This is a genomic window from Agathobaculum hominis (assembly GCF_014288055.1).
GTDB classification, from domain to species: Bacteria; Bacillota; Clostridia; order Oscillospirales; family Butyricicoccaceae; genus Agathobaculum; species Agathobaculum hominis.
The window spans coordinates 1-57,671 of sequence record NZ_JACOPK010000005.1; the positions used below are offsets into that span (position 1 = coordinate 1).

Here is a 57,671-nt window from a genome sequence, read left to right on the forward strand (position 1 = left end):
CGACCGTTGTATGGCGTGACGATGCTTACACCAACGTAACTCTGCTTGGCGACGACAACAAGACCGTTGGCGAGAAGTTCATGAACCTCAAGAAGACCACCGCTGTTCTGGAGGACGTTACCAAGACCTCCGGCAAGGAGACCTTCGAGCTGACTCTCGACAAGAACGAGAAGACCTACGACGCCAACAAGACCACCGACGACTTCAACAAGGCTCTGTTCAACTTCACCGACGTGAAGAAGGACTACTCCAACCTGAAGTACCAGATGGTTACCGTTCTGTACAAGAACAACGACAAGTCCAAGGTTTACGGCGTTTACGCTACCAAGGACAACACCCAGCAGACCGGCATCCTGAAGAACCTCAAGATGGACGGCGAGAAGGCTAAGCTGGACGGCACCAAGTACGACCTGGCTAAGACCACTTCCGTATACGTAAACGGCTACAAGATCAACGATGACATCAAGACCTTTATTGCTAATTACGGCGATGGCGCTGATGGCAAGTACACCAACTCCAAGTACTTCCAGCCGACCGAGGTTAAGCTGCTCGCTACCGACGGCTCTACCAACTACTCCATCCTGAACGTTAAGACCTTTGCAGTAGGCAAGGTTACCGCTGTAGGTTCTGACTATGTCAATGTTTCCTACAAGGCTGGCGATAAGGATATCGTTACCAAGACCAAGCTCGAGTCTGATGACTGGGATTGGTACGACGGCATCAAGAAGGACGACTACGTTGTTCTGACTGCTGCTGGCAACTATGGCACCAACCACGGCCTCATTGAGAAGGCTACCGTTGTTACCGGCAAGGTAAACGGTACCCGTTCTGACGATGGCGTTTCCATCAACGACGAGTGGTACAAGATGGCTGGTAAGGGCAACAAGATGGTTGAGCGTCCGAACACCGGCGCTAACGTTGAGATGGTAGTTGTAAACGGCTACGTTTACTACACCGACACCACCGCTGGCTCCATCGACGACATCGCACTTCTGGTTGAGGCTGCTCCTAAGGGCGGCGTAAACTCCAAGTGGGAAGGCCGCCTGATCTTCGCGGACGGCACCGACAAGGTTGTCGAGATCGAGAAGAAGTGGGACGACAAGGACGACGGCGCAACTATCGTTGAGTTCCACGAGGGCAATGCCACCAACCCGAACTATGGCACCATTAAGAGCAAGAAGTTTGTCGACAGCTCTGATAAGGAAGTCGTAGGCTCCGCAAACACCAAGGCACAGCCGATGCTCGTTTCCTACGAGGTATCCAAGGACGTTTACACCCTGACCCGTCTGGGCGCTAAGAACACCGATGTTGATGTTACTAATGATAAGATTGAGACCAACGGCTATGACTCTTACGTAACCGTAACTGGCTCTGTCAAGACCGATGGTTCCATCAAGACTGGCTCCTTCACCTCTTCTGACAAGGCTTCCATCTCCCGCCTGTACTACGAAGCAACCGGCGTTGTATTCGTTAAGTCCAAGGCTGATGCTAACGGCGACGACGGCGACTACAAGGTAGTAACCGGCAAGACCGCTTCCGGCTATGACCGCACCCTGCGTGCAGTTGCAGCAGTTGCTAACAAGTCTGGCAACGGCTACTACGCACAGGCTGCATTCATCGACCTTGGCAAGGACTCCACCGGCGGCTCTTCCGACAACTACGCAGTTGTTCTGAAGAACGTTGAGAAGAAGACCGGCACCGCTAACGGCACTGTTTACATCATCACCGCTTGGAATGGCACTGAGCAGATCACCGTTACCACCGATGATTCCAAGGCTGCTGACATGAGCAAGGGCGACATCTTCTCTTACTCTGCAACTGGCGACACTCTGGCTGACATCGAGTATAACGAGAACAAGCAGTCCGATGCATTCGTAACTGCTTACGATGAGAACTCCGGCGACATCTCCCTGTACGTCCTGAACCAGGATACCAAGACCAAGGCATTCAAGTCCTGGAGCGCAGCAGGCAACAAGAACCTGGGCGCTAAGGACGCGAAGGGCAACGATGCAAACCTGTCCACCAATGATGCTTACACCGTAGTTGACAGCAAGAACACCGTAATGCTGTTCGTTGACTCCGACGCAGGCAAGGGCGAGACCGGCTACACCATGGCTGACATCGACCTGGCTCGCGTATTTGATTCCGACTTCTGGAGCGAGGGCAAGCTGCCGACTATCGACCAGATCAAGATCAATGGCACCAAGGCTGAGAAGGTTGGCGACAACTCCTTCAACGAGGACGATGCAGTACCGAACGTTCGCGTATTCGTTGACAACTCTGGCGACGACCAGATCACTGTTATCGTAGTTGACGTTCAGCACGACATCACTGCTTGGTAATCTTAACGGTTCTCCGTTAAGCCTGCCATAAGGCAAAGCAAGACCCCCGAGGGAAACCTCGGGGGTTTTCTTATGCCCTCTACCGACCCAAAGCAAAACCCCCGGCTTACTTGCCGAGGGTTTCGTTATTGCTGAACTTGAATACCGTCATAAACAGGATTTTGATGTCAAACAGCAGCGTCCAGTTCTCGATATAGTAAATATCGTGCTCGATGCGTCCCTGTATGGACGTGTCGCCGCGGAAGCCGTTGACCTGCGCCCAGCCGGTGATGCCCGGGCGGACTTGATGCTTGACCATGTACAGGGGGATGCTCTCTTTGAACCGGTTGACGAAAAAGGGGAGCTCGGGGCGCGGCCCGACGAGACTCATGTCGCCCTTGAGGACGTTGAAGAACTGCGGCAGCTCGTCGATGGAGAATTTGCGGATGAACGAGCCGAATTTCGTCTTGCGCGGGTCGGAGTTGGTGCTCCAGCCGGTCGTCTGCCGGTCGTTTACGCGCATGGAGCGGAATTTGTACATGTAAAACGGCTTTTTGTTCAGTCCGACGCGCTCCTGCTTGAACAGGATGGGGCCGGGCGAGGAGAGCTTGACGCCGACCGCCGCGAACAGCATGAGCGGCGAGGTGCAGATGATCAGTATCAGCGACCCGATGATGTCCATGGCGCGCTTGAGGAAGGCGTTGCCGATGTTGTCGAGCGGGATGTGGCGCAGATTGACGAGCGAAACGCCGCCGATCTCGTCGATCGCCGGGCGCGAGGGCATGAATTTGTTGTAGAACGGGATGAGGGATACCTTGACGCCGTTTTTCTCGCTGCTCGCGATGATGCCCTGTAAGTAGGTGTATTCGTTCGCCTCGAGCGCGATGACGACTTCGTCGGGGTTCTGCCGGTCGAGAACGTTCGCGATCGCGTCGTAGGTGCCGAGGTAGGATATGCCCGGCAGGCAGTCGCGCGGCGCGAGATAGTGGTCGATGCAGAAGCCGAGCGTGCGGTCGGCCTGTACCGCGCGGCAGTACGCCTGCGCCTGCTCGCCGCAGCCGACGAGAAGAACGTGCTTGAGGTTGTAGCCGTGCTCGCGGAACCGGCGCAGCACGCGCCGCAGCATCCACCGCTTGACCGCGACGGAAACGGTCGCGAGGAGGAAAAAGATGAACAGCGTCCACCGGGACAGGTGAAACTGCTTGCAGACGAACAGGAACGCCAGCAGCACGCCGAACAGGATGACGTTGCTGCGCAGCAGCAGACTGAACTCGCGCAGGAAATTCTTCGAGCGGAACGAGTCGTAAAGCCCCATCAGTCCGTACATCAGCCAGAACAGCGGCGCCATGCACAATATAGTCGTCATGTAGTACGACAGCCCGACGTGCCCGGGGATCCCGTGGAACAGATCGAAGCGGATAAAATAGGCAAACGCCATGCAGGGGAAAAGTATAAGCGCGTCCGTCAGACCGTTGATCTGGTTGAGCGCGCGCTGATTTTCCTTAATCAAACTTGCAGCCTCCTGAAATACTTAAATTTATAATTTATTCTACCATAAATGGCAGGAAAATTCCATCATCTCCTTGACAAGAACTATGCTCTGGGGTAAAATTTTTAGAGTAATATGGAAAAGTTTCGCAGACCGCGGCTGGCGGACAGACTGCGGAAAACGACGTTGTTTTTTGGCCGCAGGTGCAGTTACCTGCGCTTTTTTATTGATGGTGGTGAGATAGAGTTTGAAAAACAGCAGAAAGGTGCTGTATGTTGCCTCGACATTCGGACATCTGGCATCTTTTCACAAGCCATATCTGGCGTGGCTGGCGCAGCAGGGCGCAGCGGTGCACGCGGCGGCAGGCGGCAGTACGGCCGAGCTGCCGGGCGTTTCGCGGTATATCCCGGTCTCGTTCGAGAAGAGCATGTTCTCGCCGCGCAATTTCGCCGCAGTGATACAGCTGCGCCGCGTTCTGCGCGAGGAGAAGTACGACATGATCAGCGTGCATACCTCGCTCGCGGCGTTTTTCACCCGGCTTGCGGTGATGACCTGCGGAAAGCAGAGGCCAATCGTGATGAATACCGCGCACGGCTACCTGTTCGACCGCGATACGCCGCCGCTGAAGCGCGAGATTCTGCTTGCGGCGGAGCGCATGACCGCGCCAGTGACCGACTGGCTGCTGACCATGAACCGCCAGGATGAGCGTATCGCGCGGCAGTATCGCCTGGGACGGCATATCGTGCCGACGGACGGCATGGGCATCGATCTTGCGCGGTTCAGCCGCCCGTCCGCGCCCGAGCGCACCTGGCTGCGCCGTCAGCTTTCGCTGAGGGACGATCAGCTCGTGCTCGTCTACGCGGCGGAGTTTTCCGGCCGCAAGCATCAGTCCATGCTCATCGAGGCGATGGCGGAGCTGCCCGAGCGCGTTGTGCTGCTGCTGCCCGGACGGGGCGCGGCGCTCGACAAATGCAAGGCGCTGGCAGACCGGCTTGGAGTGCGCGAGCGCGTGCGGTTTCCCGGCTTCGTGTCGAATATCGAGGACTACTACCGCGCGTCCGATGTCTGTGTCTCGTCGAGCCGAAGCGAGGGCCTGCCGTTCAACGTTATGGAGGCGATGGCGTGCGGCCTTCCGGCGGTGCTGACGAACGTCAAGGGGCATGAGGATCTGGTTCGCCCCGGCGAGAACGGCGAGCTGTATCCCTATGACGACCGGCAGGCGTTCTGCCGCGCGGTTCGGGTCGCAAGTGAGCCGGCGGTACGCCGCATGATGAGCGAAAAAGCGGAAAAAAGCGTGCAGAAATACGGTCTGGATACCGTGTTTCCCGCGCTGACCACATTATATTATGATGCGCTGACCGGAAAAACGGGACGCGCGGCATCTGAGGAGGAAAACTGATGAAACAAAAACCGGCTCAGTCCAAAAACGGACAGGCGAAGGGAGGCGTTCAGGCAAAGCCCGCCGCGCCGAGCAGCGCCCGTTGGGGACTGTACACCATGGCGGCGATCGCGCTGTGGATCATCACCTGCTTCGACAATAACGGCAGCTATTTCACGCAGAAGGTGGTCGGCGTGCTCTGCACGGTCGGTACGCTGTTCATGATGCTGTTTGCAGGCAAGGACAAGGTAAAGCGTCTGCTGACGCCGCCGGCGTTTGCGCTGTTTGCGTACATGCTGCTGTCGGGCGTATCCACGCTGTATGCGCGCTCGCGCAAGTTCGCGATCGCAGAATTTGCGGTCTTTCTTGCGGCTTTTGCGGTCTATCTGTGCATCGTTCTGTTTTCGAATGACGGCAGGACCGCCTTCCGCCGAGCCGCGGCCACGATCGCTGCCGCGGCGGCTCCGGTCGGTCTGCTGTCCATCGACGCAGCCTCCTGCAATCTGCTGATGCGCCCGGTGCGCGTCATTATGGAGGCGATCGGCGCAGGCTACGGCAACACCGGAGGCTACTTTTACTCCCGTCTGAACACCATTTTCGGCAACCCGAATACCTACGCCGGCCTGATGTCGATCGCGTGCCTGTTGTCTATCTGGCTCGTCATCACGGCGGCGAGCCGCAGCCAGAAGATCCTGTGCACCATCCTGCTGATGGTCAACGCAGTCTCCTATCTGCTCGCGTTCTCGATGGGTTCGCTCGGCGTGTTTGTCGTGGCGTGCCTTGCGATGCTGGTACTGAGTCCGGCAGAAAAGCGCATGGATCTGTTCCTGCTGCTCGTTCAGACGGCAGTCGTTGCGCTGATCGTCGGCGCAGTTTCGGTCAAGGGCTTCGGTGATGATGTGACCGGCTCGTTCCTGCCGATGATCATGCTGATCGTCGGCTGCGCCGCGGCGTGCGTGCTGGAGATTTTTGTGCGCGAGAAGCTTGTCGCGCGCCTTGCCGACAAGGGAAAACTGCTCATCGGTCTGGTCGCGGCGGTTGCTGTGATCGCTGTTGTCTACCTGGTTGCGGCGCTGAATGTCACCGGCTCGTACACCTTTGGCACGGAGGGTGAGTTCCGCCGTGCGATTTCCCTGCCGGCAGGAGACTATTCGCTCTCCATGCAGGCGGACGGCTCGACCTCGGTGCGTGTCACCTATAAAAACACCAATAATCTGGTTCAGAACAACGAAACCGACCTTGCCAGCGGCTCGGCAGATGCTCCGGTGACCTTCACCGTGCCTGAGGACAGCAAGCTCGTGTTCTTCTACTTCGGCGGCGAACAGGGCGCGACGCTGAACGAGGCGGCTTACACCGGCGCGAAGGACGGCAGCGTAAAGCTTGGCTACAAGCTGCTGCCCGCTTTCATCGCGGACCGTATTCAGGACCTCACCGCAAACGGCAACGTCGTACAGCGCGGCGTTTACCGTCAGGACGCTATCAAGCTCTGGAAGACCTCGCCGGTCATCGGCCGCGGTCTCGGCGGCTTTGAAAACGGTGTCGTTTCGGTGCAGGATTACTATTACGAGACTAAATACGCCCATAACCACTATGTTGAGTCGCTGTGCGACCTCGGTATTCTCGGTCTGGCGGCCTTCCTTGCGATGCTCGGCACCTCGATCTGGGTGCTCGTCAAGAGCCGCAAGGAGAAGCCGCTTATCGTCATGCTGCTCGGCGCGTGCGTGCTTCAGATGTTCGGTCAGGCTGTCAGCGACGTTACATGGTCGGTCGGCTGCTGCGTACCGACGTTCTTCGCGGTGCTCGCACTTGTGACGCTGCACTGCGGCGACAGCCTGCGGCTGAATGTGCCGAACAAGAGCAAGGGCGGCGCGGTCCGCTGGCCGATCACGGCGGTTTCCGCTGTCTTTATCGTGCTCATCGGCCTCAATCTGATCGCGCAGAGCAAGTTCTCGAGCGACGAGCTGACGCTCGATGATCTCAAGCAGTGCGCGTCCATCGACCTGTTCGAGACTAACGACTACAAGCTGTCGTATCTGATCTCGGGCGGCAATGAGGAGGGCGTAGCCGACCGCTATGCGGCCGATCTGTCCCGCGTGGACTCCAACGCCATCGCCATTCCGCTTGCGCAGTATTACGCCGGTGTGGGCGACTACACCAAGGCGCTCGATGCGCTCGACCGCGGCGCGAAATACACGCGTGCAAACGCTGAGGTATGGCAGAAGATGTTCAGCCTGTACGAGCAGATGATCGATCCGGTCGGCGGCAGCATCGGCGCGGCGCAGTGGCTCCAGGATGATACCTATCTGAACCGCATGGTCAAGGGCTACGAGACGCTGTGCCAGGTCAATGCGGACCAGCTTGATGATGTGCTGTTGACGGCGGAGAACAATGCGTTCCTTAACAAGCTGCTTGCGGCAGACGCGCTCGACCCGTATGATTTCGTTGACGCGCTCACCATTTTCTCCTCGCTCGGTCTGGATACGGCCTATCTGCCGGATGCAGACGGAAACGGCGTGCCGGACTGCGCGGAGGTGCAGGAAGGCAGCGTAACGTGGAACGGCGGTGCATTCACTGCGGACTCGGACAGCACAGTCGTGTTCTCGACCGTGCTCAAGAACGAAGGCAGCTATGAGCTCGCTGTCGAGAGCAGCGACCTTGGCGGCGTTGCGGAGGCAGACGTAGACGGCGCGGCAGTGACGCTGGATGCTTCCGGCAAGGCTGTCATCGAGGCGGACCGCCTCGGCGACAGTGATGAGCCGGTAACGATCGCGCTGCATGTCAGGGCCGGCACGACGGTCTCCCATGTAACGTGGAACAAACAGTAAAAAGAAAGGTCATCCTTGAAAAAGGATGACCTTTTTACGCTTCAGCGCGCACAGAAATGAAGTTTTTTTCGACAGCTTTAAAATCCCATCGGATGGCTGCGGTGCCAGTTCCATGCGGTTTGCAGGATGGTGCTGAGTGCGCTGTAGCGCGGCCGCCAGCCGAGTGTGCTCTGCGCCTTCTCCGAGGACGCAACGAGCCGCGCCGGGTCGCCGCTGCGGCGCGCCTTTTCCACGGCAGGGATTGCATGACCGGTAACGCGGCGCGCCTCCTCGATCACCTCGCGTACGGAAAAACCCTGTCCGCTGCCGAGGTTGAAGGCGGTGCTTTCGCCGCCGCGCAGCAGGTATTCGAGCGCAAGAATATGCGCCTGCGCCAGATCGCACACATGGACGTAGTCGCGGATACAGGTGCCGTCGGGCGTTGGGTAGTCCGAGCCGAACACCGAGATCTCGCTGCGCTGTCCGTTTGCGACCTGCAGGACCAGCGGAATGAGGTGGGTTTCGGGGAAATGCGCTTCGCCGAGCGAACCGTCCGGATGCGCGCCGCAGGCATTGAAATACCGCAGCGCGGCGTACCGCAGGCCGGTCGCGGCCGCCGTCCAGCACATCATGCGCTCCATGACGCGCTTGGTCTCGCCGTAGCAGTTAGTCGGATCGAGAGCGGCAGTTTCCTCAATGGGAATCTGTTCGGGTTCGCCGTAGACCGCTGCGGAGGAGGAAAAAACGATCGTTCCGACGTCATGTGCAGTCATCTGCTCGAGCAGTACGCGCGTGCCGCTGACGTTGTTGTCATAGTAGCGCAGCGGCAGTTTGCCGCTCTCGCCGACCTGCGAGAACGCTGCAAAATGAATTACGCCGTCGATGTTCTCCTGTTCGAACAGGCGGGCGAGAAAGGCTGCATCGCGAATGTCGCCCTCATAAAATCGGCAGGCCGCCGGTACGGCTGCGCGGAAGCCGGTGCTGAGGTTGTCGGCCACGACCACCTGATAGCCGGCCTCGAGCATTGCTCGCACTGTGTGCGAGCCGACATAGCCTGCGCCGCCGGTCACTAATATCGTCATAAGTACACATCCTTGATTTTACTCATATAATTTTATAGTAGTGGCAGACCGTCGGTTTGTCAATAGAAATGGTAAAAAGTGCAGGGACAGGAATTACTTCCTGCCCCTGCTGTGCCCGGTAAAACGATACTTGCAGAATAAAAGATATGATTCGCGGTTTACCGAATGCCTGTTGTTAAATTTACTTTTCGAGCAGCGTCCAGTCGCGTGCGTCGCGGATCTTGGTCCACTTTTCGTACTTGTCGGCGTCGCTCTTGTCCGAGTAATCGTGGCTGTTGGTAGCCTCCTGCACGGCGAGATAGTACCAGACGGACGCATCCGCATTATCCGGCCACTTGATCATGTCATCGAGCAGATCCTCGCTCTTTTCGGGCAGGCGGTTGAGTACGCGGTTGACGAGCGTCATCGCCTCGGCGCGGGTGATATACTGATCGGGGCGGAAGGTGCTGTCGGGATAGCCGTTGATCCAGCCCTTGTTTGCGGCAACGCCGATCTCGTCCTTCGCCCAGTGAGAAGCGATATCCGAGAAATTCGAGGTGGTGTTCGTATTCTTGTCGTCGAAACGAGCTGCAATGGCTGCGAATTCCGCACGGGTGATCGGTGCATCCGGGTCGAAGGTGCCGTCGGGGTTGCCCTTTACGATGCCCATCGACGAGAGCGTGGAGATCGCGTGGTTGAACCACTGACCGCGCGAAACGTCGGACAGGCTGTTGGACTGGGTGGAGTTTGCGGTGCGGACATCCTCGGTCAGCAGACGGAAGAAGATGGTCGCGACCTCAGCGCGGGTGATGTTGCCGCCCGGCTTTACGTTGCCGTCCGGGTAGCCGACGATATACGCAAAGTGATCGTCGCCGTTCAGACCGGTCGGTACGTCATCCGGGATGTCGACAGTCGGCTTGCGGCCGCCGCCACCGCCGGAGCCGCCGCCGCTGGAGCGGTAGGACCATACGCCGACGAGATTGACGTTCTGCTGGAGGTTCTCAAGCGAGGTTACAATGTCTCCGGTGCCGTCTGCGCGCCAGCCGATGAAGGTGTAGCGGCTCTGCGAGGTGGTCTGTGCGGGCGCGACCGTGTAGCTGCCGCCCATCTTGACCTTGGCAGAAGCCGGGGGATCGCCTGCGTCGGACGGGATATCGCCCGTTACTTCATAGGTGACATTGCAGAATTTGCCGTGCGCGGCCTTGAGCGCGAGCGCATCGGAAACGGCCGCTTCACCGACCGTGTATTCATCAGCATAGTAGCTGTCGTCCGTCGCGTCACCGTTCCAGCGCTTGTAGGTATTGTCCGTCAGCTTTTCCTTGCCGTCGTGATACCAGCCGACGATCGGATCGTTGCAGTCGTCCAGTACCCAGTTTTCGCCGACAGGGGAAAGGGTGAGGGAGGGCTCGTAGCTGACATTTTTCTTGGTGGTATAAGTACAGTTATAGATGTCGTCACCGGCAGTATCGGCATGGTTGTTGCAGATTGCAGCCTTGCCGCTGATTTTGGCATCGCCGCCGCGATTATAAAGGCCGCCGCCATAGCTGCTGCTGTGGTTGTTGGTTACGATGCCATCCTGCATATCCAGAACGCCGCCTCCGAGAATTTCGATGCCATGTTCATTGCCGGAAGCAGTAAAGTCTGCGCCTTCTTCGATCGTTACATTACCGTACCAGTAGTCCGAACCGGTGTAAACACGCAGACCGGAACCCATATTCTTGTTCAGAGTTACCGTTGCGCCGGAAGAGATATTGCTCTTGGCAGCGAGTACGGCACCGTGACCGGTGTTGCCGCAGGCGCTGAGCGAGGAAGTGGAGTCAATAGACATGCCGTTGGCGAAAACGCCCCAGCCGCTGCCTCTGTTATCGTTGGTGATGAGGGACGAATGGTCGGAAATTGTTACGCCGCCGTAGTAGCAGCCAAGACCGCCGCCATATTTTACGTTGCCGCAGTCGGAAATATCAATCTTCGAATAGCCATCAATCAGAATATCGATTGGATTGATAGTCATACCGTGCCAGTCGCAATCAGCGATCGTGATAGAGGAGCGACCGGTAACCTGAATATTACGGTTCGGCATATCCTCGTATTCGGAGTTATCCGCGTAAATGCCGCTTGCGCGATTGCCGTTGAAACCGGAAATTTCAACCTTCGAACCGTTCGTTACATAAAGATTGCTCTTTTTATAGAGGTACATACCGCTGCCGCCTGTATGATTGGCAGGGCCGTTGAGCGTGAGCGAAGCGTTATCAAGGGTGAAATCCGAACCGTTGATAAGGTTAGCCGTACCGCCGGTATGCTCAGGAGACGCATTGGTGATTGCGTTTACAACGATTTCAATGTCCTGGAATGTCACATTGGTATTTTCAAGATACATACCAAAATCATTCAGCGTGATAGTTGGATTGACGTTTTCAGCGCCCTTGATCGTCAGCTCGCTAACACCTGCGAAAGCCAGGCCGTTATCGAGGGTAATATCCTTACCAATCTCAATCGTAGCGCCGTCCTGTGCAGCGTTGATTGCTGCATCAAGCGTCTCATACTCCGTATCGCCGATTTTCGCGGTAAACGTCGGGGCAGGCGTGTTGTTCTCGCCGCCTGCACCGCCCTGTTCGCCGCCGGTTTCGCTTTCCGCAGCGGAGTCGCTGCCGGTTTCCGAATTGCTTTCGCCTTCATTGCCAGAACCGCCGGGCTGTACATCATTGCCGCCGACAGATGTGCCGGTTTCGCCGCCGCCGTCATTACCGGCGGTTGGGTTTGCGTCGCCCGTGTCGTTAGCGTCTGCATTTGCGCCGGTATCCTGGCTGTCTCCGGTATCATTTACTACATTTTCAATGCCGTTATCCGACGCTCCGGGAACGGGTGTACCGTCCGTCGTTGTCAGCGTCGTGGTGTTGTTTGCATCGCCTTCCTCACCCTCGGCCGCGAGCGCGGTCACGGGCAGCATGGTGAGCATCATCAGACCGGCGAGAGTGCCGGCGAGGAAACGGTTATTTCTCCTTTTCATGCAAAAACCTCCTCTGCGTGCATACAGACGCAAAGGAGGTGATTTTCTGCTGTTCGGCAACCGGCTGTCGTGCGGAAAAGTCCGTTTAGACCCTGTGGCTTTGCGGCACCGGCTTTCGCCGGCTGTGCCTTTTTCTGTACAGACACGCCCTCGGCGCATGATGCACAGATCAAGTTGTCTGAGCTGAGCGAACCGGTCATTCCGGGCACATGGAAGTTTGTGGGTTCGCCCGCGCAACAGTAAATCCTGTTACTCCCTAATTATACCATAGATGTAAGGAAAAATTTCATATTATTTTCTCGAACGATGCACAAAATTCACATGGAACTTTTGTATCTTATACACAAAAATATTAAAAAATGACAGAAAAAACCTCCCGGCACAGGAGCGGGCACGCGATATTTGCACGCCGCTGCCGTTTTTTTCGTCTGCAAAAAAATGAATTTTCAAGCGCATGGAAAGATGATATAATAAGGAATATAAGCGGTGCGCCGAGGCGCCCGATCACTTGCAAGGAGAGAAAAACATGCCTAAAAAGTTTCTGGAGGCCGGTAAGATCGTCGGCACGCACGGCATTCGCGGCGATTTGAAGGTGCAGAGCTGGTGCGATACACCCGAGGTTCTGTGCGATTTTGATACACTGTATCTGGACGAAAAGACCCCGGTCGAGGTCAAGAGCGCACAGGTGCACAAAAACGTCGTTCTGATGCACCTCAAGGGCGTTGATACGGTAGAGGCGGCGGAAAAGCTGCGCGGAAAGATCCTGCATCTCGACCGCGATGATGTCGATCTGCCCGAGGATCTCGTGTTTATTCAGGATATTCTCACGTTCAAGGTATATGATCTGCGCGTTGACCGCGTGATCGGCCATATCCGCGACGTTCTGACCTCCAATCCGGCGCACGATATGTACGAGATCGCCGGCGAGGACGGCCGCCTCATCTATATCCCGGCCATCAAGCCCTTCCTCAAGGAGATCGACATGGACGCCGGCATCGTCTATGTGGAAAGCATCGAGGGTCTGATCGAATGAAAATCGACATTATGACGCTGTTTCCCGAGATGATCAACGCAGTCATGCGCGAAAGCATCATCGGGCGCGCACAGGACAAGGGTCTTGTCGAGGTCAAGGCGACGAATATCCGCGATTATGCGCTCGACAAGCACCATAAGGCGGACGATGCGCCCTACGGCGGCGGCCGCGGTCAGGTCATGCTCGCGGAGCCGCTTTACCTGTGCCATGAGGCGCTGAGTGGCGGCGAACATGTTCACACGGTGTTTCTCTCCGCACAGGGCGCGCCGTTCAATCAGGAAAAAGCGCGTGAGCTGCTCGCGAAGGAGCATTTTATTCTGGTCTGCGGTCATTATGAGGGAATCGACCAGCGGTTTATCGACGAATGCGTGGATGAGGAGATCTCCATCGGTGATTTCGTGCTGACCGGCGGCGAGATCCCGGCCATGGCGGTCGCGGATGCGGTCTGCCGCATGGTGCCGGGCGTGCTGCCCGACGAGGAGGCCTTCACGGCGGAAAGCCACTGGGACGGTCTGCTGGAGCACCCGCAGTACACCCGCCCGGAAAACTGGCGCGGCCGCGAGGTCCCCGAGGTGCTGCTCTCCGGCCATCATGCCAATATCGAGGCATGGCGGCGCGAAATGAGCCTGCGCCGCACGAAAAAGGACCGCCCCGACCTGTTCGCGAAATTCGAGCCGCAGGACAAGCGCGACCGGAAGATCCTCGAAAAGATCCGTCAGGACGGCTGAAAACTGCATCAGAGCACAGAAAACCCCCGCGCCATCGGCGCGGGGGTTAATCTTTCGATAAAATCCGGTTTTACGACAAATAGCACTCGCGCGGCAGCGCGCATTCAAAAGCGTTTGCTTTGCAAACGCAGCCCGTAGGCCTCTATCCTTAAAATATTTAATGAGAGCAAAAACCGAGGACATGCGCCTCGGTTTTTTTACTCTTAGAGGGAGAAAGTTTCCGAATGGGAACTTTCGGACGACTTGTGTTCTGCGAAGTCAGAACACAGATTGTCGGCGAAACGAAGTTTCGCGACAGCTCTTTTACGGCTCCAGACGGTTCATATCGCGCGGGAACATGGATGCCTCGCGGATGTTGTTCAGGCCGAGCAGCTGCATGGTCAGACGCTCGAGGCCGATGCCCAGACCGCCGTGCGGCGGCATGCCGTACTTGTGCAGCATGGTGAAGGACTCGAACAGCTCGGCGTTCATCTTGCGTGCTGCGAGCTTGTCCATCTGCTCCTGATAATCGTGGATACGCTGGCCGCCGGTGGTGATCTCCAGACCGCGGAACAGCAGGTCGAAGGACAGCGCGAGCTTGGGATCGTCGCGGTCGTCCATCGCGTAGAACGGACGCTTTGCGGACGGGAAGTGGGTTACGAATACGAATTCAGAGCCGTACTCCTCCTTCGCCCACTGGCACAGCAGAACCTCCTCGTCCGGGTTGAGGTCGTAACGGTTCTTGGACTTATGGCCGTACTTCTCCTCCATGATCTTCTTCGCCTCGTGGAAGCGGATGGTCGGGATCTCCTTGATCTCCGGGACGTCAGCCTTGAGCAGGGCGAGCTCCTCGGGGCAGTGCTCCTTGACGTAGTTCATGACGCTCTTGAGCATGCCGGTCTCCATGGCCATGACGTCGTACATCGAGTCGATGTAGGCCATCTCGAAGTCCAGACCCATGTACTCGTTCAGGTGGCGGGAGGTATTGTGACGCTCGGCGCGGTAGACCGAGCCGATCTCGTATACGCGGCCGAATGCGCCGGCGAGGTACTGCTTGTGGAACTGCGGAGACTGTGCAAGGTAGGCCGGATGACCGAAGTAGTCCAGCTTGAACAGGTTCGCGCCGCCCTCAGCGCCTGCAACGACGATCTTCGGGGTGTGGATGTGGGTAAAGCCCTGGCTCTGCATGTACTGTGCGAAGCCGTCAGCGATCGCGCCCTGTACGCGGAAGATCGCCTGCTTGCGCGGATGACGCAGCGTGATCGGGCGGAGCGGGAGGTCGACGTCGAGCGACAGACCCATATACTTCTTGCCGATCGGCACCGGCAGCTGGTCATACGGCTTGCCGAGGACCTTGACCGCGCTCAGGACAACCTCTACGCCGTGCTCAGCGCGCGGCTCCTCGCGGACTGCGCCGGTCACCTCGAGGACCATGGCATCGCGCACGTCGGAGCGCTTGATGTCGCCGATCGCATCACCCTGGAAGGTGCACTGGATCAGGCCGCGCTCTACGCGCATGACAACGAAGGAGAAGTCCGACATGTCGCGGACACGGTGTACCGTGCCGCGGAAGGTGACCTCGCCGCCGACTGCGTCGCAGACGCGCTTTACGGTGTCAACATACTGACCCGCTTCATGTATCATTTCCATATTTTCAACGCCTCTCTAATTGAGCAATCTCAGATGTGTTATATTGTAGCATGTTTTTGCCGTTATGGCAAGGTTTTTGCACCAGAGACAGCAGAAAAACAGCTTTTTTTCGCGGTACGGCGGCGGGGCGGATGATTATGCGCGTTTCTCGATAAATATCCATGAAAATAGTTCTTTGCAGGGCGGCTTTTCTTTGCTATAATAGTATAAAGTGCTTTTACGCTTTATCAGATACAAGAGTAAAAGGACGGTAAAAATTTAATTTTGGGGGAATTAAAGTGGAATTCTTCTCTAACCTGCTCGCCTCGCTTCCGGGCGCGGTGGCACAGGGTCTCATCTGGGGCCTCATGGCAATCGGCGTGTACATCACCTTCAAGGTGCTCGACCTTGCCGATCTGACCGTTGACGGCACCATGGCAACGGGCGGCGCAGTCTGCCTCGTGCTGATGACGCACGGCGTCAATCTCTGGGTCGCGCTGCTGTGCGCGTTCCTCGCCGGCATGCTCGCGGGTCTCGTCACCGGCGTCCTGCATACCTTTATGGGTATTCCGGCCATTCTCGCCGGTATCCTGACGCAGCTCGCGCTGTTCTCCGTCAACCTGCGCATCATGGGCAGCAAGGCGAACGTCGCGATCAATCCGGATAACTACACGCTGCTCGTTTCGCTGCGAAATGTCAAGAAACTCGTTCCGCAGAACCCGATCCTTGTCGTTGCGGTGTTTACCGTGGTGGTTATCGCGCTGCTGTACTGGTTCTTCGGCACCGAGCTCGGCAGCTCCATCCGTGCGACCGGCGCGAACGCCAACATGAGCCGCGCGCAGGGCATCAACGTCGATTTCAACAAGGTGCTCGGTCTGATGATCTCGAACGGTCTGGTCGCGCTCGCGAGCGCGCTGTACTGCCAGTATCAGGGCTTCGCAGACGTCAACGCCGGCCGCGGCGCGATCGTCATCGGTCTGGCAGCGGTCATCATCGGCGAAGTCGTGTTCAGCCGCATTTTCCGCAATTTCGCGCTCAAGCTGCTGAGCGTTGCGCTCGGCGCGGTCATCTACTACATCGTTATTCAGTTTGTCCTCACCGCAGGTCTTAATACCAACGATCTCAAACTGATCACCGCACTTGTCGTTGCGATCTTCCTTGCTATCCCGTACTGGAAGGGCAAGTATTTCCGCGCGGCAGTCAAGACCAAGAAGGAGGGCCGCTGACATGCTCGAACTCAAGGGTATTTACAAGACGTTCAACGCCGGAACGGTCAATGAGAAGCGTGCGATTGACAACCTCAATCTGACGCTGGAAAACGGCGATTTTGTCACGATCATCGGCGGCAACGGCGCCGGCAAGTCCACCACGCTTAACCTGATCGCGGGCGTTTTCCCGGTGGATGCTGGCACGATCAACCTCAACGGCTTCAACCTGACGCATCTGCCCGAGCACAAGCGAGCGAAATATCTCGGCCGTGTGTTCCAGGACCCGATGATGGGTACGGCCGCGACCATGGGCATCGAGGAGAACCTCGCGCTCGCGTACCGCCGTGGTCAGCGGCGCGGTCTGCATGCCGGCATTACGAACGAGGAGCGCAAGCTCTACCGTGAGAAGCTCGCGACGCTCGGTCTGGGTCTGGAGGACCGCATGACGAGCAAGGTCGGCCTGCTCTCCGGCGGTCAGCGTCAGGCGCTGACGCTGCTGATGGCGACGCTGCGCAAGCCGGATCTGCTGCTGCTCGACGAGCACACTGCGGCGCTCGATCCGAAGACCGCAGACAAGGTGCTTCAGATCACCGAGGAGATCGTTGCGCGCGACAACCTCACCACCATGATGGTCACGCACAACATGAAGCACGCCATCCAGTACGGCAACCGTCTGATCATGATGGATTCGGGCCGCGTCGTCGTCGACATCAGGGGCGAGGAGAAAAAGCACCTCACCGTGCGCGATCTGCTCGAAAAGTTCAATATCGAGAACGACAGAATGCTGCTAAGCGAGTAAAACTTCCAGGGGGGACGCTGTCCCCCCTGGATACGTTTCCGGTTCCGGAGAAACCGGAAACGATACCCCCCTCTCGTCCGCACAAGGTGAATTGCCCTGAAAGGGCAAGAGAAGGTGCCCTGGGGTGCGGCGGACGAGGCCGCGCCGCCGCGGCGCGGGCAGAGGGGTAAAAGTCCGGCGGAGCTGGACTTTTACGGGGAATTTTATGCGGCGCTCTGCGGAGCGCCTGTCCTGCCTGTTTTGCCGAAGGCAAAATGCGGCAGGAGACTGCGCCCGAAGGGCGCGAAAAAGGCACGCCCTCGGCGTGCCTTTTCTGTTTTGCTTCCTTTATAACACCTGCGACATGATGATGGCGCAGAGCATGATGGGGATATTGAACGCGATGAAGGTCGGAATGCAGGTATCGCGGATATGATCGTGCTGGCCGTCGGCGTTCAGGCCGGAGGTCGGGCCGAGCGTGGTATCCGAAGCCGGAGAGCCTGCATCACCGAGCGCGGCGGCCGCCGAGATGAGCAGAATGGTCGCCGGGGTGGAAAAGCCGAGCGAGGCGCACATGGGCACGAACAGCACCGCAAGCACGGGAACCGTGCCGAACGAGGTGCCGATGCCCATCGTGACGAGCAGACCGATGAGCGTGATGACGACGGCTGCGACCGGCCTGCTGCCGCCGATGGCGGAAATGCCGGCGTTCACGAGGGCGTCAATGCCGCCGGTCGCCTTGATGACCGAAGCGTAGCCGCCTGCGACGAGCATGATGATGGCGATCTGACCCATCAGACGGATGCCGCCCTCGACCTGCGCGTCGATTTCATTCCATTTGATCGCGCGGAACACGACGATCACGACCAGACCGCACAGTGCGGACAGTGCGAGATCCTGACTGATGACCTGCACGACCGCGACGACGATGGCCGCGCCGAGCATGACATAGTGGCGGTATTCGAGCTTTTCTGAGATTTCCTCAGAGGCCGAGGTGTCGGCTTCCAGATCACAATATTCGCGCGGCCTGCGGTAGAGTACGAACACTGCGATGAGCAGACCGAGCAGCATGGCGATGCCGATGCTCCAGTTCGCGGCGGTGACGTCGCGTACCGTGACGGAAAGGCCGTTTTCCGTGAGGTTATCCGCGATCACGCGCTGAAAGATCAGGCCGAAACCGAACGGAATCGTGATATAGGGGACCTTGTGGCCGAAGGCGAGTGCGCACGCGACCGCGCGTCGGTCGAGCCTCATGCGGTTCATCATGCCGAGCAGCGGCGGCACGAGAATGGGAATGTAGGCGATGTGCACGGGGATGAGGTTCTGCGACAGGCAGGCGACGAGCGTCAGCACGCCGATGAGGGCGAGTCTGTGACCGCCGAGCAGGCGCGAGAGCTTTTTCGACAGGATTTCGGCAAGGCCGGTCGTGGAGATGCAGGTCGCGAACGTGCCGAGCAGGATGTAGGCGAGCGCGGTCGTAGCATTGCTTGCGAAGCCGCCCGTCAGCAGCTGCATGACGGTCTGCGTGCCCTCCGGCGCGGAGAGCAGGGGAATGCCGCCCGCGACGCCGCCGATGATGCAGGCGATGAGCATGGAAAGCAGTACGTTGAGGCCGGTGAGGCACAGCGCGCACAGAACGAGCACGGAAACCGTGACCGGATTGATGAGTATGCTGAAAATCGTGGCCATATCTTGTGGAAATTCCTCCTTCAGACAGAAAACTGGAAATAAAAACCGTATGCAAGGCGCGCTTGAATACGGTAAAGTGCTGAAATCTTTCCTATTTTATCAGAAAAACGCGGACAGGTCAAGACGATGACCCGAAAAACAGCAAAAAGAGCCGGTTTTTCGATAAAGTTTGTTTTTGCGATGTTGATGTTATCGCGCGTTAGCGCGCATGAAATAGCGTTTGCTGTGCAAACGCAAAAAAACCGAGGACATGCGCCTCGGTTTTTTTACTCTTAGAGGGAGAAAGTTTCCGAATGGGAACTTTCGGACAACTCGTGTTCTGCGAAGTCAGAACACACCTTGTCGGGGAAAACGAAGTTTTTCCGACAGGCATTTTACTGCTCGCGGAAGATGACCTCGCCGGTCTCCGGGTCCATGCCGTCCACGATGGCGAGAGACTCGAGATGGTAGCCGAGGTTGCGGATGGTGCGGCCGCCGTACTGGAAGCCCTTCTCGATGGCGATGCCGATGCCCTCGACCGTGCCGCCGGCCTGCTGAACGATGGAGATCAGACCCTGAAGCGCGTAGCCGTTGGCCAGAAAATCGTCGATGAGCAGCACGTGATCGTCTGCACTCAGGAATTTCTTGGAGACGATGACCTGATTCTTGCACTTGTGCGTAAAGGACTCGACCTCTGCGATGTAAACGTCGCCATCGATGTTGATGCTCTGCGATTTCTTCGCAAAAACGACCGGTACGCCGAAATGGCGTGCGACGATGCAGGCAATGCCGATGCCGGAGGCCTCGATCGTCACGATCTTGTTGATGTTTTCATTCGCAAAGCGGCGCTTGAACTCCTCGCCCATCTTGTCGAACAGCTCGATATCCATCTGATGATTGAGAAAGCTGTCAACCTTGAGCACGTTGCCCTTCTTGACCACGCCGTCTTTTACGATGCGTTCCTCTAAAAAATTCATGGCGAACCCTTCCTTTTGTGTCCTGTGTTGTTAACAACAGTATAACAAAAATTTCGGGAAAATCCTACATTTTTCGCAAAGAATTTTCCGGCGGCGGAAAGCGGGCCTGCGGATTGCACGGAGCGGTCAGACCGTGGTATAATGAAAGTATCTATCGAGAAGGGAACAGGGAGCGGCGGGAACGCATCTCTGATGAGGATTTCTGTTATGGAACTGATGAAAAACAAGGTATACCGCTGCCGGATCAGCGATTATACAGCGGACGGCACGGGATTTGCAAAGATCGAGGGGCGGGCGGTGTTCGTGCCGCGCACGGCGGTCGGGGACTGCTGCGATGTGCGCATCGTCAAGGTCACGAAAAACGTGGCGTTCGGCCGCGTGGAGAAGCTCGTGACGCCCTCGAGCGCGCGCATCACGCCTGCTTGCCCGGCCTCGGACAAGTGCGGCGGCTGCTGCTATCAGCACATCACCTACGAGGAAGAGCTGCGCGCAAAGGAGAAGAAGGTGCGCGACGCGCTGACCCGTATCGGAAAGCAGGACGGCGAAAAGCTGCTCGGCATCACGGGCGCGGAAACGACCGAGCACTACCGCAACAAGGCGCAGTATCCGGTGGGCCGCGACAGAGAGGGCAATATTGTGACCGGCTTTTACCGTCCGCGCAGTCATGACATCGTGCCGGTCGAGCGCTGTCTGATCCAGTCGGAGAAGGCTGACCGCCTCGCGGGCATCGTGCGCGAGTGGATGACCGAATTCGCGGTCCCGCCCTATGATTACGAGACAAAACGCGGCACGATCCGCCATATTTATGTCCGTACGGGCGAAAAAAGCGGTGAATGCCAGCTGACGCTGATCTCCGCGACGCGCAAGCTGCCCGAGCTGGATAGGCTCATCGAGCGTCTGCGTGCAGCGGAGCCGTCGCTGACGGGCATCCTGATCAACCACAACCAGCGCGGCGACAACGTCATTCTGGGCGACCGCACGGATGTGCTGTGGGGCGAGCCGATGCTGGAGGACAGGCTGTGCGGCAACACGTTCCTGCTCTCGCCTCATGCGTTCTATCAGGTCAATCACGCGCAGGCTGAGCGCCTGTATGCGTGTGCGGTGGACTATGCCGGACTGACCGGCGGGGAGACCGTGCTCGACCTGTACTGCGGCGCAGGCACTATCACGCTCGCGCTTGCGGCGCACGCAAAGCACGCGGTCGGCGTAGAGATCGTGCCCGAGGCCATCGAGAACGCGAAGAACAATGCCAGACGCAACGGGGCGGAGAACGTGGAGTTTTACTGTGCGGATGCCGGACAGGCGGCCGGACGGTTCAGCGGCATTGATGTGCTCGTGGTGGACCCGCCGCGCAAGGGTCTGGACGAGACCGCCCGCGACGCGATCCTGAAGATGCAGCCGCCGCGCGTGGTCTATGTTTCCTGCGACCCGGCAACGCTCGCGCGCGATGTCGCCGAGCTGTGCGGCGCAGGCTATACCCTTGAAAAGGCGCAGGCCTATGACCTCTTCCCGAGAACGTTTCATGTGGAGACGGTGGTCCTCTTGTCACGGGAAACAAATCCACTGACGGTTGAGGTCAGAATGGAAGTGGAAACCGGCGAGGTCAAGGAGCATCCGACCTATAAACGCATTCAGGAGTATGTGCAGGAAAAGTACGGCTTCAAAGTCCATACGGCATATATTGCAGAGGTCAAGCGCATGGTCGGGCTGGATATGCACAAAGCACCGAATGCTGTTGAACAGAGAAAACATGAGTATCATCCCTGCCCGCCTGAAAAGGTCGAGGCAATCAAGGATGCGCTGCGGCACTTTGGCCTAATCTCAGAGTGAGTTTACGGCTAAAAACCCAGCATCACGTCAATGGCGTGGTGCTGGGCTTATTTTTTGTCGTGCTTGGGGGCTTTTTTTGAGGATAAAACCGCCTGTGTGCCGTTTGCTTTTCTTTGCCATATTGACACGCTGTCCTCTGTTCGTCGTGGCAACTGTGCGTTTTCGGGATAGAAAATGGACACTTATCTTTGTATAGGGAGAAAGCCAGAGAGGAAAAAGAGGGTGAGCGCAGGCTGTGGGAACGGTGCGTAAACCGCTTGCGGTTTTCCACGGTTTCCATAGCAGCAGCGAGGGAGAAAAGGGAGAGGTGGCTTTCTCGCTCAGGCGGCTTGCCACTGCTCTTTGGCTCTCCCTTTTCTCCCTGAAAATCAGGGATTATTCCGCATCATTGCTCGGCGTAACAGGACGAAAGTCCTCCTGAACGCCCTCATTGAGGTCAAAGCACATGGTTTTTGCATCGGCAACCCAGAACCCGCGCACCCTGTAACGCTTGCCGGGAATCCAGTCCTCGCCGGTGACAGCGCGAAGCGGGTCAAGCAGATTCTTGTTGGAGATCGTAACAACACCTTTCTGTTCGCCTCTCGGCTTGGAGAACTTGAAGCCCTTCGGTTCGTTGCTCTTGCAGGAACGGATCGCAAATACCCTCGCTTTCGCATCCAGCAGACACAAAACGAAGGCAGGATAGCCCAGGTCCTCAAGCACCTTCTTGGTGAAAGTCACGCCATTCTGATTCAGGAACATATCCGGATAGGCGTTGATGTTGGAGTCGATGGTTTCAAAGTTTAAAGCGGAAAAATCGAAGTTCATAGTAAAAATCCTTTCATTTCATAGTGTTTTGCGCCTCATCCACGATTTTCATAAACTCCTGACGTTCCATAAAAGACCAGCGGGAATCCATGATCAGATAGCCCTTGAAAAGACCATCCTTTACGCGGTATGCGACGAAGTGATTGCTCAAACGGCGCAATGTAGCTCGTTTTGCTGTGCTATGCCGCTCTGACAGCAGCTTTTGTACCTTGATCCAATCCTCTTTTTTGATAATCGCTGTGTGGTGATTTTCCTTGAAATACATATTCAAATCTGTATTTTTGACGGATTTATGGGTGCGAAAATCCTTGGTATAGGTTTTCTGCATCAAAGCATCACCGCAGTATTTCTCATTTCGGAGGATGCTGCGGACAGTACCAGCAGACCAGAGATCGTTCCCCATTGGAGATTTGATACCCTGTTCTGTCAGCGCAGCGGCGATTTCTGCCGGGGTGGCGCCCTCCAAGCAGCTTTCATAGATGTACTCAACAATTCTTGCCTCGGTCGGCTCAATGACAAGCCGCCCAAAATGATCACGATAGAAGCCAAGCGTGTTCTGAACGGAGAACTTGTAGATGCCCTCCGCCATGCGCCAGCGGATACCAGCCTTAATTGCCTCGCTCTTTTGCTGGGACTCCATTTCAGCCAGAGCTGCCAGCAATGAGATCAGCAGATTATTCCGCCCATCGCCGGTATAGGTGATTCCTTCTGTCTCAAACTCAACGGAAACGGGCGGGTTCAGCGCAGAAAGCGTTCGCAGATTGTCCAGAATATCCACGATATTTCTACCAAAACGGCTGATGCTTTTCGTGAGGATCAGGTCAATCTTCCCGTCAACTGCGTCGGCAATCATTTTCTGAAAGCCAAGCCGCTTTTCAACGGTAGTTGCGCTGATGCCCTCGTCTTGATAAATCTCAACCAGTTCCCATTGCGGATTTGCCTCAATCCTCTTGGTAAAATGGTGGATCTGTATATCAAAGCTGCCGACCTGCTGTTCCTCCTGTGTGCTGACGCGGCAGTACGCCGCAACACGGAGTTTGGGCAGCTCCTCTGCAAGTTCCCGCCGTTTCTGCGGCGGGATGATAATAACACCATTTCCACGCTGGTTATAAGAAATCTCGTCCTGCATCTGGCGGCGTTTTTGCTCTCTGCGTTCAGCTCGACTGCTGGTTTGCCGCTCTGCTTCTATCGCTTTGGGGTCAAGCGGTTTTGCCATATTCCGCCTCCTGCATCAGAATCCGTCTGTGTTTTCTGCTTTGCATCGGCACACCACCTCCTTTGACCGATTTCCAATTTCATTACTACCACGCTCCTTTTTGAAAATTATGACAATCCACATACGCGAGGTAAGCGGAACAGTCACCCAAAGAAAAAGGCAGCAGAATTGCTCCTGCTGCCTGAATCTGTATGAACTTGTAAGGAGATCAAAATGTTTCTCCGTCGTAATCACGGCGTCGAGACAGGGGCTTATTTCACACCATAGGTGATGAAAAATCAGGGGGTAGATATTATCGACCTCCACGGCAGAATAAACCCCAATTACCACTCTAAAAACCGCCGCATAAATCAATGCTTGTGAAAGCCGAAAAGTAATTTCCCGATTTGCATACTCATTACACGGAATCGCGCTCTACGGTACAGCGTTCCCGGTGTTCGGAACGGGAAAGGTTTTTGCGGATTGGCGCAATCCCGTCCGGTTCCGCGAAACCGCATAGGGGCTGTTATGAACAGTGCGTCATTGCCGCCTGTCAGAATCGCCCAGAAACGGGATTCACAGCGCCGCGACAATCTCAACAAACTTGCTCATGCTGACTGCTCCTTTTGGCAGGTCGGCATCCTTTTCAAACACCATGAAATACCGATACTGGTTTCCTGCATGACCGCTCCACATTGCGCCGAGGTCGATTTTCTCCCGGCTGTCATCATTTTTCAGGTGTTCGCCCTTGGTTTCCGCAAAGATGATCTTGCCCTTTTCCGTCAAAATCAGAATATCAGGATAGTGATTGATATAGCCGTTGATACAGAAGCCCTGACGGGAAATGTTTCTGTGCCACCAGCGCACATTCGGCAAGGCGGTCAATTCCATAATCAGCTTTTGTTCCAGCTTGTTCATATCGCCGTCCTCTGCCTGGTACAGCGATTTCGCGTAGATGTCCGTATGCGCAGCGGGATGAATTGCGTCTGGCAGACGATAATACGGCAAGCATACAATGCGTTCGGTGGAGAGCCAGTCGGAGAAGTTCTCCCGGCAATGCTGCTCCAACAGGGCTTGCACCTTGTCCTTGATTTTCTTTGCATAGCCAAGCGGCGCTTTCTCCATTGCTGCAAGCTGGTCCTTGCTCATGTTGCCGACAATGCGCTCTATGTAGGCTTTCAGTTCGGCAGCGTCCACGCCATTCAGCTTGTTAAGCTGACGGAGCATAATTTCCTTGCACTGGCGTACCCGGCTTTCCGGGGGCAGACTGTTGAAGTATTCCTTGAAATACTGCTGCTCCGGGCTGGACATTTTGAACACACGGGGCAAGCCGTTTTCCTTGTTCTCAATATCCACCTTAACGATTCCATCATCCGCTGCGGCAAAATCAATGTCGCAGTCCTTGTTTTTCAGCGTGAAGCCCTCGGAAAGCTGCGCTTCATCCAGCAGCACATGAGAACCATCCGTAAACAGCGTATTCGGAATAACTGCAAAGAACTGCGGGATGACAAGGCGCTCAATATCTTCCCGGAATTCCGACTTGACAGCGAATGTAGGCATCTGTTCCCGCACCTCCCACGGCGTTTTTTGCAGATAGGGGTCATTGCCCGACTGCTGGATCGCGGCATTGTAGGCTTGTCCCGCGCTTTCTGCTTCGGATAGCATACTGTCGGCTTTCGGGGTGGTTTCAGGTGATTTCTCCGCTTCTCTGCGCCGCTGGTATTCTTCATTGACTAACGTCCAGTCCACACCGGAAACGTCCTCTTCGGGCGATTCCAAAGGGGTTTCCTTTTTGGAACACCCATTATCAATCGTGATTTGCACTGGGTCAGGGGCTTTCGGCGTAGGCGGCTCGGAAACGCGATAATCCTTATCGCTGAAACCTGCGTCATTCAAGCCCTGAATGATGCCTTTTACGGTTTCGTTGAAATCATTGGAAGATGTCAGCACATAGGACATATTCAGGGATGACTGCCTGTGCTGGGTGGTGTGGGGCAGACGCAGGATACGTCCCAAAATCTGCTCCACCTGAACCTGACTTGTCTTGTTGGCAATAGACGCAAGAATATAGGCAAAGGGGCAGTCCCATCCCTCGCTCAATGCGTTGACCGTGATAATATAGCGAATCGGGCAGTCTGCGGACATGAGTTCGGTGTTTTTTAGCTCGTTCACGTCCGCTGTGCGGATGGCGATTTGCTCTGCGGGTATGTCATAGGCAATCAGCTTTTCGCGGATTTTCTCAAAGGTAGTGGCTTCTTCCTTGCCTTTCGGCTCTGCCTGAAACAGCACAATGGGGCGAATATATTTTTTGCTCACGGCATATTCGGCTGCGGCGAGTTCTTCCAGCTTGTTTCTCAGGTCGATTGCGTCCAGAATGACCTCTGCCTGACTGTCGCGGTTGTAGACGATGACGGGCAGCTTTACCATGTGTTCGGTCTTTAGCTGTACCGCGTCCACATGGGAGATAATATTGCTGTCCTTGCGCGGCGTGGCGGTCAGGTCCAGCACAAAGCACGGATTGAAATTCGCCAGCATTTCCCGGCTCAAATCCGAACGGGCATGGTGGCTCTCGTCCACGATGACAAGCGGGTTAAGCTGGTTGATAATCTGGAACAGGGCGGTTTCGTCCGCGCCCTCAATGGGGCTGTCAGGTTTTCCTAGTACCTTGGGGAACTCCGCGAGGTTGCTGTTTTCCTGAAACGCCTTACGCCCGTCCTTTCTGCTGGTGCGGAACGAATCGTAGGACAGCACCATAATAGAAAGCTGCTCTGTGACCGCCGTGGGATTGAAGTTCTGCCCGTTCAGAAGCTCCTGCTTGGTGTAGACCTCCACGCGCCCGCCAAAATCCACGTCGATTTTCTGACGGTAGGGGTGGGACGTATCTTTCAGGGCTTTCGCCGTCTGCGTCAGAATGGCTTCTGACGGGACAAGCCAGACAACCGCTTTCGTCTTGGTGACGGGGAGTGCGTCAAACACCGGGCGAATGGCGTTGCAGGCGATAAAGGTCTTACCGCCGCCTGTCGGCACCTTGATGCACAGGTTCGGAACCCCGGCTATAACGTTTCGGTATAGCCCTAATCCCGGTGCGCTCTTTTCCCGCCAGAACTGCTCAAACGCTGTCATATAGTTCTGCGTTTCGTTCAACAGTTCCAGATAATGCGTCAAATCCGATATGACCGCTTTCTGATACCCTTTCATTTCCATACATTGTCACCCCCCTTACAGTCTGCTGATGTCCCGTGGGATTTTCTTGAATACAATGCCCATCTGCGCCAGCTTGTCCTCCGTGATTGAGGAGCGGTCGGCGTAAATGATCGTGCCGCTGGTCTTTTCCGTGATGGTGGCAAGGAACGTATAATCCAGCACCGTCACGCGCTGCGGCTCGTAGTAGAAGTAATAGCCAGTGTTGTTGTGCTGACCGAGGTAATACGGGTTGCCGCCGCTGGGCGGGGCGTAGGGCTGCTTGGTTTCCATGAACCAGATGTATTCGCGGATTTTCTCTGGGGCAACGGCTTCGTTCAGGCAATCGCCCACCAGCAGTGGTTCGCCTAGGTCATAGAAGCTGAAATTGCCGCCCGTACCCTCCACGGCGTTCTTGCCTTCGCCATAGCCACGGATCACACGCTTCACGCGCTCGGCGGTGATGCTGTCGGCGTAGTCACCCATTTCAACAAGAATGAACTTTCTATTTCCTCCATCCCTATTGAGGTCTAATACAGCATGAGCAGTCGTTCCCGAACCTCCAAAGGAATCCAAATATATCCCGTCTTTATCATCCTTTCCATCAAACACAAATGAAAGTAAGTACTTTATCAATTCTTTCGGTTTGGGGTTGTTGAAGACCTTTTTGCCAAAAATCGTTTCAATTTCTTTCGTTCCATCTTGGTTATAGGGTCCTGTTAAAATGGATATTGGTTTTCCCAAACGCATAACACCATTCTCGTCTTTTAAGTACTGCTTGAATCGAACGCTCCATTTTCCACTGTTTTCGCTAAATACAACTTCATCATTTTCAATAGCTTGATACAAGCGAGATTTCTCCCATATCCACTGTTTATCGGGGTATATTTCCACTCCATTGTGATAGACCGGGTATACCAAATTAGGGCGATCATCTTTGCTTCGTGTTGCAAGCGGCTGCGTGATGAAGCCACCACGCACCTCAAACTTATCGTCCTTCATTTTGTATTTCTTGATTTCTTCCTCGGACAGCGGCGCAGCAACAGAAAGTAGAGGTTGCTTCGAATAGCAGACAATATACTCGTGAACGTTTCCTACACCACGGGTAAATGCTCCCGGACCGTATTTATTCTTCCAAATAATTTCATGGACAAAGCAGTTAGCGCCAAATATCTCATCTAAAATCAGACGCAAATACTTTATTTCATTATCATCAATGCTGATGAAAATAACACCATCGTCCGCCAGCAGCTTTTGCAACAGCTTCAGCCGCGGGTACATCATGCACAGCCACTTGTCGTGGCGGGTCAAATCCTCGCCCTCTTTGCCGACAACCTCGCCCAGCCATCTTTTGATCTTCGGGTCGTTGACATTATCGTTGTAAACCCAGCCCTCGTTGCCAGTGTTGTAGGGTGGATCAATGTAAATGCACTTGACGCGCCCCTCATACCGGGGCAGCAGCGCTTTCAGGGCTTCCAGATTATCGCCCCGAATGATCATGTTTTCGCTGCCGTTGTCCTCGTTGTGCTGTCCGTTTTCATCAAAGCTATACTTGCGCTCCAACACCCGAAACGGCACGTCCTGATGGTGATTGATCACCTTGCTTTTTCCAATCCATTCAAGTGTTGGCATGGGTATCCTCCTTATTGCTGCCAAGAGCTTCTTCTATGGTTTCAGCGCGAGAAAGAACTGTTTCCGGCTCTTTGTGAAGCACGCCAAGTAAATCAGTTTTCAGTGAACATCCGGCTAAAATGTTTAATTCGTCAAATGGCGCAACTTGCCGACCGTCCAGATAATTTGCAGTCCGAACAGATGCCCTCGCTATGCTTTTGAGGGAATCCTCCATTTGTCTTGTATCAAGGTTTATATCCGCTGAAATTTTCTCCGTATAAGCACTGAGATAAGTTACCGTTCTTTTGTAGGCAGTACTCTTTTTTGCTCCATCAACTCGGTAAGACACAGAAACCTCCACCTGCGGAAATACAGATTGCGCTATATTCCTACCGCATATTGCGACTTTGCCTTGTACGACTTCTTCTGGATAAAGCTCAAATGTTCCTTTAAAAAGATCGTCAAGATAGAGATTATTGGAGTTGCCGTTGTTTTTGATTCCTGTTATTCTGATCTCTATATTTTTTGCGGCGGTTTGCCCTGAATTTTTTATGCGCAAGTATAAAATGGAGTTGAACTCAACAAGACTCATGCTGAGTTGTGGCTGAATACTGTCTTTATACTGCTTTTTGTTTTGATGATTTGCCATAAATGCAGCTATTGCAGTAATTGCCGCAATAAGAGCGGATATTGCCGCCACCAACAGAGAAAACTCCTGTATGTGGTCGCAAATAAACTCAAAGAGTGCCGTGCGTTCCATGTCTAACTCCTTCTTGAACATCCTGTAAAGGACCTGTTGTGTATCGGAAGGACTAAATCTTTGTCCAACGCTGTCATCGTTTGTCGAATCGACGATTTGGGTAGAGTCGTAACCAAGGGATCAGTGCGCCCATTCGCACCCGCGAGGTGGAATAGACCCCATTATTTCGAGTTAGAGTCGCTGATATAATCTGCGGCTCATTTTTCATTTTCGACGGGCTTCTTGATATACTTGCCGTTCTTGATTCTCGCGTCCGCTGGCTTCTCTGCGTCCTCTGGAATCCCCCAGACCGAGCCAATGCGGATAGCACCGGGGACGCGCCCCTCGCCGCACAAAATCTGAATACGGCGGGTGGAGATACCCCAGCGTTCGGCGGTTTGCGCGATAGATAAATACTTCATGGGCGATACTCCTGTTGCAGTTCAGTTCTGTATCTGCTTATAAAATCACAGTATAATTATAATCGTCAAAGCGAATAAAAACAAGGGCTTTCTGAAAAGTTCAGGAAGTATTTTCAATTCAGACATGAAAGGGGTGTGGGGATTCCCCAAAAATCAAAATGGGCGTATCGGCTACAAGGCTGAAACGCTCATTTTTTCGGTGTGTACGGACACCGGATGTGCTTGCTACTCTCTCAAATCTCATATCCGCAGATACAACGCGCTCCCGCTTTCGCAAAAGCAGGGGCGCATATTTTTTGAAAATTTCTCATTTCGATACCTGCGTTTTGACTAAAAATTGTCCGTTGTAAAGTGAAAAGAAAAAATTTTGCCGCCATACTCAACAAACGGCAAAAAGGTGTCCGTTGTAAAGTGAAAGGAGTTCTTTGATATGCCAGACCGCACACGACCCATCCGCAAAGAAATCTGCCTGAATGAGCAGGAATTGAGCATGGTTCGCCACAAGATGAACCAGCTTGGCACCCGCAACTTCGGCGCGTATGCCCGAAAAATGCTGATTGACGGGTACATCATCAAGGTCGATTACACCGAGCAGAAAAAGTTAGCTGCCGCTGTCAACAGGATTGCCACAAACATCAACCACGTCTGCCGCCGCATCAACAGCACCGGTCACGTTTACGAGGATGACGTTGCCGAACTGAAAGAGCGAATGGCTGACGTATGGGAGCTGCTGAAAGTACAGCAGAGAAACGAATTGTAATTCGGGAAAGGAGTACAGATATGCCGCGCATGAGTAAATCAAAAAAGCTGGAATGGTCGTTCTTCCTGAATGACCGGGGACGCAAGGCGTACAACACGCTCTGCCGCCGCTGCGTCCACGATTGCAAGCAGAGTTTCCGGACGGTTGTCGTTATTTGCCCGCATTATCAGTCAAAGAGGGCAAAAAAGGGTGGTACATCTGCGTACTCCCCTCGCGGACCTGACAGAAAACCGCCATAGCAGCCGTATCACACCAGACCAGAGAGGATGTGATGAAAAATCTATTTCAAACTGAACACCGCGTTGCCGCCGTTCATTCCCTTGCCGCGCTTCATACTGGCGGGCGAATACTCCATCAACGCAAAGCTGCTTTACGGACTGCTTCTCAACCGCACCATGCTTTCCCAAAAAAGCGGCTGGGTGTCCGAGGATGGGAATGTGTATGTGATCTATACGATCAAGCAGATGGCGGATGACCTAGACCGGAGTGAGCGGACGGTCAAGACCGCCCTGCGGGAGCTGGAAAATGCCGGGCTGATCACCCGCGTCCGTCAGGGCTGGAATCAGGCGAACCGCATCTTTCTGCAAATCCCAGACAGGGTGCAGGTTTCTTCCCGTCCAGAGGGCAATATCTGCCCAATGGATGTGCAGAATTCTTCCCCTTGCATGGGGCAGAAATTGCCCACAAGTAATACTGATGCAGAGTATAAAGAACATAGTAAGACCGAAAGAGTAGAGAGTACGCGCCGCCGATATGGAGAGTTTCAAAATGTTTTCCTGTCAGGCGAGGAATGTTCCCGGCTGGAAATGGCTTATCCCGGCAAAGCTGCCGAATACATTGAGAGGCTGTCCCGGTACATGGCTTCCAATGACAGGCACTATGCCAATCATTACGCCACCATCAAGAAGTGGTTGGACGAGGACAGCAAGGGCATGAGCGCGAAAAACTACACCTACGACGATAACGAGGGAGAGTGTCTATGAATCCAATTTTTACGAAAATGGTTGATACCGTTGAAGCTGCTAATGCCGCACCTGACGATTACATCAATCCTGCCGATGAGCTGAAATACTGCGGCAAGTGCCACACGCCGAAAGAAGCCTTTTATCCCGCAGACCTTCAGGCACAGGGTTTTACCAAGCACCCGGTTATGTGCAAGTGTGCTGCCGAGCGCCGAGAACGGGAAGAAGCCGAACGCCGGGAATATGAGCGAATGTCCTACATGACGATGCTCCGCAGCGAGGCGTTCCGCGATATGCCCGCCTCTGGCTGGCGGTTTGAGTCAGCCGCAGTTACAACGCCCCAGCTTGCAAAGTTGAGGGGTTACGCGCAGAACTGGGACGAGTTCAAAAAAGCGGGAATCGGGCTGCTCCTGTTCGGGAATGTCGGCACGGGAAAATCCTATGCCGCTGGCTGCATTGCCAACGCTCTAATTGACCGTTTGGAGTCTGTCCTCTTTGTGGGAATGTCCGACGTGGTCAACCGTATGCAGGGCAATTTCGGCACAAACCGCGACCATTATATGAAATCGCTTATGCGCCCTGACCTCCTCATTCTGGATGATTTGGGTGCAGAGCGTAACACCAGCTTCGGCAAGGAGCGCGTATTCGATGTGGTTGACAAGCGGCTGCTGACAGGCAAGCCCATGATCGTCACGACCAATATTCCGCTTTCCGTTATGAAGCAGGCTGCCGATCTGGATGACCGCCGAATTTATGACCGCATCTTGGAGGTCTGCGTCCCGATCCGCTTCGACGGGGAGAACTTCCGTAAAGGCAATGCCAGCGCGAATATCAAAAAAGCCGCAGAAATGCTGAATGGGTAAGCTGTTGCAGCAGCTTACCCACCCATGAGACAGGAATATTATTCAACCGGCTTTCCTGTTTCTTCTGAAATAAAACGACCTTCAAACCGACAGCCGATAGCCGCCGCTATTTCCTGCAACTCGCTTTCCCTGAAATTGTCACGGCGCATTTTGCCGCTGATATTTTGGGTTGTGCAGCCAAGCTGCCTTGAAAGCTGACTGACAGTTACGCCTTGCTTCTTCATAGCAGCCCGGATAACCTGAGCCATACTCATTGACTTCACCTCCGGGGATTTTCAAAGTAATTATACATGAGAGCAAGCAGAAATGTCAATTCAGGAGTTACCGGAGAATCGCTCCGGAGCTATTGACCCATGATTGGAAATAGCATATAATAGTAACTGCTGAGTTACCATTGAAAGAGCGGCACTTCATTCGGCTGACGAACATAACGTCAAATGGAGTGATTACATGGTAGAAAACGAAAACTACAAGAGCTACACTGCAAACAATGGAACTGAGCTTCGCTTTCCCAAGGAGAGCGTGATTCAGATGACAGCAGAGCAGAGAGACTGCTACCAGAACTTTATCAATGTTCTGGCACAAATCCTGATTAAATATGCTGCCGCAGAAAAGGAAAATCAGAAAATCTGAGCAGAGTATTCCGGGCGGTCGATGACCGCCCGGTCCTGCAATAGGAGGAAATCTATGTATAATACGAAAGAGGGCAAATCGTGTGTTATCTATATCCGCGTCAGCAGTGAGCGTCAGGTAAAGGGGTATAGTCTGGACGGGCAGAAACACTATCTGGCTGAATGCGCCGAGCGTCGGGGTATGACCGTTCTTGATACCTACGTTGAAGAAGGCAAAAGTGGCAAGAGTATCGAGGGGCGGACGGAATTCCAGCGGATGCTGGATGACATTCAGAGCGGAAAAGTCCATACGGACTATGTGCTGGTTTTCAAATTATCGCGGTTTGGCAGAAATGCGCGGGATGTGTTGAACTCCCTTGAGTTCATTATGAAATACGGCGTTCACCTGATGTGCGTAGAAGATGGGCTTGATTCCTCAACCTCTATGGGAAAAATGATGATTACCATTCTCGGTGCGGTAGCTGAGTTGGAGCGCGAGAACATCATTGCACAGAGCCTTTTGGGGCGCGAGGAAAAAGCAAAGTCCGGCGGCTGGAACGGCGGCTTTGCACCCTATGGGTATCGTCTGGTAAAGGGCGATGACAAGAGTAAAGGGAAATTGGAGACCGTCCCGGAAGAAAAGACTGTCGTGCAACTGGTTTTTGATATGTTCCTGAATCGCAACATGGGCTACACGGCAATTTCGGGCTATCTCAATCGAAACGGTTATACTCGCCCACCGGCAAAGAATGCCATCCGCCCCAGCTATGGAGAGTGGAGTTCTGACCACATCAAGAGAATGCTTAGCAATCCGGTTTATACGGGGCGCGTGGCATGGGGAAAGCGACGGACAGAGAAAGTTCCCGGCAAAGATAACGAATATCGACTTGTGAAGCAGGACGAGTATATTTTGAGTGAGGTTATTTCCCATGAGGCGTTTGTTTCCAAAGAGGATTTTGACAAGGTTCAGGAGATCAAAGCCATTCGCGGGAAAAAGGGTAATCATAACATCGGTCAGTATAATGCACATTTGCTTTCCGGTATCGTAAAATGTCCGCAATGCGGCGCACCTATGTACATCGGCATGACCAAGTGGACAAATCAGGACGGCACGGAGCGCCGCACAGAATCATATGTCTGCTCCTATGCGACAAAACACAGGGGGACTTCGGTCTGCCGCAGGAATGGTGTGGTTGCCAGTCAGGTTGAGGACGAGGTGATGGAGTACACCCGGAAGATTGTCCGCAATCCGCAGTTTATCAAGGATTTGCAGGAAAAGGTAATGACCGCCGTGGACATGACCGAGGTCGAGAATGACATTACCGCCTATAAAAACCAGCTATCTGCATTACAGCGCAGCCGCGACAGCTTGGAGCGGGATATTGACCGCATTGCCCCGGATGACAAGTATGCAGAGCGCCGCCGCGCAGATATGACGCGCCGCCTGAATGACCTCTATGACCAGATTTATAAGGCGGAGGATCTGCTGCAAGAGAGCCTGATGAAAAAGGCAACTCTGGAAAGCGAGCAGATGTCTGTACAATCGATGATCGGAATCCTCTCGTCTTTTGACGCAATCTATGATAGAATGAATGCGGCAGAGCGGCGCGACCTTGTGAAATACCTGATTTCCGAGGTTGAGTTGTTTCCGCGTGAGGAACAAAAGACGCAGAAACGCTTTGTAAAGGCGATTGCGTACAAGTTTCCCATTGAGCAAAAGGTGCTCACGCAATTTGATGAATGCGGGGCATCTGTCGAGACCGTCGCGCTTTTGACCAGAACGACCCGATAAGGTGAAAAAATCAAGCCTTCCCGGCAAAAAACGGGAAGGCTTTTTTCGTGCATATTCAGAACACAGCCTGTCGGCGAAACGCTGGTTTTGCGACAGACTGAGGACGGGCTCTGCGGCCCGTCCTCAGCGAGTGATATAGATGAAAAGGAATAGAAGGAGTCGTTATTCGGGACGGATGAGGGTATATTTACCCGAACGGATGAGGTCGGCGTAGCCGAAGCTGTCCTCGGGGAGGGTTTCGGCAAGGATGCCGGTCGTGCCCTCGTCGCCGGGGCGATGGCAGTCCGAACCGGCGGTCATGAGCAGATGATGCTCCTCGGCGTAAGCGAGCGCAAGGTCATTGTGGCTGTCGTGGCGCGGATTGAGATTGAGGACCTCGACGCCGTCGAGCAGCTCGGCGGGCGCCGGAGTGCACTTGTTGCGGAAGGGATGCGCCTGAATGAGCAGCGCGCCGTCTGCGCGGTACTTGGGCGCGAACGCCTCCAGACCCTCGCTCATGACGCGCTCCGGGTCGGCCAGCAGCTCGTCATGGAAGCCGTACAGCAGGTAGTCGTTCTGAGAGCCGTCAAAGCGAAGCTCAGCGCCCGCATAGACGCGGATGCCGTACTTTTCGCCCTCGCGCTTGAGACGGTGGTAGCCGAGCAGGAAGTCGCGGGTCTTGCTGCCCGGGGTGGACAGGTCCATTTCGATGTAGTCGAAGGTATCACGGTTGTAGTGGTCGGTCACGCAGATGGCGTCGTAGCCGGCGGCGGAATACGCCTTCATGATGGCCTGTGCGCCGAGCCAGCCGCAGTGGGAAATATAGGTCGTGTGGAGGTGCGTTTCGATTTTGTACATGATTATCTCTCCTTTTCCGGGAGTGAACAGCGCTTTTGCGGCAAAACAAAGGCTGCCGCAGGAACGGCAGCTTGTGTTCTTTTGAACCGTTGCCGGTCGGGGCGAGCTGTTCAAAAAGTTGGTATGGTTCAGAAAAAGCGGTTGCAGGGGCACACGGCAGCATATGGTGTGTGAAGTGAGTGTGTGAGAAAGAGACGAGTGTGTGAAGTTCGTCCTGTGCCGTGCGAGTCTGCTCTCGCTCAGTCGACGATGGATGCGCATGAAGAGCGGCGGATGAGCGCCGGGCGGATCATGCGGTGGGTGAACTCATCCCGTTCATCGGACTCGATGATCTGGGTGAGGATATCGACCGCAGCCTCTGCGAGCAGAGACTTTCTCTGGTCGATGGTGGACAGGGTGATCTTGGGCAGGGACGAATAGATGATATTGTCGAAGCCAAGAAGCGAAAGGTCGTCCGGGATGGAAATGCCGAACTCGTCGGCCGCCTGCATGGCGCCGAGGGCGAGTGAGTCGGTTGCGGCGAAAATGGCGGTATGGGGGCAGCCCTCGTTGAACAGCTTGCGGCTCAGCTCATAGCCGGCGCCGATGGAAGAGGAGTCTGCGGTGTTCTCGATGACGGTAGGCGTAAGGCCTTCCTTCCCGAGCACCTCCATAAAGCCGCGCAGTCGCAGCTGATGGGTCAGGCTGCCGGAACGGTGGCCGAGATAGGCGATGCTCCGGTGGCCGAGCGACAGCAGGTATTCCGCCGCAAGGCGGCCGCCTGCCAGATTGTCGACGCAGACCGAGTTGACCTCGTCGCCGCTCAGAGAGGCGGGTGTGCCGAGGAGCACGGTCGGAAGATGCGGCGCGAACTGCTGGATCCAGCGGGGCGCGTCGCTGTGGGAATTGGCGAGAATAATGCCGTCCACCTGGTGGCTGGTGAGAAAGCCGAACAGCTCCTCAGTGGTCTTGGTGTCCTGCTGGCTGTTGCACAGCATGACATTATAGCCCAGCTGGCGGGCGTGCGTTTCGATGCCGAGCGAAACCTCGGCATAAAAAGGATTGGTCACCTCGGGAACGATGAGACCGATTACGTTGGTACGGCTGCGGATGAGACTGCGCGCGAGCGCGTTGACGCGATAGCCCTGTTCGTTGCAGATCTTTACGATCCGCTCGCGCGTTGCCTCGCTCAGCTCCTTGGAGCCGCTGAGGGCGCGGGATACGGTCGAAGTGGAGACGCCGGCAATACGGGCGATATCTTTAATGGTTACGTGGCGCATATGGCTTGCAGCTTCCTTCCTTGATCTTACGGATCGTTCCATACCCGTTGCCTCCGTCTCTTCGGCAGTATCAGGGTACTGCCATAATGATAGCGTATTTGCAGGTGAAAGACAAGGGATTAAGCCGTTCACGCTGGGATTTCAGTGATTTTTGTGAAAAATGATGGTCGAATTCATATGAAATCAGGCATAGAATTCGTCGATATACTTCTGGATGTCGGCCTCGGATGCAGAGAGCGGGCCGGGTGCTTCCATCTTCAGGGAAACCGCTGCGGTAGCGAAGAGCAGAGCCTCCGCGATCGGGCTGCCGGTCATGCGCTTTGCAAGGTAGGCGCCGAAGGTGGTGTCGCCGCGTCCGGTGCGGCCGGAGAGGTTGCGCGCCTTGACCGGGCAGGTGAAGAAGTCCTTGCCGTCATAGACGAGCATTTCGCTGTTGTGGGAGATGAGGATTTCCTTTGCGCCCCACGCATACAGCTGCTTTGCAGCCTCGCGGCGGTCGGTCAGGCCGGTGAGGATCTCAGCCTCTGCGGCGTCGGTCTTGAGAAAATCGAAGTATTTCAGATATTCGAGCTTGTCCGACCAGTCGTGGAAGTTCATCAGGCCGCCCTCGTTATGACGGAGGAAGCCCTGAATATCCGCAGAGACCTTGCCGCGCTTTTTCAGCTCGACGATCAGCTCGTTCGGGAAATCGCCGTACAGCAGACCTGCCAGATGATACAGGCCGCAGTCGACCTCGGGGATCTGATCCGGCGTGATGGGGCCGGACTGGGCGAGGCATTCCGCCTTGCGGCGTTCGCGGTCAGCGGTGAAGTAGGTGTTCTGCATGAGCGTGGTGGTTTCGCTCGGCAGGATGGCGACGTGGTCGCTGTCCAGCTTGAACGCATCGATGATATCGGTGTCGTCCGGGTGGATCTTAACCGAAGCGAAAAGGTTTGCGCCAGCCGCCTTGGCTGCTGCGGAGCAGAAGAAAACGGCGCCGCCGATTTCGTGGACTTCCTTGCCGGTATAGTCAATATTAACGTCCCTTGTTGCGGGTCCAATCAACATAAGATCGTATTTCATAGCAATCACTCTTTTCGAATTACTACGGAAACGTTTGCGTTGATTACAGTATAGCGTATGAAAAACAAAAATACAACTGTGCAATAATCACAAAATACTGGGGGAGGTTTTCATGAAAAATGGAAAAGATGAAGGATTTCTATTGACAACGGGGCGAGATGGTGGTAGGGTATGGACATGGAACGAAAACGTTTGCGTAAAAATTTTCGTAAAAGAGTAAAAGCACAGACCGAAAGAGTATGAAAGAAAAGAGTATAAAAGAAAAAGGGGAGCTGTTATGATTAAAGCGGTTTTCTTCGACATCGGCGGCACGGTACACACACAGGACGCCACGCCGGAAAGTGACCGGGACTACAAGGAGCGCCTCTGGAGGTATCTGGAGGAGCACGGCATCCGCACAGCGGACACCCCCGACGAGCTGCTGGAGCACATTAATAAAGGTGCAAAGGCGTACAAGGCATATACGGAAGAAGAGCTGATCGAGATACCGGCCGACCGGATCTGGCAGGAGTTCTTCCTGGCCGACTTCCACATCCCCGCAGAAAAGCTCGCCGGACTCGGCGAAGACCTTTGCTACATGTTCGACCGCTGGCGCAAGCACATCGTAAAGCGCGAGGGCCTGGAGGAGACATTAAAAGGTCTGAAGGACGCAGGATACCGTCTCGGTGTCATCTCCAACATCATGAGCACCACGTTTGTACCGCGCATCCTTGAGGAGCACGGCGTCAGACAGTATTTCGAAACACTGACAATGAGCAGCGTATGCGGAATCCGAAAGCCGAGAGCTGACATTTTCGACATTGCGCTGAAGGAAATGGGCATCCCGAAGGAGGAGGCCGCGTATGTGGGAGACACGATCTCGCGCGACGTTCGCGGCATCAGCAATGCCGGATGGCCTCTGATGATCCAGATCGATAACCCCCGCATCTATCACAAAGACGAAAAATACCGCGGCATGGGATACAAGGCCGACGTCGAGATCAAGACGCTCGCCGAGATCCTCCCGGCTGTGGAAGAATTTAATCGTAAGCTGAAGGAGGGAACTTGATAGAATGAAACCAAAGGATCAGAACTATTCCAAGTCCAGACGTCTGAAAAACCAGATTAAGGCGGTTGTTACCAACCCCTACAACGTGATCGTGCTGATCGCGATTGTGCTGCTGACTTACCTGATCGTGCTCCCGCTGCTGGACATGATCTCCACCTCGTTCACCCTCGCTCAGAAGGATGCCCGCCTCGCAGGCGGCGCCGCTGGCGACTTTACATTGTACTACTGGCAGCGACTGCTCGGCAGCTCGCTGACCAAGCAGATGCTGCTCCAGCCGCTGCTCAACTCGCTGCTGATCGGCGTTTGCGTATCGTTCTTCGCTATCATGATCGGCTCGGTCCTCGCGTGGCTGATGGTTCGTACCGATCTTCCGTTCAAGCCGTTCTTCTCGCTGGCTGTTATCATCCCGTACATGATCCCCAGCTGGTGTAAGTCTCAGGCATGGCTGACCATGTTCAAGACCGAGCGTATCGGCGGTGCCCCGGGCTTCCTGATGAGCATGGGCATCAACGTTCCCGACTGGCTGGCTTACGGCCCGGTCGCGATCATCGCGGTGCTCTCGCTCCACTATTACGCATATGCGTACCTGCTCGTATCCGCAGCGCTCAACTCGATCAACTCCGAGCTTGAGGAAATGGGCGAGATTCAGGGCGCCGGCAAGGCGACCATCCTGCGCAAGATCACCCTTCCGCTCGTACTTCCGTCCATGCTGTCGGCGATCATCCTGACCTTCTCCAAGGCCATCGGCACCTTCGGCGTTATCAACTACTTAGGCTCCAAGGTAAACTTCGTTACCCTGTCCAGCCAGCTGTACATGAACAGCAAGTCCCAGAACACCCAGACCGCGTTCGCAATGGCGCTCATCATGATCTGCATCGCGTCGATTTCGGTCTTCGTCAACCAGAAGCTCATCGGTTCGCGCAAGTCCTACGCCACCATCGGCGGCAAGGGCGGCCGTTCCACTCCGCTTCGCCTCGGCAAGCACAAGCCGCTCATCACCGCGATCCTGATCGTGTTCTTCATCTTCGGTATCATCATGCCGATCGCGCTGCTCATCCTCGAGTCCTTCATGCTCCGTGAGGGCGACTACTCTCTGTCCAACCTCACGCTGCATTACTGGATCGGCGATCCGATCGCGAACATCATGGAAGGCCAGCCGGGTATCTTCAAGAACGAGAACTTCATCAACTCTCTGATCAACTCGCTCAAGCTGACCTTCGTCAACGGCGTATTCGGCACCATCTTCGGCCAGATCATCGGTTATATCTGCGCGAAGGGCCGCGGCAAGCTGCACGGCAAGGTTGTTGAGCAGCTGGTATTCATCCCGTATCTGATCCCGTCCATCGCATTCGGCGGCATCTTCCTCTCCATGTTCTCCACCCCGCAGCAGATCGGCGGCGTTACCCTGGTTCCGTCCCTGTACGGCACCTTCGCACTGCTGACCATCACCTCTGTTGTCAAGCATCTGCCGTTTGCATCCCGTGCAGGTACTGCAAACATGCTGCAGATCGGCGGCGAGCTCGAGGAGGCAGCTGAAATCGCAGGCGCAGGCTTCTTCAAGCGCTTCGTCCGCATCGTATTCCCGCTTTCCAAGGGCGGCTTTGTCTCCGGCTTCATGCTGATCTTCGTTTCCATCATGAAGGAACTCGACCTGATCATCCTCCTGATGACCCCGAAGACCTCCACTCTGCCGTACCTGGCATTCCAGTACCAGAACAGTAACTCTCCGCAGGCTTCTGACTGCGTAGCGATCGTCATGTTCTCCATCGTATTCCTGGTTTACGCTCTGGCCAACATCTTCGGCGACGCAGACCTCGCCAAGAGCATGGGCGGCTGATACCGCATCGGAACAAGAGAACCCCCCCGGATGAAATGAAAAAGGAGTTTGGGTAATGAGCAAGATTGAATTAAAGCATATTGATAAATACTACGGCAAAAACCACATCCTGAAGGACGTTAACCTCACCATCGAGGACGGCGACTTCATGACGCTGCTCGGTCCTTCCGGCTGCGGCAAAACCACCACGCTGCGCGTTGTATCCGGTCTGGAGAAGCCGCAGAACGGCACCATCCTCATGAACGGCAAGGAGATCGTAAACGCTGCCGAGGCTCACTTCGCTCCCCCGAGCGAGCGCGACCTCAACCTGGTTTTCCAGTCCTACGCTCTGTGGCCGCACATGACCGTGCGCGAGAACATCGCCTTCGGCCTGAACATTCAGAAGCTGCCCAAGGACGAGGTCGACCGCCGCATCGAGGACGCACTTGCCCGCATGCAGATCGGTCAGTATGTCGACCGCTATCCGTCCGAGCTGTCCGGCGGCCAGCAGCAGCGCGTTGCAATCGCTCGTGCGATCGCTTCCGAGCCGCATCTGCTGCTGATGGACGAGCCGCTTTCCAACCTCGACGCAAAGCTCCGCGTAGACATGCGCTCCGAGCTGAAGCGCCTGCATATCGAGACCGGTACGACCATGATCTATGTAACCCATGACCAGGTCGAGGCGCTGACCATGTCCACCAAGATCGCCATCTTCAAGGAAGGCGTCATCGTTCAGGTCGACCATCCGCTCGAGCTGTACAACAACCCGGTCAACCTGTATGTCGCAGACTTCATCGGCAACCCGTCCATCAACTTCGCAGACGGCAAGGCTGAGGTCGGCCCGGACGGCATGACCGTTACCAGCCCGCTCGGCAAGATGGTATTCCCGAAGAAGGACCTCACCGACATGCTGCCGAAGGAAAAGAGCTTCGACGCAGTCCTCGGCATCCGTCCCGAGCAGCTCTCCATCAACACCACCCGTCAGTCTCCCTCGGACATCGAGGCGCACATCTACACCTCCATGCCGGCAGGCTCCGAGACCCTCGTCACCGTCAAGGTCGGCGGCGTATCCCTCGTCATCAAGGCTCTCGGCATCACGCACTACAATCCGGACCAGGTCGTTTATCTGTCCATCGACCTGAACAAGATCAACGTATTCGACAAGAAGTCCACGAACCTCATTAAGTATTCGGTATAAGCGGAAAAGAGACGCTTATCGGATAAAAAGGGGGCGGAAAACTCTGATCCGCCCCCCAAAAGAGTAAAGAAGGAATAAAGAGGAGGAAAACACTATGTTAAAGCACAAGCGCACACTGGCAGGTATTCTGGCTGCAACGATGATGCTTTCGATGGCAGCATGCGGAGGCGGCGGTTCTTCGAGCGGCGGCGGCAGCAATGCAGATGAGGGCCCGCAGGACCCGAACGCAGCGGCAGCAGCAGGCACCCTGGAGCTGACCGACTGGGAGCAGTCCTCCGGCATCTTCAACACCGACGAGACCGACGAAGAGCTGTACGAGAAGGCAAAGGAAGAGGGCAAGGTAACGGTTTACTCGATCTCTTCCCGTATCACCAAGGTAGCCAAGGCCTTCGCTGAGAAGTACCCCGGCGTCGAGGTTGAGCCGTTCGACATCTCCACCAACGAGCTGCTCGAGAAGGTCACCCGTGAGTACGACGCAGGCCAGCACGTTGCCGACGTTGTTCATATCAAGGACCAGGACGGTACGCTCTACAACGAGTATGTCACCGCCCGCAAGTTCTACAACTATAAGCCGGCTGACATCCTGTCCCATATCGACGAGAAGTACACCTCGACCCAGACCCCGCTCTACATCGAGCTGACCCAGCTGTTCTACAATGCTGACGCATATCCGGACGGCTCCCCGGTCACCAACATCTGGCAGCTGACCGAGCCCGAGTGGAAGGGCCGCGTGATGATGCAGAACCCGCTGGACAACCTGGCATGGGGCTCCTGGATCACCGGCTTCTGCGTAGGCGATGTTCCGGATCAGCTGGCAGCTTCCTACAAGGAGCTGTACGGCAAGGATCTTGAGCTGTCCGACGGCTGCGAGAACGCAGGCTATGAGTTCCTCAAGCGCCTGCACGACAACGAGCCGATCTTCACCTCCTCCTCTGACGAAATCGCTGAATCCGTCGGCACCAAGGGTCAGACCAACCCGCCGGTAGGCTTCTGCGCATCCTCCAAGCTCCGCAAGAACGAGGACAACGGCTGGTGCCTGGCTCCGGTAAACCTCGAGCCGACCACCGGTATCCCGGCAATCAACACCCTGTATGTAGTAGGCGAGTGCGAGCATCCGAACGCAGCCAAGCTGTTCATCCGCTTCATGATGGGCGGCGTTGACGGCGACCTGTCCGGCTACAAGTACTTCAACACGCTCGGCGGCTGGCCGGTACGCGACGACATCGAGCCGGCAGAGGGTTCCACCCCGTACTCCGAGCTGCACGTATCCGACTTTAACGTTACCGATATTTACGAAAACATCAACCCTGTCCGTGATTTCTGGACTCTTCTGGGCTGATAAACGCATCTGAAATTTTTCATCGCATGTTTTGATCTCTGACGCGGCGGGGCTTAAAAACCCCGCCGCAACGAGATAAGAGGGGAGAATACCTGTTATGTCGCTGTTTCTGACGAAGGAAGGAAAACGCAAAAGCCCGATGGCAGTGACTGTTTTCTTTGTTGACCTGCTGTTCTGTCTCGTGTTCGGCGGCGCATATGCGCTTCTGACCGAGCCGCTTCACAGCCTGCTTCCGCTTGGCGGCGGAATGCCGGAGACCGTGCTGCACTGCCTGATCATCGCAGTCATCGGCACCGCAGTCTGCTGCGTGCTGTTCCTGCTGCCCGATAAGCGCATCGTGCCGTACAGCTTCGCAGGCCTGCCGGTCATCACGATCATGTGCCTGATCGCATCGACGCAGCTCGAGGCGGATCTCCGCGGCATGATGGTCTATGTCACCCTTCTTTATACGCTGCTGCCGATCCTCATCGGCAATCTCGCAGCATGGACGATCTACTTCAAGCTGCGCAGCAAAGACGGCCTGCGCCGCTGATGGTGCGGGAGGAATTGAATGATTAAACTGGAAAAAGAACAGACGGCCCGTTTTGCGGCCCGTCTGGAGCAGGAAACGCAGGAGAGCGTCATGCGCGATATCGCGCAGTTCTCCGAGGCCGACATCGTCGATACCTGGGCTTCGGAACCGCCCGCGTGTGCAGAGGTGCACGCGATGGTGTTCAACATGGAGCGCGGCGTGCATATCGACGAGGCGATCGAGTTTCTGAAAGATAATCCGTCGCTTCAGCCCTTTGACCTCATTCTCGCCAACGAGCTTGATTTCGGCACTGCACGGTCCGGCGAAAAGAATACCGCAGAGGAAGTCGCGAAGGCACTTGGTCTGAGCTATGTGTTCGGGCTGGAGTTCATCGAGCTCAAAGATGCCGCGCTCGGCTTCCATGGAAACGCCGTGTTCTCGCGCTGGCCCGTCAAGTGGGCGGAGGTGCTCCGCCTGCCCGAGCAGTACAACTGGTACAATGACCGCCAGAAACGCATCGGCGGCCGCTGCGCCATCCTTGCTAAGCTCGATGTGCACGGCAGAGAGGTCGGCGTCGCATCCATCCATCTGGAGAACCGGACGGACGGCGAGGGACGCAGGGTGCAGATGCAGGCGGTGCTGGACGAGGTACAGCGGGTGTTTGCCGGTCTGCCGGTCATTCTGGGCGGCGACCTGAATACCAACACATTCGACGGACGAGACAAAGACTATATCCGTCATCTGGCGGATCATCCGGCAGAGCTTGCCGACAATATTGTAAAAATCGATTCTTTTGAGCCGCTCCTGACGGCCTGCGGCGACGCAGGCTACGCATGGAGGACGGCCTCCGGCGACGGCCGCCTGACGCGCCGCAAGCCGGTCGGCGAGGGGAATTTCCTCGCGATGCGTCTGGACTGGATCATTCCGCGCGGCTTTACCGCAAAGGACAGCCGTGTGATCTCGACCGTAACGGCGGACATCGATTTCGCGAAGGAGGGCGGCGCGCTGGCACGTTTCGCCGAGCCCGAGCTGAGCGACCATAATGTTGTATGGGCATCTCTGCAATTACACAAATAAGGAGGAGCTGCTTTGATTAACACCGTATTATTTGATATGGGAGGCACTCTCGAGGATATCTGGTACAATGACCAGACCATTCAGGACGTAACACGCAAGCTGCTGACCTTCCTGCAGGAGCACGACATGGTCACCGGCAGCAACGAAATCTGCTTCTGGAACAAGATCAACAACGGTATCCGCAGGTATAAACAGTGGAGCGAGGGCAACGCGCTCGAGCTCAAGCCTGAGGAGATCTGGCCGCAGTATTACCTGTCCGAGTTCGATCTGGACAAGGAAAAAGTCGCACGCTACGCCGAGGATATGGCTGGCCTGTGGGAGGTCACCTATTACCATCGCGAGCTGCGCCCGGGCGTCAAGGAGGCGCTCGAGGAACTGAAAAACAAGGGATACCGCCTGGGCGTCATCTCGAACACCGCTTCGCTGTATTCGGTATTCGATGTGCTGGAGGCCTACGGCATCCGCGACTACTTTGAAGACGTCACGCTCTCGAGCGTCACCGGCTACCGCAAGCCGCATCCGGGCATCTTCCAGATCGCGTTGCGCGAGATGAAGGCGAAGGCTGAGGAATGCGCCTATGTCGGAGACACGCTCTCCCGCGATGTCATCGGCGCGAAGCGCATGCACTTCGGCGCCGCCATCCAGATCCGCTCCTTCCTCTCCTCGCAGAAGGACGAGGGCGTGGACAGCGTATGGCAGCCCGATCATGTGGTCGAAAAGATCGCAGACATTGTGCCGTATCTCGAAAAGCTCAACGGAAGAGCTTAAGGCACATATTTTATCACTTTTGATTTGAATTTATCACCTTTTCTCTGTGGAATAAAACCTTAAATCCGAAAAACTCTCTCTCTTCTTTACCAGACCGCACCCGAAAGGGTGCGGTTTTGGTCTGCAAGACTGTCGCGAAACTGACGTTTCGCCGACAATCTGTGTTCTGACTGCGCAGAACACGAGTCGTCCGAAAGTTTCCATGCGGAAACTTTCTCCCTCTTAAAGTGAAAAAACCGAGGCACATGTCCCCGGTTTTTTCGCGTTTTCCATGCAAACGCTTTTTAACGCGCGCTGCCGCGCGGCTGCTGTTTTTCCACGAAAACAGACTTCTTAACAGACTGAAAAAACGCTGCACAGATAACATTCTGTGCAGCGTTCTGCGGTTTCGCGACAGCTTATTTTACCGGCTTTTCTGCATCGCCGGCAGGCATGAGGTTGGTCATGCTGCGCAGGCTGATGGCAACGGTGGAAAGATTGTGCAGCATCGCGGAGGTCGCCGGCATGAGGATGCCCGCAACGCCCAGACCGATGAGCGAGCCGTTGAAGCCGATCACGAAGCGGTAGTTTGCGTGGATGCGGCGCATGAGGTGCTGTGCGATGCGGCGCAGCGCGACCAGCTCGAACAGGCTTTCCGCCGCGATGGTGACGTCCGCAATCTCGCGTGCGATGGCGGCACCGTCGCTGATGGCAATGCCGACGTTCGCCGCCGACAGCGCAGGAGAGTCGTTGATGCCATCGCCGATCATGATGACCGTGCGGCCGGCTCTGCGCTCGGCCTCGACGAAGCTGGCCTTGTCCTCCGGCAGGACCTCCGCGCGGTAATCGTCCACGCCGACCTGCTCGGCGATCGCCTTTGCGGTGCGTTCGCTGTCGCCGGTGAGCATGACCGTGCGCTTGATGCCGAGGGCGCGCAGCGATCTCATGACCGCGCAGGCCTCCTCGCGCAGCGGATCGGAGATGCAGATAACGGCCGCGAGCTCGCCGCCGACGGCGAGGTACAGGTGAGAATATGCCGGGTCGAGGGCGTCAAAGCGCTCCTTTTCGCCCTCGGGGATGGTGCAGGACTCGTCCTCAAAGACGAAATGCGCCGAGCCGATGACGACCTTTTCGCCGTTCACCGTGCTCGAAATGCCGTGCGCGACGATGTACTGCACCTCGGAGTGCATTTCCTCGTGCGCCAGACTGTGGTCCTTCGCGGCGCGGACGACGGCGTTCGCCATAGAGTGCGGGAAGTGCTCCTCGAGGCAGGCAGCAACGCGCAGCATTTCGTTCGCCTCGCGGCCGCCGAACGGGATGACGTCCGCAACGACCGGGCAGGCGTGGGTCAGCGTGCCGGTCTTGTCAAAGACGATGGTGTCCGCCTCGGACAGCGCCTCGAGGAACTTGCCGCCCTTGACGGTGACATGATAGGTGCTTGCCTCGCGCATCGCGGACAGGACTGCGAGCGGCATGGCGAGCTTGAGCGCGCAGGAGAAGTCGACCATGAGCACGGACAGCGCGCGGGTGACGTTGCGCGTGAGCGCGTAGCTCAGCACGCTGCCGGCGAGCGTGTAGGGAACCAGCTTGTCCGCCAGACGGGATGCGCGGCTCTCCGCAGCGCTCTTGAGCTGCTCGGACTGCTCGATCATGGAAACGATCTTGTCGTAGCGGCTTTCACCGGCCTGCTGCGTGACCTCGATCACGCAGTCGCCCTCTTCGATGACCGTGCCGGCAAAGACCTTCGCGCCGGGGCGCTTGATGACCGGAACCGACTCGCCGGTGAGCGAAGCCTGATTGACAGCGACTTCGCCGGAAACGATCTCGCCGTCGAACGGGATCACGCTGCCCGTGCGGACGACGATGCGGTCGCCGGAGGCGATCTGCGACAGCGGGACCGAGACCTCGGTGCCGTCCTTCTGGAGCCATACGCGGCTCACGCCGAGCGACATGGTGCGCGCGAGGTCGTCGACCGACTTCTTGTGCGTCCATTCCTCGAGCAGCTCGCCGAGCTGGAGCAGGAACATGACCGAACCGGCGGTGCCGAAGTCGCGGCGCGCCATGGATACGCCGATGGACAGGGCGTCGAGCACCTCGACGCGCAGCTGACCGCGCAGCAGGCGGCGCAGGCCGCGACACAGGAACGGAGCCGCCATGTAGACCGTGCGGACGATCTGGAGCGGCGTGGGCAGGAACAGCGTGCAGGCAGCCTTGACGGCGACCATGGTCACGAGCTTTTCCTGATATTCGCGGTTGAGTGCGCGGCCGCTGTGCTGCGGCGCGAGCGCGGTAACGGCCGGGGAGCGGTAGTCAAAGCGGCCGATGGCGTGCAGCAGCTCTGCGCGGGAGCCGGTGTAGCACACAGTCGCGCAGCAGGTGCGCTCGTGGACGGCGGCGGACTTGACGCCCGGCTGATCGAGCAGGTAGGCTTCGAGCAGGTCGGCCTGCTCGAGCGACATGCGGTACTGGTGCATCCGGACACGCAGCCTGCCGCGGCTCTCGTGCTGAATGAATGCTTTCATGATGAGTTACCTCCATTTAACCAGGGAAAGATGGAAAAAGAGGGACATTTCGTCCCCCTTTTTGATTGCTTTGGTGCAGATTATGCCTCGGCCGGTGCAGCGTCAGCAGCCATCTCGTCTGCGATCTCCTCTGCGCAGTCCTCGATCTCCGCTGCGGCAGCCTCTGCCTCAGCAGCGCGCTGCTCGTTGATGTCCTTTGCAGCGTGCAGGATGTCGTCTGCGTTCTCGCGGACGGTGTCAACAGTGTTCATAACGCAGTCCTTCATGCGCAGGACAGCTGCGGCTGCGTGGGTGTAAGCGTTCTTTGCGTCCTTGCTGCCGAGCAGCTTGACGCCCGCCGAGCCAAACAGGGAGCCGCCGACAAACAGTGCGATATTCTTGTAAAGAGTTTTCATGATGCAATTCCTCCTGAATGAAATTAAGCAGAGGCAACGGGATAAAGCGCCGCAGCTCTGTATTTTTACATGGTTTTTGTTTGTTTTAAAGATTATCACAAAATAAAAACGATGTCTACTGGAAACGGACGTAAAAATATCCAAAACAGACAAAGGTTGCTTAAAACCTCGATTTTATGCAGGAAAAGCGGTTGTTTCAGGCTAACTTGTTACATATCCTGACGAAGCTCTTTCTGCGAATGCGCCATGCGGCGGAACTGCGAGGGCGTGAGCTGGTAGCGCCGCTTGAAGGCGACGCCGAACTGGCTCGCGCTGTTGTAGCCGACGGCGGAGGCGATTTCGACGATGGAAAGCCCGGATTCGCTCAGCAGCTCGGCGGCGCGGCGCACGCGGTGCTCGAGCAGATACTGATGCAGCGGACGGCCGTAGGCCTGCCGGAAGCAGTCCTTGAGCGCGGTAGGGGAGATGTGGAAGCGTGCGGCGAGCTGGCTGATGGTGAGCGGGTCAGCGAGATGCGCGAGCATATGGTCGCGCACCTGACGCATGAGCTCGATCTGATAGCGTTCGCGGCCGGGCGCCTCGGGCGGCAGAGGCAGCAGCGGACTGTCCGTGCTGAGCAGGTAGAGCAGCTCGGCGGTCTTGAACGCGCAATAGCGGCCGCGTTCCTCGGCCTGAAGCGGCTGGAGCGCGGAAAAAACCGTCTCGGTCCAGGGCGTGCCGCGCAGGACCGCACAGCCGCTCCGTGCGTGCAGGCGCTCCTCAAGCCGTGCGGTGTCGAGCGACAGGCCGCCGAGCAGTGAGCCGAGGATGTACGGCAGACGGTCGCGTTCGGATACCTCGACGATGACAAGCGCACCGGCGAGCCGTCCGTCAGGAACGGAAGCGCGCACGAGCGCCGTGCCGGGGGCGAGCAGGAGCACCTCGCGCTCATGCAGGAAAAGCTGCTTGCCGACCGCGAGCTCCAGCCGCAGCGCGCCGCTGCGGCAGAACAGGATCTGATATCGGTTTTCTTTCGCCGCGGGCAGCGACGAGGGGAGACTAAGCGCGCAGTCAAAGTCCCATGCACGCACGCCGTCGCGCACGGGGATGCGGCGCAGCCGGCCGGACAGAGAACCTCCGGCGGCGGAGTCCAGCAGTGTTTCCAGCAAGAGTAGGACCTCCAGACAGGGGCATATACACAGAATTCACAAAACAGGTTGTATTTCGCTAACTAGGTTAGTTAAAACTAACCAATACCCGGAAAAACAGGCCGTACAGGCGGAGAGTTTGCACGGCCTAACTGAAATTATTTTAGCCTTTTTACCGTTCATTGTCAAGAGAAAAGACGAAAAACACCGAAAAAGACGAAACGCAGGCAAACCCGCGGCCGGGCATGATCTTAGCGGCGAAGGAAGGAAAACAGACCCTTTTTCTCGTGCGGAACGCACTGGAACGAGGTTACGGTGTAGCCGGTCGCGTTGATGGCGCTGCGCACTGCCTGTTCGTCGAGCGCCTGCTCGGAGAGGATGATGGTCTGACCCCTGCCATGGGAGGAGGTGACCTTCTTCACCGGAAAAGCCTTGCGGACCGCGTCGTTGACATGCGCCTCGCACATGCCGCACATCATGCCGTCTACGCCGACAGTCGTCTGATACATATATGATACACTCCTTTGGTTAGCTCTATCTAACCAATAATATACCATCATTCCGCTCGGATTGCAAGAGCAGTTGACAGCATATGCGGCGAAGGACTACAATAGAGACAGGATATGCACTGCTCTGCCATCCGGCAGGCAGAAAACCCGTCTGTGAACCGGATTTTGTGAAAAAGAGGAAGCTATGAGAAAATCTTATGAAATGGATATGACGCGCGGTCCGCTGCTGCGCAGCATACTGATCTTCACGCTGCCGCTGCTGCTGTCGGGCGTACTCCAGCTGCTGTTCAATGCGACGGATATTGTCGTTGTCGGCCAGTTCGCCGGCGCGAATGCGATGGCGTCGGTCGGCTCGACGACCTCGCTGTTCAATCTGCTCATCAATGCCTTTATCGGCATTTCGGTGGGCGCGAACGTGCTCGTGGCGCGGTATTGCGGCGAGAAAAACTACGACGGCGTGCAGCAGACCGTGCAGACCTCGCTGCTCACCGGTCTGGTCGGCGGCGTTATCCTGGTCGTGCTCGGCATCGTGCTCGCGCGGCCCATGCTGACGCTGATGAAAACCCCGGACGAGGTCATCGAGGGCGCGGTGTTGTACATGCGCGTGTACTTTATCGGCATGCCTGCGACCATGATCTACAACTTCGGCGCGGCGGTGCTGCGTGCGGTGGGCGACACGCGGCGGCCGCTGTATTTTCTGATGGCTGCAGGCGTGATGAATGTGCTGGGCGACCTGCTGTTCGTGTGCGTGCTCGGCATGGGCGTGGCAGGCGTGGCGCTCGCGACCGTGCTCAGCCAGTGCGTCTCCGCGGCGCTGACCGTGCTGTGTCTGACCGGCTCGGACGGCATGTGCCATCTGGATATACGCCGTCTGCGGTTCTACCCGGAACGCTTTGCGCAGATCATGAAGATCGGCCTGCCCGCCGGTATGCAGAGCGTCATCTTCAACATCTCGAACGTGCTCATTCAGTCGTCCATCAACAGCTTCGGCGCGGTCGCGGTCGCAGGCAACACGGCGGCGGCGAACGTGGAGGGCTTCGTGTATATCTCGATGAACTCGCTCTACCAGACCACGCTCAGCTTCACGAGCCAGAACCTCGGCGCGAAGCAGTACCGCCGCGTAGACGGCATCCTCGTGCGCTGCATGATCCTCGTCATCCTCATCGGCGTTGTGCTCGGACAGGGCGCATACCGTCTGGGCGATCCGCTGCTGCACATCTACTCGCAGGACCCGGAGGTCATCGCCTACGGCATTCAGCGCTTCAGCGTGGTCAGCGTGACGTATTTCCTGTGCGGTATGATGGATGTCGGCTCGGGCGTGGTGCGCGGCCTCGGCTATTCGATCATGCCGATGCTCGTGTCCATGGTCGGCGCGTGCGTGTTCCGCGTCATCTGGATCTTCACCGTGTTCCGTATGTATCACACGCTGTTCACGCTGTACGTTTCCTACCCGATCTCGTGGGTCCTGACCGTTATCGCACATATGATATGCTATCTTATCGTCCGGCGCCGGATGTTCCCGGAGAAGGCGGCATAAAGGGACCTTCGCGCCGCCGCAGCATACAGAAAAAGAGTGCAGAAACACTGAAAATGTGTCTCTGCACTCTTTTTTATCTTACGAGATGCTGATTGACCAACTTTGCGTAGAACATATTGCCGTAGGCATAGCGCCAGCCGTCGTTGCGCTTGACGGCGATTGGGTTGTCATAGGGGACGGTCGCACCGCCCGACTGCTGCTGTGCGAACTTTTCGGACAGCTCGAGCGTATATTTCCCGCCGTGTTCGGCGACATAATCAATAAAGCCGCTGCCGTAGTTATAGGCCTGGATGACGGTGTCGAGGTCGCAGCTCTCGCTCTCCGCGCGGTGCAGCAGATGCGCAAAATAGCTGCATCCCTGCCGGATGGAGGCCTCCTGCTGGAGCGAATCCGAGGGCAGCTCGAGCGAGCCGGAGGACTGCATGAGGTCGTCGAGCTCGCCGCCCGACTCGACCTGCATGATGGCGAGCAGGACATCGGTATATTCCGAAATATCGTTCTGCTCGGCGTAGTCCGCCACCACGTCGCGGTAGGCCACGACGGCGTCCGAGATCAGGCCGTGGGTGATGTTGGTCTCGAGCGGGCGGTCGTCGGACGCAGCGTCCGTCCCGGACGTACTGCCCGAGGTGGACGGCTGATGCACGAGCGCCGCGATGAGCGCGAGGAGAACGGCCGCGATGAGCAGCACGAGCAGCTGACGGCGGCGTGCTCTGCTCTGGCGGCGCTTGCGCTTGCGCGCAGTCGAGCCGGGCCGCGGCTTGATATGCGCGGGTGCGGCCGTGCGGCGCGGGGACGCGCGATGTGCGTGATTTCTATGCTGTTTTTTTGAACTTCTTACGCTTTTTGACATAAAACTGCATTCCTTGATGGTGTCTGCCTTTGCATAACATCCATTCTAACACAAGGGGGCCGTCTGTTTCAAGTCGCGTCCGGCTTTTTTGGTGAAATTGCAGAGACCAGCCAGCCGTTTTCGGCGGCCTCTGCGATGAGCAGGCGGTTGCCCTCATTCATCGGGCCGAAGGTACGGAGCGGCGCGTAAACACAGCGGCAGACGTGCATGAGCGCCCGCGCACGGCTCTGCGCCGCATCCCCGATGGGCTGATAGGGCTGTTCGGAGACGATCTCACACGCGAGTGCGCGCGCGACCGGGAAATCCATGTCGTTCTCGTGCAGCACGCCTGCGGCGAAGGGGATGCCGTGTCGCTGAAGGGCGCGGTAGAGCGCAATGCCGCTGCCGCCGCCGCCGATCACAAGAGCCTGCGGCGCGCCGCGCACCGGCTCAAGCTCCAGACTGCCGAAGCGCTCGTCATAGCTGCCGGCGGTCAGGCCGTACAGCCGCTGCACGCTGCCGTCGGTAAAGACCTCCTCGGGCGTGCCGACCCGGGCGATTTCGCCGTTCGCCACGCAGATGACGCGGTCGGAGATCTTCTGCGCGAGGTCGAGCTCGTGCAGCGACAGCACGACGGCGACACTGCGCTCGCGCACCAGATTTTTCAGAATGGTCAGCAGCTCGAGCTTGTAGCGGATGTCGAGAAAGGAGGTCGGCTCGTCGAGGATGAGCACGCGCGGCTGCTGGCAGATGGCGCGCGCGAGCAGCACGCGCTGCCGCTGCCCGTCGCTGATGCAGGTGAAATCGCGGTCCGCAAGCTCCTCTGCATGGACGAGCGCGAGCGCCTCGCACACCTTTTCGCGGTCCTCCGCACCGAGAATGCCGAGCCGCCCGGTATAGGGATAGCGGCCTGCCGCCGCCACATCCCAGCAGGTCATGCGCTCGGGCGCGATGCGGCCGGTCATCATGACGGCGAGCGTGCGCGCGGTCTCTGCGGCGGACAGACGGCTGCTGTCGCGGCCGTCCAGATAGACCGTGCCGCCGAGCAGGGCAAGCTCGCGGATCAGGCTTTTGAGGATAGTGGACTTGCCCGAGCCGTTCGGCCCGACAAGGGTCAAAATTTCGCCGCCGGATACGCTCAGCGCGATGTCGCGGATGAGCGGTACGCCGCCGTAGCCGACGGTCATGTTCTCCGCGCGGAGAAGCTGGTCTGCCATTGCGTTTTCCCCCTTTACAGCGTGCGCGTGCGGCGGCGCACCATGATGAAGATCACGATGGGCGCGCCGAGGATGGCCGTGACCGAGCTGATGCTGAGCTCAGTGGGGGCAAAGACCGTGCGCGCGGCCAGATCGCAGAACAGACAGAATACCGCGCCGCCGGCAAAGCACGCCGGTACCTGCACGAGCGGCTTTGCCGTGCCGAACAGCCCCTTCATCAGCTGCGGGACCGCAATGCCGACGAATGAAATCGGCCCGGCGAACGCAGCCACGCAGGCGGAGAGCACGCTCGAGAGCAGGATGAGCGCGGCGCGGAAGGCGCGGATATTGACGCCCATGCTGCGCGCGCAGCCCTCGCCGAGCTGATAGGCGCTCATCGGCTTGGACAGCAGCACGGCGAGCGCGAGCGAGATCAGCACGACCGGCGCTATGACGCAGATATTGTCCCACGAAATGCCGGAAAAGCTGCCCTGCGACCAGTTGTGCAGGTTGACGATGTTGCTGTCCTCGGCGAAGGTCACGACGAAATCCGTGACCGCCGAGCAGATGTAGCCGACCATCACACCGGCGATGATGAGCAGGGACATCTGGCGCACGCGCTGCGCGAGCGCGAGGACGAAACCCATCGACAGCATCGCGCCGCAGAAGGCGGCGAGGATCATGCCGGTCGAGCCGATCACGCGGCCGCGCGAGAGCAGACCGATCATCGCGAGCGAAACGGTCAGCTTCGCGCCCGAGGAGATGCCGAGCACGAACGGGCCTGCGATGGGGTTGGCGAAAAAGGTCTGGAGCAGAAAGCCCGAAATCGACAGCGCACCGCCGAGCAGCATGGCGGCGATCAGCCGCGGCAGGCGCATCTCCCATACGATGGCGGCGTTTTCGCCCGTGCGCGTGAGCAGGATGTCCATGACCTCGGCCGGGGACAGATGCAGACTGCCCGTGTTGAGGTTCCAGAGAATGAGCGCCGCGAGCAGCGCCGCGAGCAGGGCAAAGCCGAAGGTATAGCGCGCGCGGTGGTCAGGCTGCATGGTTTTCCCCTCCTTTTCAGGTCAGCTGATGCAGATAGTGCAGATCGTCGGTGTTTTCGCCGGTGAAAACGGCGTGGAAGTCCTGTATCATGCCGCCGAGTCCCATCGCGGACTGGAACAGGCTCTGCTCGGTGCACCAGACATTTCCGTTTTTCACGGCCTTGAAATCCGCGAGCAGCGGACTTTTGGCGAGCAGCTCGTCGAGCGTTTGCAGTTCGCCGTCGATGGTCGAGTTGTAGATGAGCACATCCGCGTCCTTCGCGCCGGCGTAAAAGCTCTCCATCTGCATGTTCATGGTCGAGCGGGCGTCGTCGTCGGTGAGGTCGTCAAAGATATACTTTCCTCCGGCGAGCTCGAGCATTTTTGCGACATAATCGGTGGATTTGCGCACATTTGCTGCGCCATTCGCCGTGATATAGAAGAATGCGGCGGTCTTGCCGGTGGACGGCTGGTCAAGGATGGGAGCGAGGGCGTCGAGCTGCTCGTCATAGAGCGCCTCCGCCTGCTCCTCCTTTCCTGTGAGCACACCGTACAGCTTGATCCACTCCATTCGGCCGAGGGGATTGCTTTCGTAGCTCGAGCGCTCGACGAGCACGGGGATGCCGAGCCGTTCGAGCTGCTCCTTGACCTTGGGCGTGTGGTAGATCATCGTGGACTCGAGCGCGAGGTCGCAGTCCGCGTCGCAGATGGCTTCATAGTCCGGGGCGCTGTATTTGCCGGCGTATTCGATATCGCCGTCTGTCATGGCCTCGCGCGCCGCATCGAGATACCAGCCGTCGGCACGGGTGCCGGAGAGCGAGATGGTGTCGAGCGCGTCGAGCGAGACGAAGAAATCCATTGCGCTCGTGGCGACGAGATAGATGCTGTCGAGCGGCTGCTGGAGCACGGTAATGTCCGCGCCGGTCTGCGGCGCCTGCTGTCCCTCGGGCACAACGAGATAGCGGTCCTCACCGCCGATCGTGATGAGCGACAGACCGCCCTCGAAGGTATCGACCGTGAACTGCTCGGCGTAGGAGAGCTCCATCGGGCCGGCGGAGATCAGGCCGGAGAGCGGGTCATCGTTTTCTCCGGAGACGGCCGCGCCGCCGCCGCAGCCGGTCAGCAGGCCGGTCAGGCACGCGGCGGCAGCGAGATATGCTGCGGCTCTTCTCATTTGCTCAGCGGCGCGACAGAGGCCGAGTCAAAGGTCAGCGTGTAGTCGATCTCGTGCGCCTCGCTCATCGCGGTGGTGTCGGCCTTGACCGCCATCGCCCAGTCAAAGCAGGAGACCGGGATCTCGAAGGTGGAGTGCTCGTCCTCGATGACGGTGTCGTATTTCGTGTCGCCGACCTTCATGTAATCGTAGTTTTTGCTGCTCCAGACGATCTTCGCCGTTACCTTGCCGTCCTTGACGGTCAGCTCGGCCGGAGACTGGACGGAGGCGCGGCCGGAGCCGCCTGCAAGCGCGACGTCGGCAGTGTAGGCGCCGTCCGCGAGAGACAGGCTGTCGGGCGTCGTGACAACGCCGTCGGCAAAGGCATCCATCGGCAGGGAGTCCGCGCGGAACAGGATGGTGCGGTCGTACCACTTTTCCTTCTTCTTGCTGAATGCAGCGCAGTCGATGCCCTCATCGAGCGCGTCGACCGGGACGGTGAAGCTGTGGGTGCCGTCGGCCTCCTCGGTGAACGGGATGTAATCCGCCTCGTCAGCCGCGGCAGCCTGCTCGCCGGTGCCCATGTAGACATAGAGGTAGCCCTTGCCGCCCATGTGCATGGTCGCGGTCATTTTGCCGCCCTCGACAGTCAGCTCGCACGCAGTGATGTCGAACATTTTGGAACTGGACTTGACGGCAACGCTGTAGGTGCCGTCCTTGACCTTGTCGCCGGAAATGGGGGTCATGCCCGCCTCGACGACCTCCTCGACCTCGGTCATGTCGGACGCAGAAGCAACGTTCGAGGTGCCGGTCTCACCGGTCTGCGCGGCGGTGTCGGTCTGCTGCTGAGAGGCGGAGCTGCCGCAGCCGGAGGTGAGCATGAGCGCCGCCAGAAGAGCGGCCAGAAGTGTTTTTTTGCTGTTCATGGATTGTTTTCTCCTTATGTTTGACTGATAAAAGAAGGTCCGGCCCGCTTTCGCAGTCCGGACCTGTATCTGGTATGGAAAGATTACTTGAGCGAGTCAACAGCCGCCTGTGCGTGTGCAACGAACAGGTTCTGAATGTCAGTCAGACCGCCCAGACCCTCTACAACAGTCGTTACCTCGAAGCCGGCCTTCTCGAACTCGGTCTTCCAGGAGCCGTCCTCATCGCCTGCCATGTCGTTGTTCGCGTGGTCGCCGGCAACGATCATCAGCGGACGCAGCACGACCTTCTTGAAGCCGCTTTCCTTGACAGCCGCGATCACATCGTCGAGGGACGGGGTCGCCTCAACCGTGCCGACAAAGTAGTTGGTGTGGCCTGCCGCGGTCAGGGTCTCCTGCATCTTGGTGTAGACGGAGTTGGAGTCTGCCTCGGTGCCGTGGCCCATGAAGCAGATGGCGGTCTCGCCGTCGTCGTACTCCTTGGTAGCGTCAACGATCGCGTTCATGACCTTCTGGAAGTCGTCGTCCGAGGTCAGGAGCGGCTCGCCGAGCGCGATCTTCTCGAAGGAGTCGGAGTAGCCGGCCAGCTCGTTCTTGAGGTCGGTGTACTCCAGACCGTTCATCAGATGCGTCGGCTGAACGACGAGATTCTTGACGCCGTTTGCAACTGCGCGGTCGAGCGCCTCGGTCACGTTGTCGATCTTCTCGCCGTCACGCTTGTTTACA

General features: G+C 56.7%; 49 protein-coding genes and 1 riboswitch (1 of these 50 running past the window's edge). Of the genes, 22 read left to right on the forward strand and 27 right to left on the reverse strand.

Annotation, left to right across the window (positions count from 1 at the left end; translation table 11 throughout):
- On the forward strand, positions 1-2,342 hold a 2,342-nt coding region (locus H8S02_RS06295), incomplete at its 5' end, for a hypothetical protein (RefSeq protein WP_186969809.1).
- A gap of 106 nt (positions 2,343-2,448) precedes the next feature.
- On the opposite strand, the gene H8S02_RS06300 is transcribed toward H8S02_RS06295, so the two are convergent.
- Complete coding sequence (locus H8S02_RS06300) at positions 2,449-3,831, reverse strand: undecaprenyl-phosphate glucose phosphotransferase (RefSeq protein WP_118722644.1); 1,383 nt, start codon at positions 3,829-3,831, stop codon at positions 2,449-2,451.
- 226 nt (positions 3,832-4,057) lie between these two features.
- Here H8S02_RS06300 and H8S02_RS06305 point away from each other — a divergent pair, with 226 nt between their 5' ends.
- The gene (locus tag H8S02_RS06305; protein WP_186969810.1) at positions 4,058-5,209 is read left to right on the forward strand and encodes a glycosyltransferase; all 1,152 of its coding nucleotides are present in this window, start codon (positions 4,058-4,060) and stop codon (positions 5,207-5,209) included.
- Positions 5,209-8,013, forward strand: a complete 2,805-nt coding sequence (locus tag H8S02_RS06310; protein WP_186969811.1) for an O-antigen ligase family protein — start codon at positions 5,209-5,211, stop codon at positions 8,011-8,013. Before H8S02_RS06305 ends, H8S02_RS06310 begins: the two co-directional genes overlap by 1 nt.
- Before the next feature lie 77 nt (positions 8,014-8,090).
- Here the strand turns inward: H8S02_RS06310 and galE are convergent, their stop codons facing one another.
- Together galE and H8S02_RS06320 are read right to left on the reverse strand one after the other, a co-directional pair.
- Complete coding sequence (gene galE, locus H8S02_RS06315) at positions 8,091-9,074, reverse strand: UDP-glucose 4-epimerase GalE (RefSeq protein WP_186969812.1); 984 nt, start codon at positions 9,072-9,074, stop codon at positions 8,091-8,093.
- A 181-nt stretch (positions 9,075-9,255) separates the two neighbouring features.
- The gene (locus tag H8S02_RS06320) at positions 9,256-12,060 is read right to left on the reverse strand and encodes an S-layer homology domain-containing protein (RefSeq protein WP_186969813.1); all 2,805 of its coding nucleotides are present in this window, start codon (positions 12,058-12,060) and stop codon (positions 9,256-9,258) included.
- Positions 12,061-12,112: 52 nt separating this feature from the next.
- Positions 12,113-12,199, reverse strand: a riboswitch (cyclic di-GMP riboswitch).
- A gap of 387 nt (positions 12,200-12,586) precedes the next feature.
- Here H8S02_RS06320 and rimM point away from each other — a divergent pair.
- Both rimM and trmD read left to right on the forward strand, forming a co-directional pair.
- On the forward strand, positions 12,587-13,093 hold the full coding sequence (gene rimM / locus H8S02_RS06325) for a ribosome maturation factor RimM (protein ID WP_118686042.1): 507 nt from the start codon (positions 12,587-12,589) through the stop codon (positions 13,091-13,093).
- Positions 13,090-13,821, forward strand: a complete 732-nt coding sequence (gene trmD, locus H8S02_RS06330) for a tRNA (guanosine(37)-N1)-methyltransferase TrmD (RefSeq protein ID WP_186969814.1) — start codon at positions 13,090-13,092, stop codon at positions 13,819-13,821. Before rimM ends, trmD begins: the two co-directional genes overlap by 4 nt.
- 303 nt (positions 13,822-14,124) lie before the next feature.
- Here the strand turns inward: trmD and aspS are convergent, their stop codons facing one another.
- Together aspS and H8S02_RS06340 are read right to left on the reverse strand one after the other, a co-directional pair.
- The gene (gene aspS, locus H8S02_RS06335) at positions 14,125-15,450 is read right to left on the reverse strand and encodes an aspartate--tRNA(Asn) ligase (RefSeq protein ID WP_186969815.1); all 1,326 of its coding nucleotides are present in this window, start codon (positions 15,448-15,450) and stop codon (positions 14,125-14,127) included.
- A gap of 4 nt (positions 15,451-15,454) precedes the next feature.
- Complete coding sequence (locus H8S02_RS06340) at positions 15,455-15,613, reverse strand: hypothetical protein (protein WP_186969816.1); 159 nt, start codon at positions 15,611-15,613, stop codon at positions 15,455-15,457.
- A 115-nt stretch (positions 15,614-15,728) separates the two neighbouring features.
- Between H8S02_RS06340 and H8S02_RS06345 the strand changes: the two genes are divergently transcribed.
- Positions 15,729-16,655, forward strand: coding sequence for an ABC transporter permease (locus H8S02_RS06345; protein WP_118722646.1), 927 nt, complete (start codon positions 15,729-15,731; stop codon positions 16,653-16,655).
- Position 16,656: 1 nt separating this feature from the next.
- Positions 16,657-17,436, forward strand: a complete 780-nt coding sequence (locus H8S02_RS06350; protein WP_118686038.1) for an ABC transporter ATP-binding protein — start codon at positions 16,657-16,659, stop codon at positions 17,434-17,436.
- 327 nt (positions 17,437-17,763) lie between these two features.
- Here the strand turns inward: H8S02_RS06350 and H8S02_RS06355 are convergent, their stop codons facing one another.
- Entirely contained in the window at positions 17,764-19,104 is a 1,341-nt protein-coding gene (locus H8S02_RS06355; protein ID WP_186969817.1) for a Na+/H+ antiporter family protein, read from the reverse strand.
- Between the two features lie 374 nt (positions 19,105-19,478).
- Positions 19,479-20,060, reverse strand: coding sequence for a xanthine phosphoribosyltransferase (locus tag H8S02_RS06360; RefSeq protein ID WP_118686036.1), 582 nt, complete (start codon positions 20,058-20,060; stop codon positions 19,479-19,481).
- Positions 20,061-20,267: 207 nt separating this feature from the next.
- On the opposite strand from H8S02_RS06360, the gene rlmD reads away from it, so the two are divergent.
- Positions 20,268-21,890 (forward strand): 23S rRNA (uracil(1939)-C(5))-methyltransferase RlmD, encoded by a 1,623-nt coding sequence (gene rlmD, locus H8S02_RS06365; RefSeq protein ID WP_186969818.1) that lies wholly within the window; start codon positions 20,268-20,270, stop codon positions 21,888-21,890.
- 375 nt (positions 21,891-22,265) lie between these two features.
- Here rlmD and H8S02_RS06370 read toward each other — a convergent pair whose 3' ends face one another.
- The 6 genes from H8S02_RS06370 to H8S02_RS06395 all read right to left on the reverse strand — a co-directional run bounded on the left by H8S02_RS06370 (position 22,266) and on the right by H8S02_RS06395 (position 29,844).
- A complete protein-coding gene (locus tag H8S02_RS06370) occupies positions 22,266-22,697 on the reverse strand; it encodes a hypothetical protein (RefSeq protein WP_118685707.1) in 432 nt (143 codons plus the stop codon).
- A 13-nt stretch (positions 22,698-22,710) separates the two neighbouring features.
- On the reverse strand, positions 22,711-23,913 hold the full coding sequence (locus H8S02_RS06375; RefSeq protein WP_118722649.1) for a recombinase family protein: 1,203 nt from the start codon (positions 23,911-23,913) through the stop codon (positions 22,711-22,713).
- Between the two features lie 555 nt (positions 23,914-24,468).
- On the reverse strand, positions 24,469-27,096 hold the full coding sequence (locus H8S02_RS06380) for a DEAD/DEAH box helicase (RefSeq protein ID WP_186969819.1): 2,628 nt from the start codon (positions 27,094-27,096) through the stop codon (positions 24,469-24,471).
- Between the two features lie 15 nt (positions 27,097-27,111).
- Complete coding sequence (locus H8S02_RS06385) at positions 27,112-28,704, reverse strand: site-specific DNA-methyltransferase (protein ID WP_118722651.1); 1,593 nt, start codon at positions 28,702-28,704, stop codon at positions 27,112-27,114.
- On the reverse strand, positions 28,691-29,443 hold the full coding sequence (locus H8S02_RS06390; RefSeq protein WP_147357956.1) for a hypothetical protein: 753 nt from the start codon (positions 29,441-29,443) through the stop codon (positions 28,691-28,693). Before H8S02_RS06390 ends, H8S02_RS06385 begins: the two co-directional genes overlap by 14 nt.
- 197 nt (positions 29,444-29,640) lie before the next feature.
- Complete coding sequence (locus H8S02_RS06395) at positions 29,641-29,844, reverse strand: DNA-binding protein (protein ID WP_118722653.1); 204 nt, start codon at positions 29,842-29,844, stop codon at positions 29,641-29,643.
- Positions 29,845-30,274: 430 nt separating this feature from the next.
- Here H8S02_RS06395 and H8S02_RS06400 point away from each other — a divergent pair, with 430 nt between their 5' ends.
- The 4 genes from H8S02_RS06400 to H8S02_RS06410 all read left to right on the forward strand — a co-directional run bounded on the left by H8S02_RS06400 (position 30,275) and on the right by H8S02_RS06410 (position 32,429).
- Positions 30,275-30,604 (forward strand): plasmid mobilization protein, encoded by a 330-nt coding sequence (locus tag H8S02_RS06400; RefSeq protein ID WP_021899272.1) that lies wholly within the window; start codon positions 30,275-30,277, stop codon positions 30,602-30,604.
- A gap of 20 nt (positions 30,605-30,624) precedes the next feature.
- Complete coding sequence (locus H8S02_RS12540; RefSeq protein ID WP_021899271.1) at positions 30,625-30,843, forward strand: hypothetical protein; 219 nt, start codon at positions 30,625-30,627, stop codon at positions 30,841-30,843.
- Positions 30,844-30,906: 63 nt separating this feature from the next.
- Complete coding sequence (locus tag H8S02_RS06405; RefSeq protein WP_158576968.1) at positions 30,907-31,587, forward strand: replication initiator protein A; 681 nt, start codon at positions 30,907-30,909, stop codon at positions 31,585-31,587.
- On the forward strand, positions 31,584-32,429 hold the full coding sequence (locus H8S02_RS06410; protein WP_118722655.1) for an ATP-binding protein: 846 nt from the start codon (positions 31,584-31,586) through the stop codon (positions 32,427-32,429). The genes H8S02_RS06405 and H8S02_RS06410 overlap by 4 nt, the downstream gene beginning before the upstream one ends.
- A 38-nt stretch (positions 32,430-32,467) precedes the next feature.
- On the opposite strand, the gene H8S02_RS06415 is transcribed toward H8S02_RS06410, so the two are convergent.
- A complete protein-coding gene (locus tag H8S02_RS06415; RefSeq protein ID WP_021899267.1) occupies positions 32,468-32,683 on the reverse strand; it encodes a helix-turn-helix domain-containing protein in 216 nt (71 codons plus the stop codon).
- Positions 32,684-32,879: 196 nt separating this feature from the next.
- Here H8S02_RS06415 and H8S02_RS06420 point away from each other — a divergent pair, with 196 nt between their 5' ends.
- Positions 32,880-33,062, forward strand: a complete 183-nt coding sequence (locus tag H8S02_RS06420) for a hypothetical protein (RefSeq protein WP_118722656.1) — start codon at positions 32,880-32,882, stop codon at positions 33,060-33,062.
- 54 nt (positions 33,063-33,116) lie between these two features.
- The gene (locus tag H8S02_RS06425; RefSeq protein ID WP_186969820.1) at positions 33,117-34,832 is read left to right on the forward strand and encodes a recombinase family protein; all 1,716 of its coding nucleotides are present in this window, start codon (positions 33,117-33,119) and stop codon (positions 34,830-34,832) included.
- Between the two features lie 162 nt (positions 34,833-34,994).
- On the opposite strand, the gene H8S02_RS06430 is transcribed toward H8S02_RS06425, so the two are convergent.
- The 3 genes from H8S02_RS06430 to H8S02_RS06440 form a co-directional block, all read right to left on the reverse strand.
- Complete coding sequence (locus H8S02_RS06430; protein WP_118685719.1) at positions 34,995-35,669, reverse strand: PHP domain-containing protein; 675 nt, start codon at positions 35,667-35,669, stop codon at positions 34,995-34,997.
- 239 nt (positions 35,670-35,908) lie between these two features.
- Complete coding sequence (locus H8S02_RS06435) at positions 35,909-36,970, reverse strand: LacI family DNA-binding transcriptional regulator (protein WP_118722659.1); 1,062 nt, start codon at positions 36,968-36,970, stop codon at positions 35,909-35,911.
- 141 nt (positions 36,971-37,111) lie between these two features.
- Positions 37,112-37,975: a PfkB family carbohydrate kinase gene (locus H8S02_RS06440; RefSeq protein ID WP_243166438.1), complete on the reverse strand. Its 864-nt coding sequence runs from the start codon at positions 37,973-37,975 to the stop codon at positions 37,112-37,114.
- A 292-nt stretch (positions 37,976-38,267) separates the two neighbouring features.
- Here H8S02_RS06440 and H8S02_RS06445 point away from each other — a divergent pair, with 292 nt between their 5' ends.
- From H8S02_RS06445 to H8S02_RS06475, 7 genes are all read left to right on the forward strand, one after another.
- On the forward strand, positions 38,268-39,038 hold the full coding sequence (locus tag H8S02_RS06445) for an HAD family hydrolase (RefSeq protein ID WP_158576971.1): 771 nt from the start codon (positions 38,268-38,270) through the stop codon (positions 39,036-39,038).
- A 4-nt stretch (positions 39,039-39,042) separates the two neighbouring features.
- Positions 39,043-40,875 carry an ABC transporter permease gene (locus H8S02_RS06450; RefSeq protein ID WP_186969821.1) on the forward strand — a complete coding sequence of 611 codons (1,833 nt, stop codon included), beginning with the start codon at positions 39,043-39,045 and terminating at the stop codon, positions 40,873-40,875.
- 55 nt (positions 40,876-40,930) lie between these two features.
- Positions 40,931-42,052, forward strand: a complete 1,122-nt coding sequence (locus H8S02_RS06455; RefSeq protein WP_186969822.1) for an ABC transporter ATP-binding protein — start codon at positions 40,931-40,933, stop codon at positions 42,050-42,052.
- Positions 42,053-42,146: 94 nt separating this feature from the next.
- Positions 42,147-43,391, forward strand: coding sequence for an ABC transporter substrate-binding protein (locus H8S02_RS06460; protein ID WP_186969823.1), 1,245 nt, complete (start codon positions 42,147-42,149; stop codon positions 43,389-43,391).
- 97 nt (positions 43,392-43,488) lie between these two features.
- Entirely contained in the window at positions 43,489-43,923 is a 435-nt protein-coding gene (locus H8S02_RS06465; RefSeq protein ID WP_186969824.1) for a hypothetical protein, read from the forward strand.
- 18 nt (positions 43,924-43,941) lie between these two features.
- Entirely contained in the window at positions 43,942-44,979 is a 1,038-nt protein-coding gene (locus tag H8S02_RS06470; RefSeq protein ID WP_186969825.1) for an endonuclease/exonuclease/phosphatase family protein, read from the forward strand.
- A 12-nt stretch (positions 44,980-44,991) separates the two neighbouring features.
- Positions 44,992-45,747, forward strand: a complete 756-nt coding sequence (locus tag H8S02_RS06475) for an HAD family hydrolase (RefSeq protein ID WP_147357957.1) — start codon at positions 44,992-44,994, stop codon at positions 45,745-45,747.
- Between the two features lie 398 nt (positions 45,748-46,145).
- On the opposite strand, the gene H8S02_RS06480 is transcribed toward H8S02_RS06475, so the two are convergent.
- The 4 genes from H8S02_RS06480 to H8S02_RS06495 form a co-directional block, all read right to left on the reverse strand.
- The gene (locus H8S02_RS06480) at positions 46,146-48,248 is read right to left on the reverse strand and encodes a heavy metal translocating P-type ATPase (RefSeq protein ID WP_186969826.1); all 2,103 of its coding nucleotides are present in this window, start codon (positions 48,246-48,248) and stop codon (positions 46,146-46,148) included.
- A gap of 80 nt (positions 48,249-48,328) precedes the next feature.
- Positions 48,329-48,643 (reverse strand): DUF6110 family protein, encoded by a 315-nt coding sequence (locus H8S02_RS06485; RefSeq protein ID WP_118685730.1) that lies wholly within the window; start codon positions 48,641-48,643, stop codon positions 48,329-48,331.
- 209 nt (positions 48,644-48,852) lie between these two features.
- The gene (locus H8S02_RS06490; RefSeq protein WP_186969827.1) at positions 48,853-49,791 is read right to left on the reverse strand and encodes an AraC family transcriptional regulator; all 939 of its coding nucleotides are present in this window, start codon (positions 49,789-49,791) and stop codon (positions 48,853-48,855) included.
- Positions 49,792-50,021: 230 nt separating this feature from the next.
- Positions 50,022-50,279 (reverse strand): heavy-metal-associated domain-containing protein, encoded by a 258-nt coding sequence (locus H8S02_RS06495; protein WP_186969828.1) that lies wholly within the window; start codon positions 50,277-50,279, stop codon positions 50,022-50,024.
- Positions 50,280-50,463: 184 nt separating this feature from the next.
- On the opposite strand from H8S02_RS06495, the gene H8S02_RS06500 reads away from it, so the two are divergent.
- Positions 50,464-51,816, forward strand: a complete 1,353-nt coding sequence (locus tag H8S02_RS06500; RefSeq protein WP_186969829.1) for an MATE family efflux transporter — start codon at positions 50,464-50,466, stop codon at positions 51,814-51,816.
- 73 nt (positions 51,817-51,889) lie between these two features.
- Here the strand turns inward: H8S02_RS06500 and H8S02_RS06505 are convergent, their stop codons facing one another.
- The 6 genes from H8S02_RS06505 to H8S02_RS06530 all read right to left on the reverse strand — a co-directional run.
- Entirely contained in the window at positions 51,890-52,666 is a 777-nt protein-coding gene (locus H8S02_RS06505) for a lysozyme family protein (protein ID WP_186969830.1), read from the reverse strand.
- Positions 52,667-52,734: 68 nt separating this feature from the next.
- The gene (locus H8S02_RS06510; RefSeq protein WP_186969831.1) at positions 52,735-53,862 is read right to left on the reverse strand and encodes an ABC transporter ATP-binding protein; all 1,128 of its coding nucleotides are present in this window, start codon (positions 53,860-53,862) and stop codon (positions 52,735-52,737) included.
- A 14-nt stretch (positions 53,863-53,876) separates the two neighbouring features.
- Positions 53,877-54,890 (reverse strand): FecCD family ABC transporter permease, encoded by a 1,014-nt coding sequence (locus tag H8S02_RS06515; protein ID WP_186969832.1) that lies wholly within the window; start codon positions 54,888-54,890, stop codon positions 53,877-53,879.
- 16 nt (positions 54,891-54,906) lie between these two features.
- Positions 54,907-56,043 carry an ABC transporter substrate-binding protein gene (locus H8S02_RS06520; protein ID WP_186969833.1) on the reverse strand — a complete coding sequence of 379 codons (1,137 nt, stop codon included), beginning with the start codon at positions 56,041-56,043 and terminating at the stop codon, positions 54,907-54,909.
- Positions 56,040-56,948, reverse strand: coding sequence for a hypothetical protein (locus H8S02_RS06525; RefSeq protein WP_186969834.1), 909 nt, complete (start codon positions 56,946-56,948; stop codon positions 56,040-56,042). Before H8S02_RS06525 ends, H8S02_RS06520 begins: the two co-directional genes overlap by 4 nt.
- 83 nt (positions 56,949-57,031) lie before the next feature.
- On the reverse strand, positions 57,032-57,671 hold the 3' portion of the coding sequence (locus H8S02_RS06530; protein WP_186969835.1) for a sirohydrochlorin cobaltochelatase. It continues 353 nt past the right edge of the window; only the last 640 of its 993 coding nucleotides appear in the window; the start codon falls outside the window, past its right edge; its stop codon occupies positions 57,032-57,034.

What these genes read in the sequence shown, in the direction of transcription:
- H8S02_RS06310 (WP_186969811.1), top strand. Translation starts at nt 5,209, where the DNA reads ATGAAACAAAAACCGGCTCAGTCCAAAAACGGACAGGCGAAGGGAGGC.
- galE (WP_186969812.1), bottom strand. Translation starts at nt 9,074, where the DNA reads ATGACGATATTAGTGACCGGCGGCGCAGGCTATGTCGGCTCGCACACA.
- H8S02_RS06320 (WP_186969813.1), bottom strand. Translation starts at nt 12,060, where the DNA reads ATGAAAAGGAGAAATAACCGTTTCCTCGCCGGCACTCTCGCCGGTCTG.
- rimM (WP_118686042.1), top strand. Translation starts at nt 12,587, where the DNA reads ATGCCTAAAAAGTTTCTGGAGGCCGGTAAGATCGTCGGCACGCACGGC.
- trmD (WP_186969814.1), top strand. Translation starts at nt 13,090, where the DNA reads ATGAAAATCGACATTATGACGCTGTTTCCCGAGATGATCAACGCAGTC.
- aspS (WP_186969815.1), bottom strand. Translation starts at nt 15,450, where the DNA reads ATGGAAATGATACATGAAGCGGGTCAGTATGTTGACACCGTAAAGCGC.
- H8S02_RS06340 (WP_186969816.1), bottom strand. Translation starts at nt 15,613, where the DNA reads ATGGATATTTATCGAGAAACGCGCATAATCATCCGCCCCGCCGCCGTA.
- H8S02_RS06350 (WP_118686038.1), top strand. Translation starts at nt 16,657, where the DNA reads ATGCTCGAACTCAAGGGTATTTACAAGACGTTCAACGCCGGAACGGTC.
- H8S02_RS06355 (WP_186969817.1), bottom strand. Translation starts at nt 19,104, where the DNA reads ATGGCCACGATTTTCAGCATACTCATCAATCCGGTCACGGTTTCCGTG.
- H8S02_RS06360 (WP_118686036.1), bottom strand. Translation starts at nt 20,060, where the DNA reads ATGAATTTTTTAGAGGAACGCATCGTAAAAGACGGCGTGGTCAAGAAG.
- rlmD (WP_186969818.1), top strand. Translation starts at nt 20,268, where the DNA reads ATGGAACTGATGAAAAACAAGGTATACCGCTGCCGGATCAGCGATTAT.
- H8S02_RS06370 (WP_118685707.1), bottom strand. Translation starts at nt 22,697, where the DNA reads ATGAACTTCGATTTTTCCGCTTTAAACTTTGAAACCATCGACTCCAAC.
- H8S02_RS06375 (WP_118722649.1), bottom strand. Translation starts at nt 23,913, where the DNA reads ATGGCAAAACCGCTTGACCCCAAAGCGATAGAAGCAGAGCGGCAAACC.
- H8S02_RS06380 (WP_186969819.1), bottom strand. Translation starts at nt 27,096, where the DNA reads ATGGAAATGAAAGGGTATCAGAAAGCGGTCATATCGGATTTGACGCAT.
- H8S02_RS06385 (WP_118722651.1), bottom strand. Translation starts at nt 28,704, where the DNA reads ATGCCAACACTTGAATGGATTGGAAAAAGCAAGGTGATCAATCACCAT.
- H8S02_RS06390 (WP_147357956.1), bottom strand. Translation starts at nt 29,443, where the DNA reads ATGGAACGCACGGCACTCTTTGAGTTTATTTGCGACCACATACAGGAG.
- H8S02_RS06395 (WP_118722653.1), bottom strand. Translation starts at nt 29,844, where the DNA reads ATGAAGTATTTATCTATCGCGCAAACCGCCGAACGCTGGGGTATCTCC.
- H8S02_RS06400 (WP_021899272.1), top strand. Translation starts at nt 30,275, where the DNA reads ATGCCAGACCGCACACGACCCATCCGCAAAGAAATCTGCCTGAATGAG.
- H8S02_RS12540 (WP_021899271.1), top strand. Translation starts at nt 30,625, where the DNA reads ATGCCGCGCATGAGTAAATCAAAAAAGCTGGAATGGTCGTTCTTCCTG.
- H8S02_RS06410 (WP_118722655.1), top strand. Translation starts at nt 31,584, where the DNA reads ATGAATCCAATTTTTACGAAAATGGTTGATACCGTTGAAGCTGCTAAT.
- H8S02_RS06415 (WP_021899267.1), bottom strand. Translation starts at nt 32,683, where the DNA reads ATGAGTATGGCTCAGGTTATCCGGGCTGCTATGAAGAAGCAAGGCGTA.
- H8S02_RS06420 (WP_118722656.1), top strand. Translation starts at nt 32,880, where the DNA reads ATGGTAGAAAACGAAAACTACAAGAGCTACACTGCAAACAATGGAACT.
- H8S02_RS06425 (WP_186969820.1), top strand. Translation starts at nt 33,117, where the DNA reads ATGTATAATACGAAAGAGGGCAAATCGTGTGTTATCTATATCCGCGTC.
- H8S02_RS06430 (WP_118685719.1), bottom strand. Translation starts at nt 35,669, where the DNA reads ATGTACAAAATCGAAACGCACCTCCACACGACCTATATTTCCCACTGC.
- H8S02_RS06435 (WP_118722659.1), bottom strand. Translation starts at nt 36,970, where the DNA reads ATGGAACGATCCGTAAGATCAAGGAAGGAAGCTGCAAGCCATATGCGC.
- H8S02_RS06440 (WP_243166438.1), bottom strand. Translation starts at nt 37,975, where the DNA reads ATGTTGATTGGACCCGCAACAAGGGACGTTAATATTGACTATACCGGC.
- H8S02_RS06445 (WP_158576971.1), top strand. Translation starts at nt 38,268, where the DNA reads ATGATTAAAGCGGTTTTCTTCGACATCGGCGGCACGGTACACACACAG.
- H8S02_RS06450 (WP_186969821.1), top strand. Translation starts at nt 39,043, where the DNA reads ATGAAACCAAAGGATCAGAACTATTCCAAGTCCAGACGTCTGAAAAAC.
- H8S02_RS06455 (WP_186969822.1), top strand. Translation starts at nt 40,931, where the DNA reads ATGAGCAAGATTGAATTAAAGCATATTGATAAATACTACGGCAAAAAC.
- H8S02_RS06460 (WP_186969823.1), top strand. Translation starts at nt 42,147, where the DNA reads ATGTTAAAGCACAAGCGCACACTGGCAGGTATTCTGGCTGCAACGATG.
- H8S02_RS06465 (WP_186969824.1), top strand. Translation starts at nt 43,489, where the DNA reads ATGTCGCTGTTTCTGACGAAGGAAGGAAAACGCAAAAGCCCGATGGCA.
- H8S02_RS06470 (WP_186969825.1), top strand. Translation starts at nt 43,942, where the DNA reads ATGATTAAACTGGAAAAAGAACAGACGGCCCGTTTTGCGGCCCGTCTG.
- H8S02_RS06480 (WP_186969826.1), bottom strand. Translation starts at nt 48,248, where the DNA reads ATGAAAGCATTCATTCAGCACGAGAGCCGCGGCAGGCTGCGTGTCCGG.
- H8S02_RS06485 (WP_118685730.1), bottom strand. Translation starts at nt 48,643, where the DNA reads ATGAAAACTCTTTACAAGAATATCGCACTGTTTGTCGGCGGCTCCCTG.
- H8S02_RS06495 (WP_186969828.1), bottom strand. Translation starts at nt 50,279, where the DNA reads ATGTATCAGACGACTGTCGGCGTAGACGGCATGATGTGCGGCATGTGC.
- H8S02_RS06500 (WP_186969829.1), top strand. Translation starts at nt 50,464, where the DNA reads ATGAGAAAATCTTATGAAATGGATATGACGCGCGGTCCGCTGCTGCGC.
- H8S02_RS06505 (WP_186969830.1), bottom strand. Translation starts at nt 52,666, where the DNA reads ATGTCAAAAAGCGTAAGAAGTTCAAAAAAACAGCATAGAAATCACGCA.
- H8S02_RS06510 (WP_186969831.1), bottom strand. Translation starts at nt 53,862, where the DNA reads ATGGCAGACCAGCTTCTCCGCGCGGAGAACATGACCGTCGGCTACGGC.
- H8S02_RS06515 (WP_186969832.1), bottom strand. Translation starts at nt 54,890, where the DNA reads ATGCAGCCTGACCACCGCGCGCGCTATACCTTCGGCTTTGCCCTGCTC.
- H8S02_RS06520 (WP_186969833.1), bottom strand. Translation starts at nt 56,043, where the DNA reads ATGAGAAGAGCCGCAGCATATCTCGCTGCCGCCGCGTGCCTGACCGGC.
- H8S02_RS06525 (WP_186969834.1), bottom strand. Translation starts at nt 56,948, where the DNA reads ATGAACAGCAAAAAAACACTTCTGGCCGCTCTTCTGGCGGCGCTCATG.